Source organism: Streptomyces nogalater (assembly GCF_039532885.1).
Taxonomy (GTDB): domain Bacteria; phylum Actinomycetota; class Actinomycetes; order Streptomycetales; family Streptomycetaceae; genus Streptomyces; species Streptomyces nogalater.
The window spans coordinates 111,295-167,768 of the sequence record NZ_BAAASM010000075.1; the positions used below are offsets into that span (position 1 = coordinate 111,295).

At 74.0% G+C, this 56,474-nt stretch carries 51 protein-coding genes and 1 pseudogene (2 of these 52 only partly in view); 33 read left to right on the forward strand and 19 right to left on the reverse strand.

The features are described 5' to 3' along the window. The 5 genes from ABD350_RS36605 to ABD350_RS36625 form a co-directional block, all read left to right on the forward strand. Window positions 1–721: the 3' portion of a glycosyltransferase family 9 protein gene (locus tag ABD350_RS36605; RefSeq protein WP_344353551.1), read on the forward strand. 269 nt of this gene lie to the left of the window's left edge; only the last 721 of its 990 coding nucleotides appear in the window; its start codon lies beyond the left edge, outside the window; it ends in the stop codon at window positions 719–721. 203 nt (window positions 722–924) lie between these two features. Next, window positions 925–1,866, forward strand: a complete 942-nt coding sequence (locus ABD350_RS36610; protein WP_344353553.1) for a glycosyltransferase family 2 protein — start codon at window positions 925–927, stop codon at window positions 1,864–1,866. Further along, complete coding sequence (locus tag ABD350_RS36615; RefSeq protein WP_344353554.1) at window positions 1,863–2,774, forward strand: glycosyltransferase family 2 protein; 912 nt, start codon at window positions 1,863–1,865, stop codon at window positions 2,772–2,774. The genes ABD350_RS36610 and ABD350_RS36615 overlap by 4 nt, the downstream gene beginning before the upstream one ends. A gap of 390 nt (window positions 2,775–3,164) precedes the next feature. Then, a complete protein-coding gene (locus ABD350_RS36620) occupies window positions 3,165–4,415 on the forward strand; it encodes an ANTAR domain-containing protein (protein WP_344353555.1) in 1,251 nt (416 codons plus the stop codon). Window positions 4,416–4,501: 86 nt separating this feature from the next. Further along, window positions 4,502–4,696, forward strand: a complete 195-nt coding sequence (locus ABD350_RS36625; RefSeq protein WP_189992967.1) for a hypothetical protein — start codon at window positions 4,502–4,504, stop codon at window positions 4,694–4,696. Between the two features lie 174 nt (window positions 4,697–4,870). Here ABD350_RS36625 and ABD350_RS36630 read toward each other — a convergent pair whose 3' ends face one another. Beyond that, the gene (locus tag ABD350_RS36630) at window positions 4,871–5,236 is read right to left on the reverse strand and encodes a DUF6479 family protein (RefSeq protein ID WP_344353556.1); all 366 of its coding nucleotides are present in this window, start codon (window positions 5,234–5,236) and stop codon (window positions 4,871–4,873) included. Between the two features lie 153 nt (window positions 5,237–5,389). Between ABD350_RS36630 and ABD350_RS36635 the strand changes: the two genes are divergently transcribed. Beyond that, window positions 5,390–5,761, forward strand: a complete 372-nt coding sequence (locus ABD350_RS36635) for a four-helix bundle copper-binding protein (protein ID WP_344353557.1) — start codon at window positions 5,390–5,392, stop codon at window positions 5,759–5,761. A gap of 89 nt (window positions 5,762–5,850) precedes the next feature. Here the strand turns inward: ABD350_RS36635 and ABD350_RS36640 are convergent, their stop codons facing one another. Together ABD350_RS36640 and ABD350_RS36645 are read right to left on the reverse strand one after the other, a co-directional pair. After that, window positions 5,851–6,180 carry a branched-chain amino acid transporter permease gene (locus ABD350_RS36640; RefSeq protein ID WP_344353558.1) on the reverse strand — a complete coding sequence of 110 codons (330 nt, stop codon included), beginning with the start codon at window positions 6,178–6,180 and terminating at the stop codon, window positions 5,851–5,853. After that, window positions 6,173–6,922: an AzlC family ABC transporter permease gene (locus ABD350_RS36645; RefSeq protein WP_344353559.1), complete on the reverse strand. Its 750-nt coding sequence runs from the start codon at window positions 6,920–6,922 to the stop codon at window positions 6,173–6,175. Before ABD350_RS36645 ends, ABD350_RS36640 begins: the two co-directional genes overlap by 8 nt. Before the next feature lie 63 nt (window positions 6,923–6,985). On the opposite strand from ABD350_RS36645, the gene ABD350_RS36650 reads away from it, so the two are divergent. The 3 genes from ABD350_RS36650 to ABD350_RS36660 all read left to right on the forward strand — a co-directional run bounded on the left by ABD350_RS36650 (window position 6,986) and on the right by ABD350_RS36660 (window position 10,376). Continuing rightward, window positions 6,986–7,444 carry an Lrp/AsnC family transcriptional regulator gene (locus tag ABD350_RS36650; protein ID WP_344353561.1) on the forward strand — a complete coding sequence of 153 codons (459 nt, stop codon included), beginning with the start codon at window positions 6,986–6,988 and terminating at the stop codon, window positions 7,442–7,444. Window positions 7,445–7,689: 245 nt separating this feature from the next. Further along, window positions 7,690–8,556: an oxygenase MpaB family protein gene (locus ABD350_RS36655; protein ID WP_344353562.1), complete on the forward strand. Its 867-nt coding sequence runs from the start codon at window positions 7,690–7,692 to the stop codon at window positions 8,554–8,556. 212 nt (window positions 8,557–8,768) lie between these two features. After that, the gene (locus ABD350_RS36660) at window positions 8,769–10,376 is read left to right on the forward strand and encodes a phytoene desaturase family protein (protein ID WP_344353563.1); all 1,608 of its coding nucleotides are present in this window, start codon (window positions 8,769–8,771) and stop codon (window positions 10,374–10,376) included. Here the strand turns inward: ABD350_RS36660 and ABD350_RS36665 are convergent. Continuing rightward, window positions 10,342–12,132, reverse strand: a complete 1,791-nt coding sequence (locus ABD350_RS36665) for a serine hydrolase domain-containing protein (protein ID WP_344353565.1) — start codon at window positions 12,130–12,132, stop codon at window positions 10,342–10,344. The genes ABD350_RS36660 and ABD350_RS36665 overlap by 35 nt on opposite strands. Before the next feature lie 208 nt (window positions 12,133–12,340). Here ABD350_RS36665 and ABD350_RS36670 point away from each other — a divergent pair, with 208 nt between their 5' ends. Next, entirely contained in the window at window positions 12,341–13,837 is a 1,497-nt protein-coding gene (locus tag ABD350_RS36670; protein WP_344353567.1) for an acyl-CoA synthetase, read from the forward strand. Window positions 13,838–14,039: 202 nt separating this feature from the next. Here the strand turns inward: ABD350_RS36670 and paaK are convergent, their stop codons facing one another. After that, window positions 14,040–15,344: a phenylacetate--CoA ligase PaaK gene (gene paaK, locus ABD350_RS36675; protein WP_344353569.1), complete on the reverse strand. Its 1,305-nt coding sequence runs from the start codon at window positions 15,342–15,344 to the stop codon at window positions 14,040–14,042. Window positions 15,345–15,791: 447 nt separating this feature from the next. Between paaK and ABD350_RS36680 the strand changes: the two genes are divergently transcribed. The 5 genes from ABD350_RS36680 (at window position 15,792) to ABD350_RS36700 (ending at window position 20,639) form a co-directional block, all read left to right on the forward strand. Continuing rightward, window positions 15,792–16,034, forward strand: a complete 243-nt coding sequence (locus tag ABD350_RS36680) for a DUF397 domain-containing protein (RefSeq protein ID WP_344353570.1) — start codon at window positions 15,792–15,794, stop codon at window positions 16,032–16,034. A 116-nt stretch (window positions 16,035–16,150) separates the two neighbouring features. Continuing rightward, window positions 16,151–17,053, forward strand: a complete 903-nt coding sequence (locus ABD350_RS36685; protein ID WP_344353572.1) for a universal stress protein — start codon at window positions 16,151–16,153, stop codon at window positions 17,051–17,053. Window positions 17,054–17,246: 193 nt separating this feature from the next. Next, complete coding sequence (locus ABD350_RS36690; RefSeq protein WP_344353574.1) at window positions 17,247–18,515, forward strand: extracellular catalytic domain type 1 short-chain-length polyhydroxyalkanoate depolymerase; 1,269 nt, start codon at window positions 17,247–17,249, stop codon at window positions 18,513–18,515. Between the two features lie 139 nt (window positions 18,516–18,654). Further along, window positions 18,655–20,082, forward strand: a complete 1,428-nt coding sequence (locus ABD350_RS36695) for a 3-hydroxybutyrate oligomer hydrolase family protein (RefSeq protein ID WP_344353575.1) — start codon at window positions 18,655–18,657, stop codon at window positions 20,080–20,082. A 59-nt stretch (window positions 20,083–20,141) separates the two neighbouring features. Beyond that, a complete protein-coding gene (locus ABD350_RS36700; protein WP_030783931.1) occupies window positions 20,142–20,639 on the forward strand; it encodes a glycosyltransferase family protein in 498 nt (165 codons plus the stop codon). A 4-nt stretch (window positions 20,640–20,643) separates the two neighbouring features. Here the strand turns inward: ABD350_RS36700 and ABD350_RS36705 are convergent, their stop codons facing one another. Next, entirely contained in the window at window positions 20,644–22,647 is a 2,004-nt protein-coding gene (locus tag ABD350_RS36705) for an N-acetylmuramoyl-L-alanine amidase (RefSeq protein ID WP_382466671.1), read from the reverse strand. Window positions 22,648–22,971: 324 nt separating this feature from the next. Beyond that, window positions 22,972–24,120, reverse strand: a complete 1,149-nt coding sequence (locus ABD350_RS36710) for an aminoglycoside phosphotransferase family protein (RefSeq protein WP_344353578.1) — start codon at window positions 24,118–24,120, stop codon at window positions 22,972–22,974. Between the two features lie 334 nt (window positions 24,121–24,454). Here ABD350_RS36710 and ABD350_RS36715 point away from each other — a divergent pair, with 334 nt between their 5' ends. After that, the gene (locus tag ABD350_RS36715; protein WP_344353580.1) at window positions 24,455–25,951 is read left to right on the forward strand and encodes a DNA-binding protein NsdB; all 1,497 of its coding nucleotides are present in this window, start codon (window positions 24,455–24,457) and stop codon (window positions 25,949–25,951) included. A 39-nt stretch (window positions 25,952–25,990) separates the two neighbouring features. Here the strand turns inward: ABD350_RS36715 and ABD350_RS36720 are convergent, their stop codons facing one another. After that, window positions 25,991–27,427: a PP2C family protein-serine/threonine phosphatase gene (locus ABD350_RS36720; RefSeq protein ID WP_344353582.1), complete on the reverse strand. Its 1,437-nt coding sequence runs from the start codon at window positions 27,425–27,427 to the stop codon at window positions 25,991–25,993. A gap of 348 nt (window positions 27,428–27,775) precedes the next feature. On the opposite strand from ABD350_RS36720, the gene ABD350_RS36725 reads away from it, so the two are divergent. Further along, a complete protein-coding gene (locus tag ABD350_RS36725; protein ID WP_344353727.1) occupies window positions 27,776–28,189 on the forward strand; it encodes an SsgA family sporulation/cell division regulator in 414 nt (137 codons plus the stop codon). Between the two features lie 41 nt (window positions 28,190–28,230). Here the strand turns inward: ABD350_RS36725 and ABD350_RS36730 are convergent, their stop codons facing one another. Together ABD350_RS36730 and ABD350_RS36735 are read right to left on the reverse strand one after the other, a co-directional pair. Continuing rightward, window positions 28,231–29,256, reverse strand: a complete 1,026-nt coding sequence (locus tag ABD350_RS36730) for a Gfo/Idh/MocA family protein (RefSeq protein WP_344353585.1) — start codon at window positions 29,254–29,256, stop codon at window positions 28,231–28,233. 203 nt (window positions 29,257–29,459) lie between these two features. Next, the gene (locus ABD350_RS36735; RefSeq protein ID WP_344353587.1) at window positions 29,460–30,554 is read right to left on the reverse strand and encodes a baeRF3 domain-containing protein; all 1,095 of its coding nucleotides are present in this window, start codon (window positions 30,552–30,554) and stop codon (window positions 29,460–29,462) included. 403 nt (window positions 30,555–30,957) lie between these two features. Between ABD350_RS36735 and asnB the strand changes: the two genes are divergently transcribed. Beyond that, a complete protein-coding gene (gene asnB, locus ABD350_RS36740; protein ID WP_344353589.1) occupies window positions 30,958–32,799 on the forward strand; it encodes an asparagine synthase (glutamine-hydrolyzing) in 1,842 nt (613 codons plus the stop codon). Window positions 32,800–32,835: 36 nt separating this feature from the next. On the opposite strand, the gene ABD350_RS36745 is transcribed toward asnB, so the two are convergent. Next, window positions 32,836–33,363, reverse strand: coding sequence for a DUF4232 domain-containing protein (locus tag ABD350_RS36745; RefSeq protein ID WP_344353591.1), 528 nt, complete (start codon window positions 33,361–33,363; stop codon window positions 32,836–32,838). A gap of 198 nt (window positions 33,364–33,561) precedes the next feature. Then, on the reverse strand, window positions 33,562–35,235 hold the full coding sequence (locus tag ABD350_RS36750) for an alpha/beta hydrolase (protein ID WP_344353592.1): 1,674 nt from the start codon (window positions 35,233–35,235) through the stop codon (window positions 33,562–33,564). Between the two features lie 307 nt (window positions 35,236–35,542). Here ABD350_RS36750 and ABD350_RS36755 point away from each other — a divergent pair, with 307 nt between their 5' ends. Together ABD350_RS36755 and ABD350_RS36760 are read left to right on the forward strand one after the other, a co-directional pair. Then, a complete protein-coding gene (locus tag ABD350_RS36755; protein ID WP_344353594.1) occupies window positions 35,543–36,220 on the forward strand; it encodes a chaplin in 678 nt (225 codons plus the stop codon). 501 nt (window positions 36,221–36,721) lie between these two features. Then, complete coding sequence (locus ABD350_RS36760; protein WP_344353595.1) at window positions 36,722–37,576, forward strand: GNAT family N-acetyltransferase; 855 nt, start codon at window positions 36,722–36,724, stop codon at window positions 37,574–37,576. A gap of 3 nt (window positions 37,577–37,579) precedes the next feature. Here ABD350_RS36760 and ABD350_RS36765 read toward each other — a convergent pair whose 3' ends face one another. Further along, a complete protein-coding gene (locus ABD350_RS36765) occupies window positions 37,580–38,071 on the reverse strand; it encodes a nucleoside deaminase (RefSeq protein ID WP_344353597.1) in 492 nt (163 codons plus the stop codon). A gap of 391 nt (window positions 38,072–38,462) precedes the next feature. Beyond that, the gene (locus tag ABD350_RS36770; RefSeq protein WP_344353599.1) at window positions 38,463–41,180 is read right to left on the reverse strand and encodes a glycoside hydrolase family 2 protein; all 2,718 of its coding nucleotides are present in this window, start codon (window positions 41,178–41,180) and stop codon (window positions 38,463–38,465) included. A 200-nt stretch (window positions 41,181–41,380) separates the two neighbouring features. Here ABD350_RS36770 and ABD350_RS36775 point away from each other — a divergent pair, with 200 nt between their 5' ends. The 3 genes and pseudogenes from ABD350_RS36775 to ABD350_RS36785 form a co-directional block, all read left to right on the forward strand. Next, window positions 41,381–42,826 (forward strand): APC family permease, encoded by a 1,446-nt coding sequence (locus ABD350_RS36775; protein ID WP_344353600.1) that lies wholly within the window; start codon window positions 41,381–41,383, stop codon window positions 42,824–42,826. Window positions 42,827–42,879: 53 nt separating this feature from the next. Beyond that, entirely contained in the window at window positions 42,880–43,422 is a 543-nt protein-coding gene (locus ABD350_RS36780) for a GNAT family N-acetyltransferase (protein WP_344353602.1), read from the forward strand. A gap of 48 nt (window positions 43,423–43,470) precedes the next feature. Further along, window positions 43,471–43,917, forward strand: a pseudogene (locus ABD350_RS36785) (SRPBCC family protein); the annotation flags it as partial. Window positions 43,918–44,099: 182 nt separating this feature from the next. On the opposite strand, the gene ABD350_RS36790 reads toward ABD350_RS36785, so the two are convergent. Continuing rightward, window positions 44,100–44,534, reverse strand: coding sequence for an SPW repeat protein (locus ABD350_RS36790; protein WP_344353603.1), 435 nt, complete (start codon window positions 44,532–44,534; stop codon window positions 44,100–44,102). A 234-nt stretch (window positions 44,535–44,768) separates the two neighbouring features. Between ABD350_RS36790 and ABD350_RS36795 the strand changes: the two genes are divergently transcribed. From ABD350_RS36795 to ABD350_RS36805, 4 genes are all read left to right on the forward strand, one after another. Continuing rightward, window positions 44,769–44,945 carry a hypothetical protein gene (locus ABD350_RS36795; protein ID WP_344353605.1) on the forward strand — a complete coding sequence of 59 codons (177 nt, stop codon included), beginning with the start codon at window positions 44,769–44,771 and terminating at the stop codon, window positions 44,943–44,945. Window positions 44,946–45,096: 151 nt separating this feature from the next. After that, window positions 45,097–45,174, forward strand: a complete 78-nt coding sequence (locus tag ABD350_RS38120; RefSeq protein WP_351405193.1) for a putative leader peptide — start codon at window positions 45,097–45,099, stop codon at window positions 45,172–45,174. A 216-nt stretch (window positions 45,175–45,390) separates the two neighbouring features. Then, a complete protein-coding gene (gene ssuE, locus ABD350_RS36800; RefSeq protein WP_344353607.1) occupies window positions 45,391–45,951 on the forward strand; it encodes an NADPH-dependent FMN reductase in 561 nt (186 codons plus the stop codon). A gap of 135 nt (window positions 45,952–46,086) precedes the next feature. After that, window positions 46,087–47,229 carry an LLM class flavin-dependent oxidoreductase gene (locus ABD350_RS36805; protein WP_344353609.1) on the forward strand — a complete coding sequence of 381 codons (1,143 nt, stop codon included), beginning with the start codon at window positions 46,087–46,089 and terminating at the stop codon, window positions 47,227–47,229. A gap of 107 nt (window positions 47,230–47,336) precedes the next feature. On the opposite strand, the gene ABD350_RS36810 is transcribed toward ABD350_RS36805, so the two are convergent. Beyond that, entirely contained in the window at window positions 47,337–48,500 is a 1,164-nt protein-coding gene (locus ABD350_RS36810; protein WP_344353610.1) for an acyl-CoA dehydrogenase family protein, read from the reverse strand. Window positions 48,501–48,688: 188 nt separating this feature from the next. Here ABD350_RS36810 and ABD350_RS36815 point away from each other — a divergent pair, with 188 nt between their 5' ends. The 3 genes from ABD350_RS36815 to ABD350_RS36825 all read left to right on the forward strand — a co-directional run bounded on the left by ABD350_RS36815 (window position 48,689) and on the right by ABD350_RS36825 (window position 51,943). Next, the gene (locus ABD350_RS36815) at window positions 48,689–50,011 is read left to right on the forward strand and encodes an aldehyde dehydrogenase family protein (protein WP_344353729.1); all 1,323 of its coding nucleotides are present in this window, start codon (window positions 48,689–48,691) and stop codon (window positions 50,009–50,011) included. Window positions 50,012–50,220: 209 nt separating this feature from the next. Beyond that, a complete protein-coding gene (locus ABD350_RS36820) occupies window positions 50,221–50,928 on the forward strand; it encodes a chitinase (RefSeq protein WP_382466673.1) in 708 nt (235 codons plus the stop codon). Window positions 50,929–50,962: 34 nt separating this feature from the next. Next, window positions 50,963–51,943, forward strand: a complete 981-nt coding sequence (locus ABD350_RS36825) for an aldo/keto reductase (protein WP_344353612.1) — start codon at window positions 50,963–50,965, stop codon at window positions 51,941–51,943. A gap of 187 nt (window positions 51,944–52,130) precedes the next feature. On the opposite strand, the gene ABD350_RS36830 is transcribed toward ABD350_RS36825, so the two are convergent. Next, on the reverse strand, window positions 52,131–52,589 hold the full coding sequence (locus tag ABD350_RS36830) for a pyridoxamine 5'-phosphate oxidase family protein (protein ID WP_344353614.1): 459 nt from the start codon (window positions 52,587–52,589) through the stop codon (window positions 52,131–52,133). A 250-nt stretch (window positions 52,590–52,839) separates the two neighbouring features. On the opposite strand from ABD350_RS36830, the gene ABD350_RS36835 reads away from it, so the two are divergent. Beyond that, window positions 52,840–53,235 (forward strand): VOC family protein, encoded by a 396-nt coding sequence (locus tag ABD350_RS36835; RefSeq protein WP_344353616.1) that lies wholly within the window; start codon window positions 52,840–52,842, stop codon window positions 53,233–53,235. Between the two features lie 37 nt (window positions 53,236–53,272). Next, window positions 53,273–54,343, forward strand: coding sequence for an adenosine deaminase (locus ABD350_RS36840; RefSeq protein ID WP_344353618.1), 1,071 nt, complete (start codon window positions 53,273–53,275; stop codon window positions 54,341–54,343). Here the strand turns inward: ABD350_RS36840 and ABD350_RS36845 are convergent. After that, complete coding sequence (locus ABD350_RS36845; protein ID WP_344353620.1) at window positions 54,325–54,840, reverse strand: mycothiol transferase; 516 nt, start codon at window positions 54,838–54,840, stop codon at window positions 54,325–54,327. The genes ABD350_RS36840 and ABD350_RS36845 overlap by 19 nt on opposite strands. Window positions 54,841–54,898: 58 nt before the next feature. Beyond that, complete coding sequence (locus tag ABD350_RS36850; protein WP_344353622.1) at window positions 54,899–55,780, reverse strand: LysR family transcriptional regulator; 882 nt, start codon at window positions 55,778–55,780, stop codon at window positions 54,899–54,901. Window positions 55,781–55,892: 112 nt separating this feature from the next. On the opposite strand from ABD350_RS36850, the gene mgrA reads away from it, so the two are divergent. Continuing rightward, window positions 55,893–56,474: the 5' portion of an L-glyceraldehyde 3-phosphate reductase gene (gene mgrA / locus ABD350_RS36855; protein WP_344353624.1), read on the forward strand. 411 nt of this gene lie beyond the right edge of the window; only the first 582 of its 993 coding nucleotides appear in the window; it begins with the start codon at window positions 55,893–55,895; the stop codon falls past the right edge of the window.

Sequence of the window (56,474 nt, forward strand, 5' to 3'; positions counted from 1 at the left end):
CGGACCCGAGAGCCGCGACGCCCTGGCCGCCCTGCGCCCGCGCCGGCTGCTCGCCCACGCCTGCCCGGACGGCCCGCCCTGGCCGGCCCACGTCAACGAACGCGACCGCTGGTGCGCCTTCCTGCGCGGCTACGGCATCACCGCCGACCCCCGCGACCTGCGGCTGCCCCGGCCCGCCGCACCGTCCCCGGCACCCGGCGCGGTCGTCGTGCACCCCGGCGCGGCCTCCGGCTCCCGCCGCTGGCCGCCGGAGCGGTTCGCCGCCGTCGTACGCTGCCTGCGCGCCGCCGGCCACCGTGTGGTCCTCACCGGCGGCCCCGGCGAGGACACCCTGGTCCGCGAGGTCGCCGAACGCAGCGGCCGGCCCGGCACCGACGTGCTCACCGGCGGCCTGCCGTTCGCCCGGCTGTCCGCCCTCGTCGCCGAGGCCTCCCTGCTGCTCAGCGGCGACACCGGCCTCGCCCACCTCGCGGTGGCCCACGGCACCCGCTCCGTCACCCTGTTCGGCCCCGTCTCCCCCCGCCTGTGGGGGCCGCCGCCCGGCCGGGACCACCTCGCCCTGTGGAAACCCGGCCCGCCCGGCGATCCGCACGGTCACGCCCCCGACGCCCGCCTGCTGCGCATCGGCACCGGCGAGGTCGCCGCGGCCTGCCTGACCCTCCTGCGGAACGCCCGCGACCGCCACCGCCCCACCGGACGGGAGGTGGCACATGTCCGCTGAGCACACCCGCGCGCACGTCTGTCGCCCTGCCGGACGGGAGGTGGCACAGGTCCGCCGCCCCACCGGGCCGGAGCGGCGTATGTCCACCGGACACACCCCCGCCCGGACCCGTCGGCCTGTCGACCCACCGGGCCGGAGGCGGCACATGTCTGCTGAACACACCCCTGCCCGGACCCGTCGGCCCGTCAGACGGGAGGTGGCGCATGTCGACTGAGCACGCCCCCGCCCGCGCCCGGCCGCCCACCGCCCCGGGCGACCCGCGGATCACTGTCGCCGTCATCACCCGCGACCGCGCCGCCAGCCTGCTGCGCACCCTGGACGCCCTGGCCGCACTGCCGGAACGGCCGCCGGTCGTGGTCGTCGACAACTCCCGCGACGACACCACCCGCCGGGCCGTCGCCGGCCACCCCGCGATCGCCCGCCTGCTGCGTCCGCCCGGCAACACCGGCGCCCTCGGCCGCAACCTGGCCGCGCGCCACGCCCGCACCCCCTATGTCGCCTTCAGCGACGACGACTCCTGGTGGGAGCCCGGCAGCCTGGCCCGCGCCGCCGACCTCCTCGACCGGCACCCGCGGCTCGGCCTGCTCGCCGCCCGCACCCTGGTCGGCGAGGAGGCCGCCGAGGATCCGCTCAACGCCGTACTCGCCGCCTCCCCCCTGCCGCCCGACCCGGCTCTGCCCGGCCGCCCGGTACTCGGCTTCCTCGGCTGCGCCTGCGTGGTCCGCAAGGAGGCGTTCCTCGGCGTCGGCGGCTACCACCCGCTGCTCTTCTTCGGCGGCGAGGAGACCCTGCTCGCCTACGACCTGGCCGCCGCCGGCTGGGGCGTCGCCTACGAACCCACCCTGCGCGCCCGCCACCACCCCGAAGACCACACCCGCGCCGGCCGCTCCGCCCTCGTCCGGCGCAACCACGTCCTCACCGCCTGCCTGCGCCGGCCCTGGCCGGTCGCCCTGCGCGCCGGCACCGGCCTGGCGCTGGCCGCCGCGACCGGCAGGCCCGGCGCGCCCCGCGCCCTGAAGGAGGCCGTGGTCCGGCTCCCGGCCGCGCTCGCCCGCCGCCGCCCCCTGCCCCCGCACGTCGAACGCGCCGCCCGCCTGCTCGACCGGGAGGCGACCGGACACTCCCGGGAAGGCACCGCACCATGACCACCCGGACCGGCCCCGACGACCGTACGACCGTCGTCGTGATCACCCACAACCGCCGCGAGGAACTGCTGCGCACCCTCGGCCTGCTGCGCCGGCTCCCCGAACGGCCGCCCGTGATCGTCACCGACAACGCCTCCACCGACGGCACCGCCGAAGCGGTCGCCCGGGACTTCCCCGAGATGACCCTGCTGCGCCCCGGCCGCAACCTCGGCGCGATCGGCCGCAACCTGGCCGTCCAGCGGGTGCGCACGCCCTACGTCGCCTTCTGCGACGACGACACCTGGTGGGCGCCGGGCAGCCTGCGCCGGGCCGCCGACCTGCTGGACCCGCGGCCCCGGCTGGCCGCCGTCACCGCCCGGATCCTGGTCGAGCCCGACGGCACCGAGGACCCGGTCGTACCCGAGCTGCGCGACTCCCCGCTGACCGGCCCCGACTGGCTGCCCGGACCCGCGCTCGGCTCCTTCCTGGCCGCCGCCACCGTGCTGCGCACCGAGGCCTTCCGGGCCGCCGGCGGCTTCCACCCCGGCCTGTGGCTCGGCGGTGAGGAGGAACTGCTCGCCTGCGACCTCCAGCGCCAGGGCTGGTGGCTCGCCTACGCCGGGGAACTCACCGTCCACCACCACGCCTCCCGGCTGCGCGACAGCACGGCCCGCCGCGTCCTCGGCCTGCGCAACACCCTGTGGTTCACCTGGCTGCGCCGCCCCCTGCTGCCTGCGCTGCGCCGCACCGGCCACCTGATCCGGACCGTGCCCCGGGACGCCGCCTCCGCCCGCGCCTTCGCCCACGCCACCGCCGGGCTGCCGTGGGTGCTGCGCCAGCGCGACCCCGTACCGCCGGACCTGGAACGCCGGATCGCCACGCTGGAACGCGCCCGCCGGAACTCACCCGCACGGCGGTACGTCGGCTGACCGGCCGACGCCACGACACGCCAGGAGACGGCGTGGCGCCCGGTATCCGGGTGCGGACACCGCGAACCCCCGGCCAAGAAGCGGCCGGCCGCCCCCCCCAACCCCGGAAACCCACCCCGGGAAGCCCGCCCGCCGCCCTCGCCGCGCACCTCGCCGACGCCGAGCGGGCCGGGGAGCACCCCGTGCCGGACCTGACCGCGGCCAATCGGCCCTCCCACTTCCCGCACTCTCCCTGCCCTCGCCGCCCTCCGCGCCCTCCGCGCCTTCCCGCCCTCCGCCGCCCGGCGCGGTGGATGGCGCGTCCGGCGGCCCCGGCCTACCGTGCGAGAGGGAGCCGGGGCCGGCAAGAGGCCGGGCCAGGCCTGTGCGACGTCCTGTCTGGGTGATGCGATGAAACCTTCCTCCGGCCGGTCGGCCGCACCCGCTCGCCTCGTCATCGAGTCCTCCGTGGTCGAGGGACTGCCCGCCGAGGGCGCCCTGCTGCTGCGCATGTCCGGCAGCCTGGACGCGCACGGCGCCGAGCTCTGGTCGCAGGAACTGCGCGGCCATCTGGAACAGGCCGACCGCGCCGGACTGCGCCCCGTACTCGACATGGCCCATGTCCAGCTCGGCGGCGCCGCCGTACTGCGCACCCTCAGCGAGACGACCCGGACGCGCACCGGGCGCCCGGACCTGATCATCGTCCGGGCCCGCCCCGGGGTGCGCGAGGCGGTGCACCTGGCCCGCCTGAGTGGCGTACGGCTCTACGCCACCCTGGACGAGGCGCTGCGCGAGCTGGCCCGTGCCGCCTCCCGGGTGGAGGAGCTGCCCGCCTGGCGGTCCCAGATCGCCGACCCGGTCCGGCCCTCGTACGAGGACCTGTACAAGGAGGTCCGCGCGCTGCGCGCCCGGGTGCGCACCGCCCCGGTGATCGGCATGGCGCAGGGCGTGCTCATGGTCCGCTACGGCCTGCCGGACTCCGGCGCCGCCTTCCGGGCGCTGCGCGAGACCTCCCAGCGGTTCAACGTGCCGCTGCGCGTCCTGGTGTCGGCCGTGGTGGTGGCCCGCGCCCCGAACGGCGAGGTGTGGTTCCCGGGCCGCCGCCCCCTGCCCGTGCCGCAGCTGCGGATCCTGGCCCGCGGCGGCCGGGACCCCCGCTACCGCCGGCAGATGATCGACGCCGTCCTGCACGAGGCGCTGGCCATCGGCCGGGCACCCGCCGGACACGTGCAGTTCGTGGACCCGGCGGTGAACGCCCTGACGCTGGAGACCCACCACGGCTGCGCGGAGCCGGTTCTCGACCACCTGGTGCGCGGCCGGAGCGACGGCACCGCCGACGCGGCGGCCCGCACCCGGTGCCGCCAGGTCGGCGTCCCCGACGTCGCCACGGACCCGCTGCTCGCCGACGACTGCCGGCGCGCCCTGCTGGCCGGCGACGCCCGGGCCCTGCACAGCGTTCCGGTGCTCTCCGCGGCCGGTTCGTGCACCGGCGTGATCGGCCTGCACTGGGCCGACGCCGGCCACCGGCCCACCGCCGCGCAGGCCGAGGCGCTCGCCCTGCTGGCCGCGGACACCTCGGCCTGGCTGAGCTGGTACCACCGCTCGGTGCTCCTGGACGCCCTGGAACACCTCCACGGGGCCCTGACGCACACCGGCAGGTGACCCGCCCGCCGCGGGGTGCGTCACCCGCCCGGCCCTGGGAACCCGGACCCGGCACGTACCCGTACCACCCGGAGGGAGGCCGGCGCATGTCCAATCCGCAGCAGCCCGAACAGCGGCGCAGCGACAAGGGAGGCGCCACCCCGCAGGACAGCGGCGAGCTGAAGGCCCGCCAGCAGGCCGAGCGCGCCTCGGGCGCCCGCCCGCACGGCTCGGACAAGGGCGGCAAGGGCGGGGGAGAGGGCGGCGGAGTGCCCCCGGCACAACAGCCGGACCACCCCTGACCGCACCGCACCCCCTTCCACACACGGCCCCGCGGCCGACACGACATGGCCCGCGTCGGCCGCCGGGCGCCCCCGGGACGTTCCTGATCCCGAGTCCCAGGGGCGTCGGGCGGTCCGGCGCGGGCCGGTTCATGCAAGGGTGTCGACGTGTGCGCGAGCGAGGGCCGGTACGGCTCAGTGGGCCCCCAGTCCGCCCCCGCCGAACGAGCCGCTGGAGCCCTTGCTCCAGCGCGGGCGCTCCTTCGACGCGCTCGGCCGGCTGTCCATGTTGGTCAGGTCGTACGGGGTGAGGGGGCGTTCACCCTTGGGGATCCGGGGTATCTCCGCGGTCTCCCTGTTCTGCCGGACCTCGCGCACCGGCCCGCCCGGCGGCATCTTGGGCTGCTCCTCGGGGCGCGGGCGCGGGGACTCGCGGTACCGGACGCGGGAGGTCATCCAGAAGCCGCCGCCCAGTAGCGCGAGCACGCCCACGGCCACGACGAACAGTACGAGGCTCATCAGGCCGCTCGGCGCGGCCAGCTGCATCGATGCGATGTTCATAGAACAGGGATACCCCTCACGAAAGCGGGCGAATCCGGACATGACGGGCGAGTGGCGGTGGGGTGCGGCGGCGGGACGAGGGAACTGCGCGCACCGGTACGGCCCACTCCATGGCAGTGGTTTGCTCCCGCCCGCCCCGGCTACCCGGCCGACGTGACATCGCCGACTTCCCAGCAGCTGTACCGGTTCCTGGAGGACCGTTTCACCTGTGCCCAGGCGTGCACGGAGTGCGCCCGGGCCTGTGCCGTGCGCGCGAGTCTGGTCGACCCGGACGGCAGCGAGCGTCAGGAGCGCGTGCGCCGGCTGGGCATCCTGTGCGCCGAGGCGTGCGACGCCACCTGTCGGGTGCTGAGCGAGGAGAACCAGCAGGACGAGGAGGGCATCCGGGCCCGGGTGGACTGGTGCCGCTCGGTCTGCCTGGAGTGCGCCCGCGCCTTCGACGAGCATCCCGGCGCCGAATCGGCCGCGGCCAGCTGCCGGGCCTGCGCCGACGCCTGCGCGGACTTCCTGAAACTGCTCGACTGAGCACTGCGGCCCGACTTGGCGCTCATGTGGGTTCCCGCGAGGCTCGGCTACGTGGTCGTGGTTCCCGCCAGGCAGGCGGCTCGCGGAGTTCAGCGGGCGAAGAGCGTGCTGGCGAGGATCACGTGGGTCGCGGTGCCGCCGAGAATGCCGAGCAGTGCGTTGCGGCGCCACAGGTGCAGGCCGGTCGTGACGGCCAGGGCCGCGAGCGGGGCTGCGGCGCGGGCCTCGGTCACCGGCAGGTCGTGCAGGCAGTAGGCGACCAGGATCACCATGACGCCGGCGGGCATGCGGGCCTTGAGGTACTGGACGGTGCCGCTTTCCCGCAAGGGGGTGAGGGCGGCGAAGGGCAGGGCGCGCAAGGCCCAGGTGACGGCGGCGGCGACGAGGACGGCGGCGACGGCGTAGCGGGCGTCAGGCATGGCGGGGCTTCCTGGAGGCGGTGAGGCGGCGGGCCAGGAGGGCGGCGGTGAACAGGGTGAAAGCGGCCGGGAGCATCTGGCCGGGGAAGAGGAGCCGGGCGGCCAGGGCACTGAGCACGGCCAGGGCGGGGGTGGGCACATCGCCCCGCAGGTCTCGGACGGCGTCGAGGGCGAGGACGGTGAACAGCGCGGTCAGCGCGAAGTCCAGGCCGGTGACGCTGCCGGGGATGACGGAGCCGAGCAGCGCGCCGACGGTGGAACTGCCCGCCCAGTACAGGTGCAGGAAGAACTGCAGCCACAGGATGCGGCGACCGGTCCAGGTGCGGGCCCGCTCGCCGGTGGTCAGCGCGTACACCTCGTCGCACATCGTGTAGGCGCTGTACGCCTTGCCGAGGCGGCCGCTCACGCGGTGCAGGGGGAAGGACAGCGTGTAGAAGACGTGCCGGACGTTCACCAGCGACGCGGAGACCGCGATCGTCGCCAGCGGGGCGGAGGCGGTGACCAGGCCGATGAGCAGGAACTCGAACGATCCGCCGAAGACGAGCGCCGCGGACAGCCCGGCCCACCACCACTCCAGTCCCGATTGCGTCGCCAACGCCCCGAAGGCGAGACCGAGCGGCAGGAATCCCAGCCCCACGCCGGCGGAGTCCTTCAACGCCGCGCGCACCTCGGACCGGGTCGTGTGCGGCAAGGCAGGGGAGGGCCGGGACCTGTCCTCGGTGACGACGGGCGGTATGTCCATGTGTGAAATTTTAGGGCGGATCGCGCCTCACATGGTTGCCGATTCCGGCCCTACGATCGACTCGTGAGCAATGAAATCACCCTCGATGCCGTGGATCGCGACATTCTGTTTCACCTGCGTCAAGACGGTCGGCTGACCAACGTCGAGCTGGCCAAGCGAGTCGGCCTGACCCCGCCGCCCTGCCTGCGCCGGGTCAAGCGACTGGAAGAGGCCGGCGTCATCACCGGGTACCGGGCCGTCATCAACCCCCAGGCCCTGGGCCGCGGCCTGGAGGTCTTCATCGACGTCGAGATCTACGCCCAGGACCGCAAGAGCTTCCAGGACTTCGAGGACACCGTGGCCTCTTTCGAGGAGGTCGTCGAGTTCCGCCGCATGTACGGCCGGCCCGACTACTTCGTCCGCGTCGCGGTCGCCGACCACGCCGCCTACGAGAAGTTCCTCACCGAGAAGCTCAGCGGCCTGCCCGCCGTCCTGCGCCTCGAATCCCACCTGACCATGAAGAAGATCAAGGCCACCGAGTAGGGCGACGTGAAAGGGGGCACCCCTCCACGCGGCCGTCTCCGCGCCCGGCTCTTTCGCCTTCGCGGAGGAGTGGGCCGTCCGCGGTGTCCGTGCCGTGCGCTGCTGCGGCAGGACGCCGGGGCCGGGTCCAAGGCCGGTGCGGGAACTGGGAGAATGGGCCGGTGTCCTCGCTGCCCGGCTTCGGGGCGAGGACGGCCAACACCTTCGATCGGCGGCGTCGGCGGACCGACAAGAGGGGACTTGCGATGGCCGTGACCACGCCCGCGGGCGCGGGCGACCCCGGGCTGTTCACGCCCGGCTCGGTGACCTGGCAGCTGCACGGCGACCCCATGATGTGGGTCGCGGGGGTGCGGGCGCTGTATCTTCAGGCGCTGCATCCGCGGGCGGTACGGGGGGTGACGCAGAACTCCGACTTCCGGCGGGACGCCTGGGGGCGGCTGCGGCGGACCGCCGACTTCGTCGGGACGACGACGTACGGCACCACCGAGGCCGCCGAGCGGGCCGGGGCCCGGGTGCGCGGGATACACGCCAGGCTGACGGCGACCGACCCGGACACCGGCGAACGCTACGGCCTCGACGAACCCGCGCTGCTGCTGTGGGTGCACTGCGCCGAGATCGACTCCTATCTGCACGTCCTGCGCCGCTCGGGCTTCCCGCTCACCGACGCCCAGGCCGACCGGTACGTGGCCGAACACCGGGCCGGCGCCCGGCTGGTGGGGCTCGACCCGGGTACCGTACCGGCGAGCCGCGCCGAACTGGCCGCCTACTTCGAGAAGGTACGGCCGGAACTCGCCGCCGGCCCCGAAGCCCGCGAGGTGGACGACTTCCTGCGCCGCCCGCCGGCCCACCCGCTCCTGATCCCGGCGCGCGAGGTGCTGTGGCGGTGGGTGGCACGCCTGGCGTACGCCTCCCTGCCCGCGTACGCCCACGAGCTGTACGGCAGACCCGCCCCCGCGCCCGCCGCCGTCACCCGGCAACTGCGCGCGACCGGCACCGTGCTGCGGGCGATACCCGACCGGGTGCGCTGGCAGCTCCCGCCGAAGCACATCCTGCGCGCCATGGCCCGCCTCGGCCCCGACGCGCGTCCGGCCCCGGAGAAGATCCGGCCGTGACCGGCCGCCGGCTCCACTGACTCCCGAGCCGAGCCGGACCGGGCCCGGTTCCGGAACCCGGGAAGGTCCGGCCGTGATCCGCCGTCGACATCCGGGCCGGGCCGGCTCGTCTCCGGCCCGGACACCGGGGACGGGCCGGTCGTGCTCCGCCGCCGCGATCCGGGCCGGGGCCGGCTCTGGCCGCCGTGGATCGGCGCGTGCTACGAAGGACCATGTCCGCGAACGAGCCGACCCGCGCGTATGACGCCGTGATCGTCGGCGGTGGCCACAACGGCCTGGTCGCCGCCGCCTACCTGGCCCGGGCCGGCCGCTCCGTGCTGGTGCTGGAACGGCTGGACCACACCGGCGGCGCCGCCGTCTCCACCCGCCCGTTCGCCGGCGTCGACGCCCGCCTGTCCCGGTACTCCTACCTGGTCAGTCTGTTGCCCCGGAAGATCGTGCGCGATCTCGGCCTGGACTTCCGTATCCGCCCGCGCACCATCTCCTCGTACACCCCGGCGGAGCGGGCGGGCCGGCCCACGGGCCTCCTGGTCGGCGGGGGCGAGCAGCGCACCCGGGAGGCGTTCGCCCGGCTGACCGGCGGCGACCGCGAGTACACCGCCTGGCGGCGCTTCTACGGCATGACGGGCCACGTCGCCCGGCGGGTCTTCCCCACGCTCACCGAACCACTGCCCGGCCGGGAGGAGTTGCGCCGCCGCATCGACGACGAGGCCGCGTGGCGGGCCCTGTTCGAGGAGCCGGTCGGCGTCGCCATCGAGGAGACGTTCGCCGACGACCTGGTCCGCGGCATCGTCCTCACCGACGCGCTCATCGGCACCTTCGCCGACGCCCACGACCCCACCCTGGTCCAGAACCGCTGCTTCCTCTACCACGTCATCGGCGGCGGCACCGGCGCCTGGGACGTGCCCGTCGGCGGCATGGGCGCGCTGACCGACGCGCTGGCCGCGGCGGCCCGCTCGGCGGGGGCGCGCATCGCCACCGGGCACGAGGCGGTCCGGATCGACACCGACGGACACACCGCCGAGATCACCTACCGCACGGCCGACGGCGAGGGCACCGCCGCCGCCCGGTACGCCCTGGTGGGCGCCTCCCCGCACGAACTGGCCGCGCTCACCGGCGACCCGGCGCCCGAGCCCGCCGAAGGAGCCCAGTTCAAGGTGAACATGCTGCTCACCCGGCTGCCCCGGCTGCGCGACCCCGGCACCGACCCCCGCGAGGCGTTCGCCGGCACCTTCCACATCGCCGAGGGCTACCGGCAACTGGCCACCGCCCACGCCGAGGCCGCCGCCGGACGGCTCCCGGTCACCCCGCCGTCGGAGATCTACTGCCACTCCCTGACCGACCCCACCATCCTCGGCCCCCGCCTCGCCGAGCGCGGCTGCCACACGCTCACCCTGTTCGGCCTGCACACCCCGGCCCGGCTCTTCGACCGGGACAACGACGCCGTACGCGAGGAACTGCTGACGGCCACCCTCGCCCAGCTCGACGCCCATCTCGCCGAGCCGCTCGCCGACTGCCTGGCCACCGACGCCGACGGCCGCCCCTGCGTCGAGGCGAAGACCCCGCTGGACCTGGAACGCGACCTCCGGCTGCCCGGCGGCCACATCTTCCACCGGGCCCTGTCCTGGCCCTACGCCGAGGCGGGCGGCGGCCGTTGGGGCGTGGAGACCCGGCACGCCAACGTCCTGCTGTGCGGGGCGGGCGCGGTGCGCGGCGGCGGGGTGAGCGGGGTGCCGGGGCACAACGCGGCGATGGCGGTGCTGGAACGGGACCGCCCCACCCTGCTCAGTCGGCCGACTCCTGCCAGCCCACCGCCGTGATCCGCCCCGCGTCCGCGGGGCGCGCCCCGTCGAACAGCACCGCCCCGCCCGCCTCGACGCGCAGCGCGTCCACGTACGCGCCCCGGCCGACGTACCGCGCGTCGGTGCCGTACCGCCACCGCAGCCCCAGGCGCGGGCCGGCCGGCAGCCGGGCCGTCACCCGGTGCCAGACACGGCCCGACCAGCCGGAGACCGCGCCCGCCGGGTGGTCCTCGGGCCCGGTGCCGGGCCGGGTGGTGGTGAAGGGGACCGGTTGCCAGGTGATGCCGCCGTCCGTGGTGGACTCCAACACCACCTGATCGGTGCCGGGTTCGGTGTCCCACCACAGGGCGCAGCGCAGCCGGGCCGCGCCCGGGGAGGTGTCCAGCGCGGGGAGCGTGAGCGTGGCGGCCGTGGCGTTCGCCATGCCCGAGAACCAGGCCGTACGGCCCCGTGCCGGGCGGACCGGCACCGCGCGGGCGAACCGGTTGCCGGCCGCCACCCGGGGCGCGGAACCGGAGCGCCAGGTGCGCACCGGGTGCACGGAGTTGCCGAGCACCACCAGGAAGGAGTCGGTCGTGGGGTCCAGCACCAGCGAGGTGCCGGTGAAGCCGGTGTGGCCGGCCGTGCGCGGGGTGGCCATCGCCCCCATGTACCAGTGCTGGTACAGCTCGAAGCCGAGGCCGTGCGCGTCGCCGGGGAAGGCCGTGTTGAAGTCGGTGAACATCAGGTCCACCGACTCCGGCCGCAGGATCCGGCTTCGGCCGTAGCGGCCGCCGTTGAGGAGCGTCCGGCCGAGGACCGCGAGGTCCCAGGCGCGGGAGAACACCCCGGCGTGGCCGGCGACACCACCCAGGCCGTAGGCGTTCTCGTCGTGCACCTCCCCCCACACCAGTCCCCGGTCCAGTCCGGACCAGGGCTTGCGGGCGTCCTCGGTGGCCGCGATCCACGGCTTCCAGGAGGCGGGCGGGCGGTAGCGGGTACCGTCCAGGCCGAGCGGACCGGTGATCTCCTCGCGCAGCAGCGCGTCCAGCGGGCGGCCGGTGACCGTCTCCAGGACCAGCCCCAGCGTGATCATGTTCAGGTCCGAGTACAGGTAGGCGGAGCCCGGCGGGGTGAGGGGTGCCTCGTCCCAGATGAGCCGGAGTCTCTCGTCGTGGGCCGGCGCCGAGTACAGCGGCAGCCAGGCCCGCAAGCCCGAGGTATGGGTAAGGAGTTGACGGACCGTCACCCGCTGTTTGCCCGCGCGGCCGAAGTCGGGCAGATACGAGGCGACCGCGCCCTCCAGGTCCAGCGCGCCCCGCTCGATCTGCTGCACGGTGAGCAGCGAGGTGAACAGCTTGGAGACCGAGGCCAGGTCGAACACGGTGTCCCGGGTCATCGGGAGCTGCCGGTCGGGCGGCAACTCGACACCGGTGTCGGTCTTCTCGTCGTACCCCGAGTAGCGCACCGCCATGCCGATCGGCTCGTGCAGGGCCACCGTGCCGCCCCGCCCGGCGAGCAGGACGGCGCCCGCGTACCACGGGTGCCGGGGGGAGGGGGCGAGGAACGCCTCCGCGTCCGTGACGAGTCGCCGCAGCTGCGCGGGGAGCAGTCCCGCGCGTTCGGGGGAGCCGTACCGCAGGGTGGTGCGGCGGCCGGACGCGGCGGGCGCGGCGGTGGCCGGGCCCGCCGGGAACGCGCCGAGGGCCAGGGCGCCGCCCGCGGCCAGGGAACCCACGACGAGCCGCCGACGGGTCGGCCCGCCCGCTCTACCGCCTGCCAGGTCGTCCGTCATCGTCCGCGGCCTCCCGCCTGAAAGTATCTTTCCGGACCCGTCCCGCACCGTGAAACTTTCCTGTCAGGCGAGCACTGTGTCAACGGGGCGCGAGGCCCTCCGGGGAAACCGACGGGATGCCGGAAGGGCTGTGCCGTCCACCGCACCGGACGTTCCGCACTCCCGGGTGCTTGACCCGCCCCGGGTGGCGTACCGAGGATCCTGAGGCATGACGCAGGGACAGGGCGGCACCGTCGACGGAGTGCTGCGGCGCAGCGCCCGGCGCACCCCGGCACGCATCGCCGTCGAGTACGGCGACCGGGTGTGGACGTACGAGGAACTGGACGACGCCGTCTCCCGCGCGGCCTCGCTGCTGCGCGCCGAGGGCTGCACGCCCGGCGACCGGGTCGCCGCCTACGGCCACAACTCCGACGCCTATCTGATCGCCTTCCTCGCCTGCGCCCGCGCGGGCCTGGTCCATGTGCCGGTCAACCACGGCCTCACCGGCGACGACCTGGCCTATGTGCTCGGCCAGTCCGGCAGCGCGCTCGTCCTCGCCGACCCCGGCCTCGCCGGGCGGCTGCCGGAGGGGACGCGGACGCTGCCGCTGCGCGACACCGGCGACTCGCTGCTCGCCCGGCTCCCCGGATCACCGCCGTACGACGGCCCCGAACCGGGCGCCGAGGACCTGGTGCAGCTGCTGTACACCTCCGGTACCACCGCCCTGCCCAAGGGCGCGATGATGACCCACCGCGCCCTGGTGCACGCCTACTTGAGCGCCATCACGGCCCTCGACCTCCGTGCCGGCGACCGGCCCGCGCACGCGCTGCCGCTGTACCACTCGGCGCAGACCCATGTGTTCCTGCTGCCGTACCTGGCGGTCGGCGCGACGAACCTCATCCTGGACGCGCCCGACGGGGACCGGCTGTTCGACCTGATCGAAAACGGGCGCGTGGACAGCCTGTTCGCCCCGCCGACGGTCTGGATCGCCCTCGCCGGCCGCCCGGACTTCGCCACCCGGGACCTGTCCGGGCTGCGCAAGGCCTACTACGGCGCGTCGGCCATGCCCGTCCCGGTGCTGCGGCGCCTGCGCGAACGCCTGCCGGGGCTCGCCTTCTACAACTGCTTCGGCCAGAGCGAGATCGGCCCGCTGGCCACCGTCCTCGGCCCGGACGAGCACGACGCGCGGCCGGACTCCTGCGGGCGTCCCGTCCTGTTCGTCGAGGCGCGGGTGGTCGACGCGGACGGCGAGGACGTCCCCGTCGGGGTGCCGGGCGAAATCGTCTACCGCTCCCCGCAGTTGTGCGAGGGCTACTGGGACCGGCCCGACGAGAGTGCCGAGGCCTTCCGGGGCGGCTGGTTCCACTCCGGGGACCTCGCGGTGCGGGACGCCGAGGGCTTCCTCACCATCGTGGACCGGGTGAAGGACGTCATCAACTCGGGTGGCGTACTGGTGGCTTCACGCCAGGTGGAGGACGTGCTGTACACCCACGAGGCGGTCGCCGAGGCTGCCGTGATCGGCCTGCCCGACGAACGGTGGATCGAGGCCGTCACCGCGGTCGTCGTCCCGCGCGGCGAGGTGACGGAGGCTCAGCTCATCGCCCATGTGAAGGACCGGATCGCCCCGTTCAAGGCGCCCAAACGGGTGCTGTTCGTCCCCGAGCTGCCACGCAACGCCAGCGGCAAGATCCTCAAACGCGAACTACGCGACCGCTTCCGCGACTGAGGATGTCCGCGCGGTGCGGGTCGCGGTGGCACGGACTCGGCCGGCCGGGTGTGACGGGGCTGGTCGCCCTGGTGGCCGTGATCGCGCCGGCCCGGTACCCGACCAGTCCGCGCCCGCCGGTCGCGCCGGTGGGGGGAAGCGCCGGCGCCGGGCCGGGTGCCGTGACGTGCGGCCGGCCGGGCCCGCCGTCGGGGCGAACCGGCTACCCGTCGCCCCGGGGCCGTAGGTCCACGATCCGGCGGATCTTGCCCACCGACCGTTCCAGCGACTCCGGTTCCACGATCTCCACGTCGACCGACACCCCGATGCCGTCCCTGACCGCCGCGGCGATGGACCGGGCCGCCGCCTCCCGCACCCGCGGCGGCGCGTCCGGGCGTGCCTCGGCCCGGACGGTCAGCGCGTCGAGGCGGCCCCGGCGGGTCAGGCGCAGCTGGAAGTGCGGCGCCACCCCGGGCGTACGCAGCACGATCTCCTCGATCTGGGCCGGGAAGAGGTTCACCCCGCGCAGGATCACCATGTCGTCGCTGCGTCCGGTGATCTTCTCCATCCGCCGGAACACCCGGGCCGTACCGGGCAGCAGCCGGGTCAGGTCCCGCGTCCGGTACCGCACGACCGGCATGGCCTCCTTGGTCAGCGAGGTGAACACCAGCTCGCCCCGCTCGCCCTCCGGCAGCACCTCGCCCGTGACCGGGTCCACGATCTCCGGGTAGAAGTGGTCCTCCCACACATGGAGCCCGTCCTTGGTCTCCACGCACTCCTGGGCGACGCCGGGACCGATCACCTCGGACAGTCCGTAGATGTCGACGGCGTCGATCGCGAACCGCTCCTCGATCTCCCGCCGCATCGGCTCGGTCCACGGCTCGGCCCCGAAGACACCCACCCGCAGGGAGGTGCAGCGCGGGTCCACGCCCTGCCGCTCGAACTCGTCCAGCAGCGTGAGCATGTAGGAGGGGGTCACCATGATGACGGACGGTTCCAGGTCCAGGATCAGCCGCACCTGCCGGGTCGTCATGCCGCCGGACGCGGGAACGACCGTGCAGCCCAGGCGCTCGGCACCATAATGGGCGCCCAGACCACCGGTGAACAGCCCATAGCCGTAGGCCACATGGACGACATCCCCGGGCCGGCCGCCCGCCGCCCGGAGGGACCGGGCCACCAGGTCGGCCCACAGGGAGAGGTCACGGTCGGTGTAGGCGATCACCGTGGGCTGTCCCGTGGTGCCGCTGGAGGCGTGCAGCCGGCGGATCCGCTCCCGGGGGACGGCGAACATGCCGTACGGGTGGTTCGCCCGGAGGTCGGCCTTCGTCGTGAAGGGGAAGCGGGCCAGGTCGGCGAGCGTACGGCAGTCCTCCGGGCGAACGCCGGCCTTGTCGAAGGACTCCCGGTAGAAGGGCACGTGCTCGTACGCGTGCCGCAGCGAGGCACGCAGCCGCTCCAGCTGGAGTGCCCGCAACTCCTCGGCCCCGAGCCGTTCGCCCGCGTCCAGCAGATCCGCCGCATCCGTCATCGGAACGTCTCCCTGACAAGCCACATATTCCGGACGACCGTCCATTCGGTCGTTGTCGCTGTGGCAAGTAATTCAGGCCACTCGGCTTCCGGGCAAGGGGTCTGCGGAATTCTCCCGGCGGCGGACGGACGCCGGGCGGCCCCGCTCGCACCGGACGCCCCCGACCGGGCCGGACGCGCCGGCACCACCCGGGCGCCCCGCCCGCTCGGCCGCCCGCCCGCTCGGCGGGGCCCTGCGCGGCGAACCCGCCCCGGCATCCCCGTGCGGCCGGAGGACCCCGGCTCCGCCGCGCAGGGCGGGGGCTGGACACTCGCCGGGTGCTCTGCGCCGATCCCCTCGGCGCCTCCGGCGTGATCCGCTGCGAAAGATCGCCCCCGTGTGCCCTGTCCGCCGTAGCGACCGGTCGCTAGGCTGACCCGCGGACGACGAACCGGGAGGAGCACGGACGTGGCCGAGAGCACCACCCAGCACAAGCCGCTCACGGGCTGGGACAAGCCGGAGCTGGACCTCAGCAAGGCCGAGTGGCAGTCCAGCAGCCGAGGGCTGGGCGATGTCCAGATCGCCTTCGTCGAGGGCTTCATCGCGATGCGCAACAGCGGCCGGCCGGAGAGCCCGTCCCTGATCTTCACCCCCGCGGAATGGGGCGCCTTCGTCTCCGGCGCGCGCGAAGGCGAGTTCGATCTCACCTGAACCGGGGGTGTCACACCCGGATTTCCGGACACGCGAGCGGCAGCGCCCCGCCGGGGGCCGGACCTGAGCCAGGCTGGCCCCAGCAAGGGGAAGGTCGTGTTCCGGAGGTGAGAAGGATGAACGCTGCGCCGGTCATCGCCGCGGTCGACGGTTCCTCGGACAGTCTGCGCGCCCTGGACTGGGCCCTGGACGCCGCCCGCCGCCGCGCGGCCCCGCTGCGCGTGGTGCACGTACGGCAGTACGCCGCCTGGGGCCAGGCCGGCGTACTGGTCGCCGGACCGCCCGACACCGAGGACGACCCGGTGCTCGACGAGGTGCGCACCCGGCTCGGGGACCACGCCGGGCGACCGGCCGTGGAGTACGTGGCCCTGGAGGGCGTACCCGGCGCCGTCCTGCCCGAACTCGGCGACGACGCCCAACTGCTGGTGCTCGGCTCCCGGGGCCGCGGCGGCTTCGCCAGCCTGCTGCTCGGCTCCAACGGCCTCGCCGCCGCCCGGGACGCCCGGTGCCCCGTGGTCGTCGTCCCCCCGCCCGGCCGCGAGGTACACGGGGAGGGCCCCGCCGGACCCGGGCCCCGGGTCGTCGTCGGACTGCACGCCGACAGCCCCGACGAAGACGTCCTCGCCTTCGCCTTCGCCGAGGCCGCCCTGCGCCACGCCCGGCTCCAGGTGATCGCAGCCTACCCGTGGCCGGTGCAGATCTGGACCGCGCCCGGCCAGCCGACGCCGCCCCTGGTCGACCAGGACGCCGTGGCGGACGAGACCCGCACCCTCGCCGACGGCTTCCTCGCCCCGCACCGCGAGCGCCACCCCGACGTCCGCGCCGCCACCGAGGCGCTGCCCGGCGACGCGGCCGGCCACCTGGTCGCCGCCTCCCGGGACGCCGACCTCGTGGTCGTCGGCCGGCACCGGCGGCGGCTCCTCGCCCCGGCCCGCATGATGGGCTCGGTCACCCAGGCCGTACTGCTGCACGCGGCGAGCCCCGTCGCGGTGGTACCGCCGGCCCCGCACAAGGAATGAGGCCGGGGGCGGCGCCCTAGCAGACCGCACCGCGCTCCGCAATCCCCCCGGAGCCGACCGGCGCCCCGCCGGCTGTGGGGCGCGACACCATGGTGCCCGGACACACCCGAACCTACGGTTCCGCCACCCCCGCCGCTCCGGCGCCACCCGCGCCGGAGCGGCCGGGACCCGTGTGTCCACCGAAGGAGCCGCCATGCCCCTGCCCCCGCTGCCCGGGGCCCCCACCGCGCGTCCCCGCGCCCGGCTGCTGCCCCGCCTCCTGCCCCGCCTGCTCGCCGTCCTCGCCGTCGTCCTCGGCACCGCGCTCGCCGCCCCAGCACCCCAGGCCCGCGCAGCCGTCACCCTCACCAAGGTGAGCGGCTTCGGGTCCAACCCGGGCGCCCTCACCATGTACGTGTACCGGCCCGCCACCCTGCCGGCCCGCCCCGCGGTGGTGGTGGCCCTGCACGGCTGCACCCAGAACGCCCAGGGCTACGCCGACAACTCCGGGCTGCCCCGGCTCGCCGACCAGGACGGCTTCCTGCTGGTGCTCGCCGAGACCGGCACCGCCAACAACCTCAACAAGTGCTTCAACTGGTTCCAGCCGGGCGACAACCGGCGCGGCCAGGGCGAGGCCCTGTCCATCCGGCAGATGGTGAGCCACGCCGTCACCGCCTACGGCGCCGATCCGGGCCGCGTCCATGTCACCGGCCTGTCCGCCGGCGGCGCGATGACCGCGGTCATGCTCGCCACCTATCCCGACGTCTTCTCCGCGGGCGCGGTCGTCGCCGGCCTGCCCTACGACTGCGCCCGGGACAGCGGCCCCTACCTCTGCATGAACCCCGGTGCCGACCGGAGCCCCGCCGACTGGGCCCAGCGGGTGCGCGACGCCTACCCGTCGTACACCGGGCCCTGGCCGCGCGTGGCCATCTGGTACGGCGACCAGGACACCACCGTCGTACCGCGCAACGCCGGTGAACTGCGCGACCAGTGGACGGCCCTGCACGGCCTGGCCCAGACGCCCACCCGGACCACGGTCATCGGGCCGGACGCCACCCGGCAGGACCAGTACCTGGCCGCCGACGGCACCGTGGCCGTCGAGGTCGACCGGGTCCCCGGCATCGGCCACGGCACCCCGGTCGACCCCGGCACCGGCGCCGAGCAGTGCGGCAGCACCGGCGCGCCGTACTTCCTGGACTCCATCTGCTCCAGCCGCTGGATCGCCCGGTTCTTCGGCCTGGACACCACCGGCCCCGGCGATCCCGGCCCGGGTGACCCGGATCCGGGCGACCCCGGCCCCGCCGCCTGCTGGACGGCGAGCAACTACGCCCACGTCCAGGCGGGACGGGCCACCACCGGCGGCGGCTACACCTACGCCGTCGGCTCCGGCCAGACCATGGGCCTGTACAACACGTTCGTCACCCACACCCTGAAGGAGTCACCCACGGGCTACTTCACCCTCGCCGACACCGGCTGCCCCTGACCGCAGTCAGCGGCCACACCACGCCGCCATGGTGGCCGGCACCGCCGAACGGGCCGTCATCATGGCGGCCCCACACATGTCCGCAGCCCCCACACCACCCCTAGCCTCCAGCGCGTCCCCAACCCGCCGGAGGAGCCGTATGGTCCCGCACCGCACACAACACCGCGCCCGGCCCGGCACGCTCGGCGCCCTGTCGCTCGCCGCCGTCTGCGCGCTCCTGACCACCCCGGTCACCCCGGCCGGCGCCACGACCGCCGCCCCCGGGAACCCGGACGCACACTGCGCCGGACGCGCCCTGCCGCGCGTACCCGGTGCCGCCCGCCAGCGGGCCGACTGCCTGGACGAACTGACCACCGCCAAGACCGTCGCCTCCGGGCACACCGACCCGGCCGACTACGCGGGCCTCACACCCAAGGACCTGCCCACGCCCACGGGCGTCCCCGGCATCCAGATCGACGGCTACTTCCCGGACACCTCCACCACCAACACCAACCACGGCTGGCACCACGACTCCCAGTTCGTGATCCGGCTGCCCGACCGCTGGAACGGCGGCCTGGTGGTCGCGGGCACCCCCGGCAACCGCGAGCAGTACGCGGGCGACCGGGTCATCGCCGACTGGGTCCTCGCCCGCGGCTACGCCTACGCCGCCACCGACAAGGGCAACACCGGCACGGCCTTCTTCCGCGACGGCCGCCGGCCCGGCGACGCCGTCGCCGAATGGAACACCCGCCTCACCCAGCTGACCCGCGCCGCCCGCACCGTCGTCACCCGGCACTACCACCGGCCCCCGGCCCGCACCCTCGCCACCGGCCTGTCCAACGGCGGCTACCTGGTGCGCTGGCAGCTGGAGCACCACCCGGAGCTGTACGACGGCGGAGTCGACTGGGAGGGCACCCTCTGGCGCGCCGACGGCCCCAACCCGCTCACCTTCCTGCCGGCCGCCCTGCGCCACTACCCCGGCCACGCCGCCGGCGGCCCGAAGGCACCCGAGGCCACGGCGGCGATGCACCGGGCCGGCTACCCGGCCGGCTCTCAGTTCCTGTGGCCGTACCACCACCAGGCCTACTGGGACCTCACCCAGCGCCTCTACCGCGAGGAACTCGACCCCGGCTACGACGGCGCCACCGAGGCGGGCACCCCGTACTGCGCCTCCGGCACCCCCGGCTGCGACGCCGACTACGCCTACCGGACCCGCCCCGCCGCCCGCCGGGCGGTCGACCGCATCGCCCTGACCGGCCGCATCGGCAAACCCCTGATCACCCTCCACGGCACCCTCGACGTGCTGCTCCCCATCAGCCAGGACTCCGACGTCTACGCCCGCATGGTCCACGCGGCCGGCCGCGGCTCCCTGCTGCGCTACTACCGCATCGAGGACGGCACCCACACCGACGCCCTGGCCGACACCTTCCCGGACCGGCTGCGCCCGATGGTGCCCTGCCACCGCGCCGCCTTCACCGCCCTGGAACGCTGGATCGCCGGAACGGCCCGCCCCCCGGCGGACCGCACGGTCGCCCGCCCGGCCGGCGCGGACCCCGCCACCCTGCTCACCAGCTGCCCGCTGCGCTAGCCGGTACCCCCGGGCGCCCACAGGTCACCCGGCGCAGCACGGGCACGTACCATGGCCGCATGTCGTTCCTCCGCCGCCGCAGCGCGACCCCCGCCGGACCCGACTTCGACGTGCTGGCCATGGACCCGGGCGACTGGCCGGGCAATCTCGGCGCGGGCCTGCTGCCCGCCCCCGACGGCACCTGTCAGGGTGTCTTCCTGCGCTACGACCTGTTCGGCGGACGCGGCCCCGCCATGATCATCGGCAATCTCCCCGAGGGCTCCCCGGCCCGTGACGTCGCCGAGGGCGAGATCCCCTTCGAGGTGGGCCAGCTGCTGCTGGCGCTGGAGAACGACGAGGAGGTCACCGTCGTCGGCACCGAGGACACCCCGGTGCTCCAGGGCGACAACCTCCTCATCGTGCGGCGGCTGAAGCTCTCCGAGAGCCGGATCTCCTGCGTCCAGTTCGACCGCAGCGACGGCGTCCTGGTGACCATCGCCGCCTGGGACCGGCCCATCACCGACGACCTGTACGCCCTGCTGAAGCCGCTCCCGGCGGAACTGTTCCAGCAGGGCTGAGACCTCACCGGCCGGCCGCGTCCTCGACCGTCACGTCCGCGGCCCGGACGAACGCGACCCGGTGGCCGTACTGGATCTCGTAGTACCGGTCCTCGCCCACCACCACCCGGTGCGCGCCGGGGGTGAAGGTGACGGCGTAGTAGTACTCGCCCGGCACCTGGTCACCGACCACGTACCGCTGCCCGGCCGGGATCGTGTAGGGCAGCGGCACCACCGACTGGGCGGGGACGTCCGCCGGATAGGCCGCCTTCTCCGGGTAGGCACGGCCGTACACCGGGACGCTCGCCAGGCCCTCGCGCGGGGTCACCACCAGGCCCCTCGCGGGCACCGCCGTCCGCTGTCCGGCCGGGTCGCGGAACCAGGCCCGCTGCCCGAGGTACCAGATGGCCGTCCAGTCGCCCCAGCGGCCGGCCACCGCGTACTGCTGGCCGGTGGAGACCCGCGAGGACAGATCGTTCACCCCGTCGGTCGGGTCCGTCCGCAGCCCGATGTCCCTGACCAGCGGCGCGTTCTCGTCGTGGTCCGTGTACAGCCGCACCTCGCCGGAGCCGTGCGCCGGGCACGGCTCGCCCTTGGTGGTGCAGCCGGTGTACACGGGCCGGTTCGCCTCGTAGTCCGGCAGCACCGTGAGCACGCCCGAGTGCGGCCCGGCCGTGCCCCGCAGCGGCCGGCCCAGCAGCCGGAAGTAGTGCCGCCAGTCCCAGTACGGGCCGGGGTCCGTGTGCATTCCGGGGATCGTGGAGGCGGTCGGCCCGGGCACGTTGTCGTGGCCCAGGATGTGCTGCCGGTCCAGCGGGATGCCGTACGCCCTGGCCAGGTACCGCACCAGCCGCGCCGAGGAACGGTACATGGCCTCCGTGTACCAGGTGTCCGGGGCGGCGAGGAAACCCTCGTGCTCGATGCCGATCGACCGGGCGTTGACATCCCAGTTGCCCGCGTGCCAGGCCACGTCCTTCGCCTTCACATGCTGGGCGATCAACCCATCGGTCGAGCGAATGGTGTAGTTCCACGACACATAGGTGGGGTCCTGGATCAGGTTCATGACCCCTTCCCAGGATCCCTCCGTGTCATGGATGACGATGTACTTGATCCGCTGGGAGGCCGGGCGGTCGCCCAGGTCGTGATTGCCGTAGTCGTGGTCCCCGAACTCCTCGTACGGCGCCGGGACCGAGGTGCACGAGACCGACCGGGGGCACTCGGTGCCGTCCGCCGGCAGCGTGCGCAGGCCCGCCCGCCGCAGCCGGCCGGTGTCGGGGGCCGGCCCGGGCCGGGCGGCCAGGGTCACCAGCTGGCCGTCGTCCGTGACCCGCTGCTCGCCGGTGCGCAGCACGTCGTACACGTCGTCGGCGTACGCGGCGGCGGTCGCCGTGTCGTCGGCGCCGGAGAACCGGGCCACCGCGCCGTACCAGTCGGCGGGATCGGCGCTCGCCGGCCCGCCCAGCTCCTTCTGCGCGGCGGCGAGCAGCGCGGCACCGCCGGCCACGTTCGCCACCGGGTCCGAACGCAGCCGCGCGGCCGGGATACCGGTCAGCTCCGCGGCCTCCGGCAGCGTCCGCAGCCGGGCCGGGACCGCCGCGGGCGCCGGAGTCCCGGCCGTGGGGCGCGGTGCCGGGGGCCGCAGTGCGGCACGGGCGGTGTCGCCGCGGGGATCCTCCGCCGCCCCGGCGAAGTGTTCCGCCATGGGATGCCCGGCGGTGGCGAGCGCGGTACGCGCGTCGGTCAGGTGCATCGGGCCGTAGCCGCCCGTCACGCTCGGCGCGCCACCGTGGCTGTCCCAGCGGGACTGGAGGTAGGAGACGGCCAGCAGCACGCTCTGCGGCACGTGGTAGTCGGCCGCCGCGGTGGCGAACGCCTGTTGCAGACGGTGCGCGGAGGGGCCCGGGGCGGGATGGGCGGGGGCCGCGCCGAGCAGGGACAGCAGCAGGGCCGCGGAGGCGAGCGGGACGGCGGCCCGCGGCGGGCGTCCGGGGCCGGCCGGGGCCGGGGGAGCGGTGGCGGGTCCTCGCAAGGCGGCCTCCAGTGAAGGACGGGGCGTGCGGCGCCGGGTGGGTCAGTCGTACCGGTTCGCCGACGACCCGTCAATGTCGCCGGCCGACAGGCGACTTCCCACGTCACGGAGGGAACGGGTGATGCGTCAGGGAGGGGTCGGGCGACGCGTCCCCAAGGGGTCCGGGGGATTTTCGCGGCGGCGCTGCCCGGGCCTGCGAGGCGTCACCGGCGTACACCACCGGCCGCCGCCCGCCCGCCCCGGGCGAAGGGCCGCGGTGCGCCGCCGGACGCAGGACCGCGGCGCGCCGCCGCTGGGGGCGCACCGCGGGGCCGTCCTCCGTCCTCAGCGCGTGCCGACCGCCGCCCGCACCGCCCTGCGGACCAGCTGGCAGTCGTCGTGCAACCGCCGCAGCAGCAGCCGCTGTTCCTCGCCGGACTGCAGGGCGCCCGGCTGCGTCGCTCCCGGGGGTACGGGGGCCGCCTCCTGCATCGAACGCTGCACGGCCGTCTCGTACGTGCGGACCTCCCGGGTCAGCAGCAGCATCAGGTTCACCAGGAAGGCGTCCCGGGAGGCCGGGCCCGCCGACTGGGCGAGCTGGCTGATGTGCCGGCGGGCCACCGGAGCGGCGTCCCCGAGGACCAGCCACAGCGTCGCCAGGTCGTACCCCGGCAGATACCAGCCCGCGTGCTCCCAGTCCACCAGCACCGGACCGGCCGGGGACAGCAGGATGTTCGACAGCAGGGCGTCGCCGTGGCAGAACTGGAGCATGCCCTGCCGGCCCACCTCGTGGGCGATGCCGTGCAGCAGCTTCTGCAGGTCGCCGAGGTCCCGGTCGGTGAGCAGGCCCAGCTCGTGGAACCGGGAGATGCGGGCCGCGTAGTCCAGCGGCATGTCGAAGGTGCCCGCCGGGGGACGCCAGGCGTTCAGCCGGCAGATGGCGCCGAGCGCGGCCCGGATGTCCGCGCGCGGAGGTGCCTCCATCGGGTGCCGCTGGAACGCCACCGGGCGGCCCGGCAGCCGTTCGATCACCAGCGTGCAGTTGTCCGGGTCCGCCGCGATCAGCCTCGGCACCCGCACCGGCGGCCGGTGCCGGACGAACGAGCGGTATGCGGCTATTTCCTGCCGGCTCCGCTCCACCCACGCCGGCGAGTGGTCCAGCAGGCACTTGGCGACCGCCGTACCGCGTCCCGTCGTCCCGACCAGGAGGACCGACCGCCCGTTGCGCCGCAGCACCTGCACCGGTGCGAACTCGGGGCAGATCCGCTGCACCGAGGCGAGCGCGGTCCGCAGCTGCGCGCCCTGCGGGCCGGACAGGTCCAGCCGCCCGCTGAGCGGCTGGGCCCCGGGCCGGCCCGGTACCCGCCGTGGCCGGCCCACCCCCGGCACGGGGACGCCGGGACGCGCCACCGGGTCCAGGTACGGCCCGCCACCCGCAGGACGGGAGCGCAGCGGCCGGGCCGGGGCGGACACGGAGGACGATGCTGCGTACATGGGGAAGACAGATCCCTTCGTGTGCCTGCTGTGCCTGCCTGTACGTCCGCACTCCGAACCCGTGCTCGCGGGAGTGTGCCCCGTGAGCGTGGTTTCGGGAGCGTACGCCCACCCGACCCGGCCCTCCGGGCACACCCTGGGGAATGTGCCCGGCATGTGCGACCGGATGGCCGTCACCGGGAGGTGGCGGACCAGGTCGGGGTGGCGCTTTCCTACCTGACACCCGATGAGCGGTGGCACACCATCTGGCGCACCCTGGCGAACCGTGGCGAATAGTCGCCCGGCAACCCGCACCCGGCTACTGTCAACTCAGCCGAGAACCTGGGGGCTTGACGTGAGCGGACGACCCAACACCCGCCTTGCGGACCTGTTCGGCCTGGCCGGCTGGTCGAAGGGCGAACTCGCGAGACTGGTCAACCGGCAGGCGGCGGCCATGGGCCACCCCCAGCTGGCGACCGACACCTCCCGGGTGCGGCGGTGGATCGACATGGGAGAGATCCCGCGCGATCCCGTGCCGCGGATGCTGGCGGCCCTGTTCACCGAGCGTCTCGGCCGTGTCGTGACCATCGAGGACCTCGGTCTGGTACGGCAGGGGCGTGCGGGGAAACGACAGGGCGACGGGATCGAGGAACACCCCGACGGCCTGCCCTGGCCGCCCGAGCGGACCGCCGCGGTCCTCACCGAATTCACGGGAATGGACCTCATGCTCAACCGACGCGGCTTGGTGGGCGCGGGTGCCGCGCTCGCCACGGGATCCACACTCAGCGGTGCCATGTACGAATGGCTGCACACCGACCCGGCCCTGAGGGCCGATGCCCCTGTTCTCGACGACCCTTTGCACGCCGATCCGGCCGGCTTCGACCGGTACGAGGCCGCCCCTGTCGGATCCCAGGAGATCGAGGCGCTGGAGCACTCGGTCGGGGTGTTCCGCGCGTGGGACGCGGCCCGTGGCGGCGGGCTCCAGCGCAAGGCGGTGGTGGGCCAGCTCAACGAGGTGGGCGGCATGCTCGCCTACCACCATCCCCCCCACCTTCAGCGGCGCCTGTGGGGCGTCGCCGCCAACCTGGCCGTCCTCGCGGGCTGGATGTCGCACGACGTCGGCCTGGAACCCACGGCGCAGAAGTACTTCGTGATCGCCGCCCACGCCGCCCGGGAGGGCGGTGACCGGCCCCGGGCGGGGGAGGCGCTGTCCCGGGCGGCCCGGCAGATGGTGCACCTCGGCCGACCGGACGAGGCCCTGGACCTGATGAAGCTGGCCCAGTCCGGTGCCGGGGACCGTCTCCAGCCGCGTACGAAGGCGATGTTCCACACCATCGAGGCCTGGGCACAGGCGGCGATGGGCAAGGGGCAGGCGATGCGCCGCACGCTCGGCCGGGCGGAGGACCTGTTCGTCACCGACCGGCGGGACGCGGCGACACCGGACTGGATGCAGACCTTCAAGGACGAGGACCTGTACGGCATGCAGGCGCTCGCCTACCGCACCCTGGCGGAGTTCGACCCGAAGGCGGCCGGTCCCGCCCAGCACTACGCGCAGAAGGCCCTGGCCCTGCGGGTGGACGGACGGGAGCGGTCGAGGATCTTCGATCATCTGTCCATGGCGTCGGCCTGCTTCATCGCCGACGACCCCGAACAGGCCGACCGCTACGCGCGGCTGGCCCTGATGGCGATGGGCTCGAACTCCTCGCGTCGCACCTGGGACCGGCTGCGGGAGATGTACCGGCTGACCGCGCAGTACGCCGGCTATCCCAGGATCCAGGAGCTGCGCGAGGAGATCAGAGTCGCCCTGCCCAAGCAGCGGGCCAGGAAGGACGGTGCCGGCGCGCAGGTGTAGGGGACCTGCGCGCCGCCCGGTCCGACGGGCCGGTGACCGTCAGGGGGTGACCTTGGCGGCGAGCACGCACGCGTCGTCCTCGCGCCCGGGGTGGTCGAACTCCTCGACGACCGTGCGCACACAGTCCCGTGCGGTCTGCGCGGGGCCGAACCGGGGGGCGAGGCCGAGCAGCCGGTCCACGGTCGCGGTCCCGCCGTGTTCCGGCAGCAGTGCGCCGGTGTGCAGCAGGAGCAGGTCGCCCGGTCGCAGGGTGACGGCGGACTCCTCGTAACCGGCCGTGGAGGAGGCGCCGAGGGGGGTGCCGTCCGGTGCGTCCAGCAGGTGCCCCGTCCCGTCGCGGTACAGCAGCGGGGCGGGGTGTCCGGCGCGAGCCCACACAAGGGTGCGGGTCGTGGGCAGGTAGCGGCAGCAGACGGCGCTGCCGAGGGTGGGCTGCGCGGCGGTGTCCAGCAGCCGGTTGAGCAGGGTGAGCAGCCGTCCGGGCCGGGTGCCGGTCATCGCCATGCCGCGTACGGCGCCGAGCAGCGTCGCCATGCCGGAGGCGACGGCCACGCCCTGTCCGGTGAGGCCGCCCACGGTGAGCAGGGTCTGGCCGTCGGCCAGCTCCAGCGCGTCGTACCAGTCCGCGCCGATCAGGGTGGCGGTCGCGGCCGGGAGGCGGTGGGCGGCCAGGTCCAGGGCCGCCGGCCCCTGGTGCGGCAGCCGCAGGGAGCCGTGCCAGGGCGGCAGCACGGCGTCCTGTAACTCGGCCGCGATCCGGTCCTCGGCCTGCTCCCGCCGGCGGTGCCGGTGCAGAAAGTCACGGGTCTCGGACACCGTCCGCTGGCTGCGGCGCAATTCGCTGACGTCGCGGAGCACGGCCCACATGGAGGTCGTGCCGCCGTCGGCGCCGAGCACGGGTTCGCCCATCATGTGCACGGTCCGTACGGTGCCGTCGGGCCGTACGACGCGGAACTCGCCGTCGATCGGCTTGGCGTCGACCAGGCAGGCCGTCACCATCTCGGTGAGTTCCGGCCGGTCCTCCGCCAGGACCAGACCGGGCAGCTCGTCCAGGGTGAGGGCGGGCCCGGCCGGGTCGAGACCGAGGATCCGGTACAGCTCCGCGGACCAGGTGGCCCGGTCCGTCAGCAGGTTCCACTCGGCGCTGCCGACGCGGGCGAGCAGCGAACCGCCGGGGGCGGCCGACTCCGGCGCCGGCGCGGCGGCGGACGGTGTGTCCGGCCGGGCGGGACCGGGCGGCGGGCCGTCCCGCAACTGGGCCAAGTGGGCGTCGATGTCGTTCAGTTGACGCAGGGCGAGGTCGTACAGGGCGCGCTGCCAGCGTTCCTCGGGGTCCGCTCCGTCGCCGCGGGGGGTGTCACGCCGTACGGCGTCCACGTCGCCCTTGAGCCGCCGCGTCTGCCTTATCAGCGCCTCGACCGAGCCACGGCCGGGCGGCTGGGCGGCTGGGCGGTCCGCTGAGACTGGGGACGGCATGACGCACTCCGGTATGGGGGACGGTACGGCGGGTGACGGCGGGGACCGTTACGACTCTCGCACAGCCCGCGACCGGCTGTAAGGGATTTGGCAACACACGTTACGGTGGTGCCAAAGGCATATGCCAGAGTCCTTCCGGAGGGATCCATGGGGACGAAAGGCGTACCCGTCGCGGCGTCCAAGTCGTAGGAATCGTACGTGTGTTGGGCGAGACGGGCGGTCCGGCGCCGGTGTTCGGGCGGACGTTCGACAGTGCCGCGTTCCCGGGAGCGCCGGAGCGGCCGGTACCTGCCGAACTCTGACCGGAATTGACGGCATGCGACCGGCCCGCACGGACTCCTTATGAGCATGGAGACCACCGTCGCACAGCTCGTCCACGCCCGCCTCGTCGCCGCCGGGGACCGTGAGGTCCCGGTGCCCGCCACGCTCCGCTACACGGCGGACGACCCGCTCGCGGTGTACCTGGACTTCCCCGCCGAGGCCGCCCTGCACGGCGAGGAGGTCACCTGGACCTTCGCGCGCTCCCTGCTCGACGAGGGGCTCGGGGCCCCGGCCGGGCGGGGGGACGTGCGGATATGGCCCTACGGCCGCACCCGGACCGTCCTGGAACTCCACTCGCCGCACGGCATGGCCGTACTGCTCTTCCCGGCCTCGGCGCTGCGCTGCTTCCTGGGGCGCACGTACGAGGTGGTGGCGAGCGGCGAGGAGGACGTGACGGCGGTGGTGGAACGGGGGCTGAGCGCGCTGTTCGGGGGCGTGTGAGCCGGCCCCGCCGCGGGCCCCTGGCGGGGCCGGGCGGAGCGTCAGCCGCCGGGCCGGGCGTACAGCGCCGGGCGCGGGGCCGGTGCGACGGCCACCCGGGCGCCGGTCTCCAGGGACCGTACGCCCGCCTCGGCGACCACGGACGCCGCGTACCCGTCCCAGGCGCCGGGGCCGGTGACCTCACCGCGCCGGGTGGCGTCGACCCAGGCCTGCACCTCCCGGTCGTAGGCGTCGGCGAAGCGGACGAGATAGTCCCGCGCCACCTCCTCGCGGGCCCCCTCCCGGGTGGTGACCACCATGGTGTGCGCCTCGCCGATCCGCGCGCTGCCCGCCTCGCACACCGCCTCGCACCGCACCTGGTAGCCGAAACCGCAGTTGACGAAGACCTCGACGTCCACCAAGGCCCCCGACTCGGTCTCGAACAGCACGAACTGCGGGTCGGACAGACCTTCGGGCGCACCCGAGGACGGCGTGGGCCGCAGCACGGTGACCGCCGTCAGCTCCTGCCCGAGCAGCCAGCGGGCCGCGTCGATCTCGTGCGACACCGAGCTGTTGATCAGCATGGCGCTGGTGAAGCCGTCGGGCGAGGAGACGTTGCGGTGGGTGCAGTGCAGCATCAGGGGCCGGCCCAGACCGCCGCCGTCCAGCAGCGCCTTCAGCCGCCGGTATTCGGTGTCGTAGCGGCGCATGAAGCCGATCTGCGCCAACCGCCGGCCGAGCGCGGCCTCGGCCTCCACGACCCGCAGGGCGCCGGTGGAGTCCGGCACCATGGGCTTCTCGCACAGCACCGGCAGCCGGCGGGCGAAGGCGGCGAGCAGGGCCTCCTCGTGCGCGGGTCCCGGGGAAGCGATCAGGACCGCCGCCACGCCGGGCGCGTCGAGAGCGGCCAGCGGGTCGGTGTGCACGGTGACCCCGGCCACGCCGGCCACCGCCGCCTCGGCCCGGGCGGGATCGGGATCGGCGACGGCCGCGACCCTGGCGCCGCTCACCACCCGATCGAGGCGCCGTATGTGGTCCGCTCCCATGTGTCCGGCACCCAGTACCGCCACACCCAGCAGCTCACCCATACGCGCGCCCCCTTACGCCGACGATCACGCCGTAGCGTACGTGGGGAGCGGGCCGCAGCGTAGGCGGGCAGCGGGCAGCAGCGTACGCCGGGACCCGGGCGCGCCGGCGCGGGAGTGGCCCGGTGTCGCCGCGGCACCCCGGCTCACCGGCCGCCGGACGCCGGCCCGGTTACCGCCTGCTCCGCGTGCCGCGCCCCGCCGGGTCAGTACCGCAGCACCCCGGCGATGCCGTTCGCGCCGCCCAGCGTGCCGTCCGGGACGAAGCGCACGTCGGCCCCGGTCTCCAGGCACCGCTCGACGATCTCGTCCACGATGTCGTCGCGCGCGTCCAGGTCCCCGGGCCCGGCCGGTTCCAGGTGGTCGCCCATCTCGCGGACGGTCGTACGGTAGTCCTCCTCCACGGCGAGCAGCCGGACGCGGCCGTCCCGGGCGCTCTGCCACAGCTCGTCCACCCCGGCCGCGTAGGCCCGGCGCCCGCGCGCCGAGGTGAGCTCCCGCACGACGGACGCGGCGTTCTTGCGGGACTCCTCCTCCAGGACCGGCCGGATGGCCTGCCACACCGCCTCCGGACCGGCGTGGGCGAGCCCGCCCCGCGGCACCGGCACGGCGCACCGCGCGACGCTGCCGGCCTCCTCCATCAGCGACAGCGCGGCCTGCTCTCCGGTGATGTACAGCGGCCGGGGAGCCTCGCGCAGGACCCTGCTCATGGCGGTGTCCGCCGCGCGCAGGAACCGGCGCGTGTCCTCGTCGCGGAAGGTGCTCGGCTGGTCGCCGATCCGCATCAGCCGCTCGGCGTCGAAGTTCTCCCGGGCGCGCGTCAGCGGGAAACCGCCCCAGTGCTCCTCGACGACCCGGCCGGCGCCGCCGTTCCACAGCGTGACGCGGTCGGCGGAGAGCGACAGCACCCAGAAGGGCCGCTCGGCGGTATGGGCGGACACCAGGTTGCGGGTCAGGAAGGTGTCCGCCAGCACCACCCGCTCGGGCACGGGCCGGGCCAGGGACCACACCTGGTGCTCACCCGGCGCGGCGAAGATCACCAGACCGTCCTCGGGATGGGTCAGATCGACCTCGGCCAGGGCCCGGTCGAGCTGTGCCTCGACGTCGGCACGGCGCTCGCGGGTGACGGCGGGGTCGGACTCCAGACGCCGGCGCGCCTCGGTCAGCGCGTTGCGCAGCCGGACCTGGTCCTGGCCGTTCCCGCGTTGTCGGCGGTGCGTCGGGGTCAGCACGGAGACCGCCGGATAGGGGCGCGGGCGGCGCAGTTCGGCAAGGGTCGCGGGACTCAGTGCGTGCTCCATGACAGCACGATAGGGCGGAATCACCATTACGGCATTCGGGGTAATCCGGGCCTTTGTCGGCCCCTCCGGTGCGACTGTGACCCGACCTCCGGGGTCTGCCGGCGAGGTTTCTGATCGCGAAGACGTAACACGCCGTTTACTTGAGGAAGTTTTTGCCTGTGGCCGGTTCCTGTCGGCTGGCGTGCGACAACGTGGGGATCCACGGATTTTGCTGAGGCAAAACGCGGCCGAAACCGTGGTCCGGATACCCGTCCCGTGTTTCCGGCGCGTTGACTCGGCCGGACGTCTGACGGACGCTCGATATAGATGCTCGATACAACTGGTTTGCCCGGCCGGCCTTCCGTTCCCGAGGAAAGCGCAGGTGAGCGGAGGTCCGTCGGCGGCCGGAGGCAGGAGGTAGCGCATGTGCGGCATCACCGGATGGGTCTCCTTCGACCGTGATCTGACCACCGAGGCCGCCGCCTTGGACGCGATGACCGAGACGATGGCCTGCCGGGGCCCGGACGACCGCGGCGTCTGGAGCGAGGGGCCCGCCGCCCTGGGGCACCGCCGGCTAGCCATCATCGACCTGCCCGGCGGCCGTCAGCCGATGTCCGTGCCCACTCCCGAGGGCACCGTGGCCATGGTCTACTCCGGCGAGGCGTACAACTTCACCGAGCTGCGCCGGGAACTCACCGACCGTGGCCACCGGTTCACCACCGACTCCGACACCGAGGTGGTGCTGCACGGCTATCTGGAGTGGGGCGACGCGGTCGCCGAACGGCTCAACGGCATGTACGCGTTCGCCGTCTGGGACGGCCGGCACGACAAGCTGGTGATGATCCGCGACCGCATGGGCATCAAGCCCTTCTACTACTACCGGACCCCCGACGGCGTCCTGTTCGGCTCCGAGCCCAAGGCGATCCTCGCCAACCCGCTGGCCCGGCCCCGTGTCACCCTGGACGGCCTGCGCGAGCTGTTCGTCATGATCAAGACCCCGGGACACGCCGTCTGGGACGGCATGGCCGAGGTGGAACCCGGCACCGTCGTCACCGTCGACCGCTCCGGCCTGTCCACCCGCGTGTACTGGCGCCTGGAGACCCGCCCGCACACCGACGACCGTGACACCACGATCGCCACCGTGCGCTCGCTCCTCGACGACATCGTCCGCCGCCAGCTGGTCTCCGACGTGCCGCGCTGCACCCTGCTCTCCGGCGGCCTCGACTCCTCGGCCATGACCGCGCTCGCCGCCCGGCAGCTCGCCGCCCACGGCGAGAAGGTGCGCAGCTTCGCCGTCGACTTCGCCGGACAGGCCGACAACTTCGTGGCCGACGAACTGCGCGGCACGCCCGACACACCCTTCGTGCACGACGTGGCCCGGCTCGCCGGCACCGCGCACCAGGACATCGTGCTCGACTCCGACGCCCTCTCCGACCCCGGTGTGCGCGAGCGGGTGATCCGGGCCCGCGACCTGCCGTCCGGTCTCGGCGACTTGGACAGTTCGCTGCTGCTGCTCTTCCGCGCGATCCGGGAGCAGTCCACGGTGGCCCTGTCCGGAGAGTCCGCCGACGAGGTCTTCGGCGGCTATCTGCAGTTCTTCGACGAGGAGGCGCGGCACGCCGACACCTTCCCGTGGCTGGCCACCATGAACCGCCACTTCGGCGAGGACGCCGATGTGGTGCGTGCCGATATAGCCAAGGCCCTGGACCTCGAAGGCTATGTGGCCGACGGCTACCACACCGCCGTCGCCGGCATCGACCGGCTGGACGGCGAGAGCGACTTCGAGTACCGCATGCGGCGGATGAGCCACCTGCACCTGACCCGCTTCGTACGCATGCTGCTCGACCGCAAGGACCGCATGAGCATGGCCGTCGGCCTGGAGGTCCGGGTGCCGTTCTGCGACCACCGGCTGGTCGAGTACGTCTACAACACGCCCTGGGCCCTGAAGTCCTTCGACGGCCGGGAGAAGAGCCTGCTCCGGGAGGCGACGGCGGACCTCCTGCCCAAGTCCGTGTACGACCGGGTGAAGAGCCCGTACCCCTCCACCCAGGACCCCGGATACGCCCGCGCGCTCCAGGAGCAGACCAAGGAGTTGCTGGCCAGGCCCTCCCACCCCGTGTTCGACCTGCTCGACCGGGACCGGGTGCGGGCGGCGTCCGAACGCGACACACCGGTCAGCACCCAGGCGGCCCGGCGCGGTCTGGAACGCACCCTGGACCTCGCCGGGTGGCTGGACCTGTACGCGCCGGAGCTGGTGCTCGGCTGAGCCGGTGCCCGGTCCCGGCGGAACCGGGCCGGATGCTCAGCCGAGCCCGATGATCCGGTCCGCGGCCCGCGCCGTCGGCTGCCACCAGGTGGTCACCGGCTCCCAGACGAGCACCTGCCGACCGGTGCCGAGCCGTCCGGGACCGAAGGTCCGGCCCCAGTGCGCGGTCGACGCCGCCACCGTGACCGAGTCCGCCCGGCGGGCCTCGGGGTCCGCCGGGTCGCCGATGGTCCGCACGGCGGCGTAGACGGTGCCGCCCGCCGCGAGCCGGTAACCGCCGGTGCCGCCCTCGGGCACCGGCAGCGCGGCCCCGTCCAGGCCGCCGAAGGTCACCGTGGGCACGCGGTCGACGACACAGGCGCGGGCGGTGCGGTTGGTGACGCTGACCCGCAGCACGGTCCGGTGGCCGGTGACGGCCTTCGCCCGCAGCGTCAGCGCGCGCTCGGCGCAGTGGGCGGCCCGCTCGTGGCCGGCGGCGGCCTGGCTCTGCGGCGCGGTCAGCAGCAGGGCGGCCGCGGCGGCCGAGACGGCGGCGGGTACGGCTGTGGCGGCGCGGATGCGCATGGGGTGTCCCCCTGTCGTGGTCGGGAGCGGGACGCTTCGCCCGGCTCGCGGAACGGGACGACGGCCCCGGGCCGGACGCCGTGGCGAACGGCGGCCGGAGCCCGCCTGCCCTGTGTGACGGCCGGCGCGGCCGGGAGGTTGCCCCGGCCCGCGGCCATCACCCGGTCGTGTCATGTCCGGCGGCGGACGCGCGGGCCGTCAGCCGGTACCCTCCGGGCCGGCGACCGCGGGGGCGTCCGCCGGGCAGGAGCCGCCGCCGGCGGGCAGCGTGCCGTAGAGCAGGAAGTCGTTGACCTTGTGGTGCACGCACATGGAGGAGGAGTACCCGGTGTGGCCCTCGCCCTTGTTGTCCAGCACCACCGCCGAGGGGCCCAGCCGACGGGCGGTCTCCACGGTCCACCGGTACGGCGTCGCCGGGTCCCCGCGCGTGCCCACGAGCAGCATCTTCGCCGTGTGCACGTTCTTCACCCGCTCGCGGATGAAGTCGGTGCCCTGGGGCCGGCCGTAGCACAGCGGCAGCTGGGTGAGCCGGTAGGGGCCGAAGACCGGTGAGGCGTGGTCGTAGGCGGCCCGCAGCGTTGTCATCTGCTCGGTGAGCCGCGCCGCGCCGGGCCGGTCGGGGTCGTCCGCGCAGTTGATCGCCATCAGCGCGGCCGGCAGGTTGTCCGCCGGGACGTCGACGGGGTCCACCAGCCCGCCGCCCGTGCGGCGGTGGGCGGGGGGCGGTGCGGTGCGGTCCGTGCGGTGAAGGTCGCGGGGCGGGGCCGCGCGGTCCGTGGCGTAACGGTCGTGGGGCAGGCCGATGCCGCCCGTGGCGAAGGCCATGAGCCGACGGGTGTCGCCGTCCTCCACCAGGGAGGCCAGCGCGCGTTCCAGCGTCGGCCACGCCCGCTTGCCGTACAGGCCCTGCGCGAGGGCGCCCACCAGGTCCTGGCCGGTGAACGAGCCGCCGAAGTCCGACGGCACCGGGTCCCGGTCGAGCGAGCGCACCAGCCGGAGGACCTCCTCCCCGGCCCGGCGCCGGTCCTGCCCGAACGGACAGCCGACATCCGTCGTACACCAGTCCAGGAAGTCGTCCAGTGCCCGCTGCTGCCCCTCGGCGCCCGCCAGACCCTGTTCGGCCGGTGACTCGGTCAGCGTGTCCACGCCGTCCAGGGCGATCCGGCCGACCCGGTCCGGGAACTGCGTGGCGTACACCGCTCCTAGCCGGGAGCCGTAGGAGAAACCGAGGTAGTTGAGCTTCCTGTCGCCGAGCGCCTGGCGGATGACGTCCAGGTCGCGCGAGGCGTTCACGGTGCCGATGTGGGGCAGCACCGGGCCGGAGTTGCGGGCGCACTCCTCGGCCACCTGCCGCAACTGCCGCAACAGTGCCTGGGGTTGGCCGGTCGCCGTGTCCCGCTTGGGCACCGCCGGGACCGCGAAGCCCCCCTCGCCGCAGCTGACGGGGGAGGAGCGGCCGACGCCGCGCGGATCGAAGGTGACCACGTCGTAGCCGTTGGTGAGCTCCATGAACTGTTCGCCCTCGGCGGCCAGTCCGGGGATGCCGGCGCCGCCCGGGCCGCCGAAGTTCAGCACCACCGAACCGCGTGACGGCCCCGTGGCGCGGTAGCGGGCCAGCGCCACGTCGAGGGTGCCGGCGTCCGGCCGCGCGTAGTCGAGCGGGACGGTGACCTTCGCGCACTCAAGGTCCTCGGGCATGTCCGGGCCCGGGCAGCCGACCCAGACGGGCCGCTGCTGGTAGAAGCGGGTCAGGTCGGGCTGCGGCCGGTCGGCGGCCGCCGCGGGCAGCCCGGCTCCCAGCAGCGCCAGGGCGAGCACCGAGGCGCCCGCGCAGCGCCGCGCGAAGGACCGTGGGGACAGCATGGCCAGCATCGATCGCCTCCCGGGGCGCGCCCGCCACGGACCGGGGACGGCGCCCTCGGATCACCATAAGCGGCCCCCTTCCGGCCCGCCTCCCGGCGAGCGGGACGGCACCCGGCGTCGTATCCTGCGCACCCTCCGTGCCGCTTCGTGCGCATTCGACGGCTTTACGCGAGGTTCGATATCGGCGCCGCTCGATGGGGTGAAAGCCGGATAAGCCATAACTCGGGCGGTTCACGGGCGGTTTAGGTGGTGCGGGTGAGTGCCCGCGCGATGTCTGGAAGGCAGGGAACCTATGAGACGGGCTACCCGAAACGGTGTGTTCGCCGTCGCCGCCGCGTCCGGTGCGATGGCCGTGGCGCTCCCGGTGTCCGCCGCCTTCGCGGCCGACGGGGCCGGTGCCCGGGGCACGGCGGCCGGCTCGCCCGGACTGGTCTCCGGCAACGGCATGCAGCTCCCGATCGACGTACCGGTGAACGTCTGCGGCGATACGGTCGACATCGTGGGGCTGCTCAACCCGGCCGCGGGCGACGCCTGCGCGAACACCGGCAAGACGCGGGCCGACGGCGCGGGGCGGGGTGGGGCGCAGTCCGGCGGGGCGTCCGCCCACGGCGGCACCGCGGACTCGCCCGGCGTGGTCTCGGGCAACGGCATCCAGCTCCCCGTGGACCTGCCGGTGAACATCACCGGCACCAGCGTCGACCTGGTCGGCGTGGGCAACCCGGTGTTCGGCGACCAGTCGGTCGACGGCCCCTGCGACACCCCCCGCCCGGCCCCGCACACCACCGCCCGGCACACCCCGCCCCCGAAGCCCCGGGCCCCGAAGCCGCAGCCCCCGACCCGGCCCCACCCCGCCCCGCACGCCCCCGGCACGACCGTGACCACACTGGCCCACACCGGAGCGGACGCCACCGCCCCCGCCGCGGCCGGCAGTGCCGCGCTCGTCGTCGCGGGCGCCATCCTCTACCGCCGCTTCCGCCCGGCGCGCCGCCCCTGACCCACGGCGCCCCACCGCGCCCCGGCGCGGATCGGCCCGGGACACCCGGGGCGCGGCTACGACTCCGGCCCCCGCGTCGGCCCCTCGCGCCGATCCGCCCCGTGCAGATCCGCCCCCGTGCCGGGACCCCCTTCCCCGGCATCCGGGGCGCGGCTCCGGCTCCGGGACCCCGCCCGGCGTCGGCACCCCAGGCCGATCCCCCCGCACCGGTACTCCCCGTGCCGAAACCCCACCCCGCCCCCCCGGCTCCCGTGTCCGCGTCGCCTCTCGTGCCGGCGGTGTTGCTGCCCGTGCCGGCGGCCCGGCGTCGCCATGACGGTGACCGCGAGCCGGACGGGCACGTACCCCATGGCGGCGGGGCCCGTTCCAGGCGGCCACCCCGGTGTGCGTCGGCCGATCTCCCCGTGGCGCGGCTTTCGTTGATCCGGAAGGATGCTGCGGGCGGCGGGCCGAAGGCCGTGCCGTACGACAGCCCGACCCCGACGGAAACGGAGCGCACCGATGACCTCTGCGGCCCCCCAGGACCTCGTCGTCACCCAGGCCACCCTCGCCGACTGGCCGGTGATCAGCGGGTGGGCGGCGGCGGAGGGCTGGAACCCCGGACTGTCCGACGGCCCCGCCTTCTTCGCCCAGGACCCCGAGGGGTTCTTCCTCGGCCGGATCGACGGGGAGCCGGTCTCCGCCGTCTCCGTGGTCAACCACGGGGACGACTACTCCTTCCTCGGCTGCTACCTGGTCCGCCCCGGCCTGCGCGGCCGGGGGCACGGCCTCACCACCTGGAAGACCGCGCTGGCACACGCCGGGAACCGGACGATCGGCCTGGACGGGGTCGTCGCCCAGCAGGACAACTACCGCCAGTCCGGATTCCGGCTCGCCCACCGCACCATCCGGTTCACCGGCCCCGCCCCCGAGGCCGAGCCGCCCGCCGGCGTCCGCCCGGCCGGCCCCGCCGACCTCGCCGCGATCACCGCCTACGACAGCGCCTGCCACCCCGCCGACCGCCCCCGGTTCCTCGCCGAATGGCTCACCACCCCCGGCCACCGCGCCGTCGTCCGCGACAACGGCGGGCGCCTGACCGGCTACGGCGTGATCCGCCCCGGCCAGGACACCCTGCGCATCGGCCCCCTCTTCGCGGACACCGCCGTCGACGCCCGGGCCCTGTTCGCCGCCCTCACCGCCGACGTGGCCGGGCGCGAGGTCGCGATCGACGTGCCCGAGCCGAACGCGGCGGGCGTCGCCCTCGCCGAACAGGCGGGGCTGCGGCCCTCGTTCGAGACCGCCCGCATGTACACCGGCCCGGTGCGCGCGTACGCCCGGGAACGGGTGTTCGGCGTCACCACGCTCGAACTCGGCTGACCCTCAGCCGAGTCGGGGCCGCCCGGCGTGGAAGCGGCGGTGCAGCTCCCGTACCTCGTCGGCCAGCTCCGGCACCGGACCCGCCACGGCCACCCCGGGCGCGATGTCCCGCACCGGCAGGGTCCGCACGGGCGGGGCGGGCACCCCCAACTCGGCCAGGATCCCCGACAGTTGGACGGATGAGACGATGTACACGATCCGGCCGAGCCCGACCCAGGCATGCGCCGCCGCGCACATCGGGCAGTGCTCGCCGGAGGTGTAGACGGTCGCCGCCGCCCGCTCCTCGGGGGTCAGATGCGCGGCCGACCAGCGGGCCAGCTCGAACTCGGGATGCCGGGTGCGGTCCCCGCCCGCCACCCGGTTGTGGTCCTCCGCCAGTACGGTCCCGTCCCCGGCCACGAGGACCGACCCGAACGGCTCGTCACCGGCGTCCAGCGCCTCTTCGGCCAGTTCCACACAGCGGCGCAGATAGCGCAGCTCACCGTCCCGGACCATTGGCTCACCTCCGTACGTCATGATCTCCGGCCGGGCAGGTTACGGCCACCGCGCCCGCCCCGGCCACCGGCTTTGCCTCAGGGGCAACGGTGTGCCGCCCCGGCCGGGAAGGCGCACCGGCGCCCCCGATGTGCCCCGCCCGAGCGCCGACGGCACCGGCGCGCCCGCGCCCGACGCGGCCGGCGTCAGGCCGCCGGTGAGTGCACCGGCCGCGAGCGAACCGCACGTGGACACCGCCGAGACCGCCACCGGCACGGCCTACGACACTCTCAAGGTCCAGTTGCCGAACGGCTCCGGGAGACGTCGTTCGTCGTGGACGACACCGCGCTCGACGTGAGCTGAACGGGGAGAGCGGGGACGGGCCGCCGTGCTGACCCCGCCCCCGCTCCCGTCAGGCCGCCGGGACCGTCGTCTCCGGTGTGTTCCAGCCGGCGATGCGCACGCTCGGTGCCGAGCCGCGCAGGTCGGCCGTCCGGTAGCTGGCGGTCAGTGTCACCGACTCGCCCGGCCACAGGCTCACCTGGTTGTCCGACCAGCGCACCGGCAGCACCGGCCTGCCCGCCGCGCCCACCACGTCGACGTCCGTCAGCAGCGCCGGGGTCGTCCCGCGCCCGTTGTGGCGCAGGGTCACCGTCGTGGTCGACACACCTCCCGACACGCGGGTGACCGCCGTCGCCGCCACCGGCACCCGGGCCATCGAGGCCAGCCCGGTCAGGTCGGCGTACTCCGTCACCGGGGTGTAGTACCAGGTGGTGTCGCTCCAGTCGAGGGTGTCGGGTTTGGTGGAGAGCCAGTACACGTTCCGGCTCACCTCCCTGCCGTCCGCGTCCGTCAGCACCAGCCGCAGCAGCCGGGTGCCCGCCGGCCCATCCACCGGGGCGGGCAGCGTGAGCGCGGTGGCATGCGCGCCGCCGCCGTTCACCGACACCCCGTCGGCGTTCTCGTCGTACCTGCGTGTGCCGTCGGGGTCGAACAGCGTGGCCCGCGCGGTGAGGCCCCGGGCCGGAGCGGTCCGGTCGTTCACCACCACGATGGAGCGGTCGTCGTAGGAGTACTGCACGTGCAGCGGTTCGTTGGCCTTCTTCGCGCCGAAGTAGGCGCCGTTCTGGTCGAGGTAACGGTCCGCCAGCTGCCAATGAAGGGAGGTCCAGCCGCTGTTGAACATCCAGTGCACGACACCGGTGGCGGGCCGGTCGGCGTCGGTCGCGTTGCGCCGGTACGCCTCGAACTGGGCGCGCACGGTCTCGTACTGGGCCAGCTGGGCCTTGCGCACATAGTCGGCGAGGCCGGTCGGGGCGCCGTAGCGGCCGGTGAGCGCCTCGTCGTAGATCTTGAGCGTGCCGAAGGTGGCGGACGGCGAACGGTGGTACTGCCGGGCGTCCGGATCCTTCCAGAGGGTGTCCAGTTCGGCCGGTGTCATCATCCGGCGCAGGGTGTCCAGGGTGGGGATGCTCGGGCCCGCGCTGGTCTCGGAGTTGAAGCCGGTGGCTCCGCCCTCCCGCTTGGCGTACCAGTAGCCGGGCGGCACCCAGTCGTAGGGGCCCGTCATCTTCATGCCCGACTCGCCGAGCCGCGGGGAGGACTTGTCGGCCGCGGCGGGGACCACGGGGACGGGCCAGTCGGCCGCCTTCAGGGCGTCCAGGTAGCCCTTCTCGATGGTGGCGTCCGGTGCGGCGTCGCTGCCGATCAGGAACGACAGCACGCTCGGATGGTCGCGCAGCCGGGCGGCCTCTGCGGCCATGGACGCCCGCGCCACGGCGTGGTCCGTGTCGGACCACGGCTCGCCGGACCCGTTGGGGTTGACGGCACCCTCCCACTTGTCACAGCACTCCCAGCCCGGCAGGGTGAGCACGCCGTAGCGGTCGGCGAGGTCGAAGAACTCGTCCGGCTCCAGGTGGCCTTCCAGACGGAGGGTGTTCAGGCCCAGGTCGAGCGCGTACTTCACGAGGTCCTCGGTATAGGCGCGGTCCCAGCGCAGGAACTCGTCCGAGGACCAGCCGGCGCCCTTGACCAGCAGGGGGCGGCCGTTGACGCGGTACTGGCGGTCGCCGTCGGCGTTCAGCGGGGCCCGCACGTCCCGGATGCCGAAGGTCTCGTGCGCGGTGTCCGACGGGGTGCCGGCCACGGCGGCGGTGAGATCGAGGTCGTACAGCGGCTGCCCGCCCATCCCGGCCGGCCACCACACCCTGGGGCGGGTGAGGTGCAGGCCGGGGACGTCGGCGGGGGAGAAGGAGAGCGTCTTCGCCTCGTGCGCGCCGAGCATGACCGTCCGGGCGAACCGGATGCCGCCGACACTGCCGGTGACCTCCGTGGTGACCGTGGAGCCCGTGTCGTTGCGGACCTGGGCCCTGACCGTCAGGTCGGCGGTGGCGAGCGAGGGCACCGCCAGCTTCGTGACCACGTGCGCGTCGCGCAGCGCGACCGGGCCGCCCCGGCGGACCACGACGTCCCGGACCAGGCCCATGTTCCGGTCGGGCGGCGGCTGGAGCCAGTCGAGCCAGCCCATGGTCAGGTCCCGGTTCGGGTCGTTCGGCCGCACCCGGAAGGCGACCGTGTTCGTGCCCGGCCTGACCAGCGAGGTGATGTCCAGTTCATGGCGGGTGTAGGCGCCGGCGACCCGCGAGGCCGGTGCGACCAGCCGGCCGTTCACATAGACGTCGGCCGCCGAGACGATGCCGCTGAAGTCCAGGAAGGTGCGCCGCGCGGTGTCCTCGACCGTGAAGTCCGAGCGGTACCACCACGGCACCTCGAAGTCGGCCCGTGGGATCTGCCGCTGGTTGGTGGAGCGGAACGGGTCGGGGTACACGCCGTTCGCCAGCAGCGCCGCCAGCACGGTGGAGCGGGGGCCGGCCGGGTACCAGTTCCGCGCCGGATAGCCGGGGGAGGACACGGCCGCCGCCGAGTCGCCTACCTTGGCCGCGGACTGGATGACATAGCCGGACAGCGGGGTGCTGGTGCCCGCGGCGGCGGGGACGGGGGTGATCCGGTCCGGCAGGCGGGGTTCGGTCGTCTCCCCGCGGCCGGCCCAGGCACCGGTGGTCAGGGCGCCGCCCAGGGCGAGCAGCGCCGCGACGGCCAGGGGGAGCCGGCGGGTGGGGCGAGGGAACACGGCGGTCTCCAGCCTCGTAAAGTTAGGAAACTTTACTAACCTGGGTCACGCTAGGTCGCGCCCCGGACACTGTCAACGAGCCTCGCGGAGACCGGCACAGGACGCCGCCTGCTTGGGCAGGATCGTTTCGCCGCCGTGGATCTGACGGCGGGTCAGTCGCCGCCGGGTGCGTCGGATGCCCGCCGTGTCAGGAGTCCCCATTGTCCGGTAGCCCGCCACCCACGGGTGGTTTCGTCCGCCGTGTCGGCCTGTTCCAGGCCACGGCGATCAATATGAGCCAGATGTGCGGCATCGGCCCGTTCGTGACCATCCCGCTGATGGTCGCCGCGTTCGGCGGCCCGCAGGCGGTCACCGGGTTCCTCGCGGGCGCGGTCCTGGCCCTGTGCGACGGGCTCGTCTGGGCCGAACTGGGCGCCGCGCTGCCCGGCTCCGGCGGCAGCTACGTCTATCTGCGCCAGGCCTTCCGGCACCGCACCGGACGTCTGATGCCGTTCCTGTTCGTGTGGACGGCGATGCTGTTCATCCCGCTGATCATGTCCACGGGGGTGGTCGGCTTCGTCCAGTACCTCGGCTATCTCGCCCCCGGCCTCGGACGGACGGCCGGCGACCTGACCGGCCTCGGCGTCATCGCCCTGGTGGTGCTCCTGCTCTGGCGCGGCATCGAACACATCGCCCGGATCACGGCCGTCATGTGGACCGTGATGATCGCCTCCGTGCTGCTGGTGATCACCGCCGCCGCCACTCACTTCAGCCCACACATGGCCTTCACCTACCCGGAGGGCGCGTTCAATGTGTTGAGCAACCACTACTGGCCCGGTTTCGCCGCGGGTCTGACCATCGGCATCTACGACTACCTCGGCTACAACACCACCGCCTACATGGGCGCCGAGATCAAGAACCCCGGCCGGACCCTCCCGCGTTCCGTGCTCTTCTCGATCCTCGGCATCATGGCGATCTACCTGCTGCTCCAGATCGGCACGCTCGGCGTGGTCGACTGGCACCGGATGACCGACCCGCACGACATCGCCTCCACCTCGGTGGCCTCCGCGGTGCTGGAGGACACCTGGGGCAGGACGGCGGCGGACACGGTGACCGTGCTGATCCTCGTCACCGCGTTCGCCTCCGTCTTCACCGGCCTGCTCGGCGGCTCCCGGGTGCCCTACGACGCCGCCCGCGACCGGGTCTTCTTCCGGGCGTACGGCAAGCTGCACCCCCGGCACCGGTTCCCGGTGCCGGGCCTGGCCACCATGGGCGTGATCACCGCCGTCGGCTTCCTGGTCGGCCGCCACACCGACCTGGCCACCCTGATCCAGCTGCTCACCACGGTGATGGTGATCGTGCAGGCGCTGGCCCAGATCGTCGCGCTGACGGTCCTGCGCCGACGCCGGCCGGACCTGCCCCGCCCCTACCGGATGTGGCTGTACCCGCTGCCGAGCCTCCTCGCCTTCACCGGCTGGTGCGTGATCTACGGCTATGCCGACCACAACTCCCCGGGCCGCCACCCCGTCGAGTGGTCCCTGGCCTGGCTGGCCCTGGGCTGCGTGGCCTTCCTGGGGTGGGCGCGGCACGAGAGGGTCTGGCCGTTCGGCCCGAAGGAGACCGGCGAGGACATCGGAGAGACCCGCAACGCCCTTGAGATGAGCTAGAGTTACGGGCACCTCCCCGGCCGGACCGCGATCCGCCGGGGACGCTCTCGTTCATGACCGAGAACACCACCGAGCAGACGACCGCGGACCTCGCCGTCCGCCCCGCGACCCCCGACGACCGGCCCGCCGTGGAACGGCTGTGGCTGATGTTCCGCCACGACCTCTCCGAGTTCCAGGGCGCCCTGCCCGCCGCCGACGGCACCTTCCGGAGTGAGTGGGTGACGTCCGCCTTCACCGGACCCGGCTGGATACCGTACCTGCTGGCCTGCGACGACCGCCTCGCCGGTCTGGCGTTCGTCCGCGGGCTCGACGGCCCGGTGCGCATACTGAACAGTTTCTTCGTGGTGCGCGGTGCCCGGCGCCGGGGCATCGGGCTGCGGGCCGCGCGCGAGGTGCTCACCCGGCACCCCGGCCGGTGGGAGATCGCCTACCAGCAGGACAACCCGGCCGCGGCGCGCTTCTGGCCCCGGGTCGCCACGGAACTCGCCGGCGGCGCCTGGACCCGCGAGCCGCGACCGGTGCCGGGCCGGCCGGAGCTGCCGCCGGACGTGTGGATCTCCTTCACCGTGCCGGCCGGGCCCGACGCGGACCTTTGACAGCGGACGACCACCTCGCCAGCCTGGGGGGCCATGACCGAGCGACACGGCTTCGTGTACGTCACCTACATCGCGAGCACTCCCGGGAAGGTCTGGGAGGCGCTCACCGACGCCGATCTGACGGCCGCCTACTGGGGGCACCGGAACGTCTCCGACTGGCGGCCCGGTTCCCGTTGGGAGCATGTGCGCGCCGACGGCTCCGGCGTCGCCGACGTGGTCGGCCGGGTGGTGGAGAGCGAGCCGCCGGCCCGGCTGGTGACCACCTGGGCCGCGCCCGGCGAGGAGGGGCGGGAGGGCCGGCACTCCAGGGTCACCTTCGAGATCCGGCCGTACGAGGACATCGTCCGGCTGACCGTCACGCACGAGGGCCTGGCCGGCGAGGACGAGCGCGCCGCCGTCGCGTCCGGCTGGCCGGCCGTGCTGTCCAACCTCAAGTCGCTGCTGGAGACCGGCCGGCCCCTGCCGCAGGAGCCGTGGCGGGTGCCGGACCGCTGAGCCGAGACGAGGGGAGGCCGGTCCGTCCGGCGGACCGGCCTCGCTGTTCTTCTTCCTTGCCGATGTCCTCGTCTCCTTTCCTCGGTCTCCTCTTGCGTGGTCCGGGGGTCCCGCGGTCCGGGTTCCACGGCCCGGGGCTTTGGGGACCCGCGTGCCAGGGTCTGCGTCCTGCGGTCCGCGGTCTACGGCCTGGGGGTGCTCTTGGAGGCCGTCGCCGCGCACACCAGTCCGAGGACGAGGGCCAGGGCTCCGATGATGATGTTGTTGACGATGACGCCCGCGTCCGGGCGGCTGCCCACGATCCACGGGGCGATGATCATCCAGATGCCCATGGCGCACATGGCCCAGCTCAGGCCGTACATACGCTCGGGTGCCCGGGTGAATCCCAGGGCCAGCAGTCCGATCGCTGTGCCCACGATCAGATTGTGGGCGGCGAGGGCGGGCTGGCTCGCCGTGTAGTGCAGGATCCACGGGGACGCGGCACAGTACAGGCCGAGCAGGAACACCGGCCCGTCCACGAGCGCCACATCACGACCGCCGAGCATGCGGGCGTAGCGGTCCCGCATTTCGGAGACATCGGGGTGGCTCGATATGTCACCCCTGTGCAAGTTGGCCATGAGTCGTCTCCTTTGGCTTCGCAGGCCAGACCGGGTCTGGTCCGGCGCATGGCGAGTGCGCCTTATGAACCATTTTGCCCTTACTTCATCCTTATGTGTAGAGGGTGGGCGGGGTTCGGTGGAACGTCCTCGCGGTGGCATGTCCTCGCCGATCGGGGGCAGGCGGATCAGTACAAGCCGTACATTCCGTAGCGTGTCCCGTTCGGGCCGGTGCAGCAGGAGGTGGCCGCCGTCATGAGTGCGAGGGTGCTGGAGCGCTTTCCCGCCGGGGCTCCGCGTGGATCGTGGCCCGCGGAGGAGTACGCCGCCGCCCGACGTGCCGAGGGTGAACCGGCGACCGTGGTGATGGATCTGAAGTCGGACGCCTTCCTCGTGGTGGTCGAAGGGCAGGAGGGGGACGGCGGTTCCTGAGGGCCGGCCGTCCGCACCCGGCCGCCGCGCGGGCCGCGCGCGGCGGCCGTGGCGCGCCTGGGTCCGGGATGCGCCTGGGTCCGCGATACGAGAACGGCCGGGATCTCCTTGACTGTTCTCGCAGGCTGCTGCCACGATCGATGGCATGACCATGCGACTGGATCTCACGCGGCGACGCCATGTCGATCTCGCACGCGTCTCCAGCGCCTCCTGTCGCGCCGCGGCCTGATCCGCCGCCGCTTCCTTCTCCTCCGGGTCTCCGGGCACCCCTGAACCCCCTGTCCGCTCCCACCGGACACGGCGTGCCCGACGTCCCGTCGAGCTGTTGTCGCACCAGGAGCTTTGCGCGCCCGGCCCGGCTCGGCAGGCGCTGCTCCCGACCGCCTTCTCCCCGGGCGCCCGACGCGCGTACGGCCGTCCGGCGCACCCCAGAAACGAGACACCCATGGCCACCGTCCTGTCCGTCTCCGGCAGCCCCTCCGCCTCCTCACGCACCGGCCTCCTGCTGCGCCACCTGGACCAGCGGCTCATCGCCCAGGGCCACGAGGTGATCCCGCTCGATGTCCGCACCATCCCGGCCGAGGCCCTGCTCGGCGCGGACTTCCGGCACCCCGCCATCGTCGAGGCCGCCGCGCTGTTCGCCCGCGCCGACGGCGTCGTGGTGGGCACGCCCGTCTACAAGGCGTCGTACTCCGGTGTCCTCAAGGCGCTCCTGGACCTGCTCCCGCAGTACGCGCTCACCGGCAAGACCGTGCTCCCGCTGGCCACCGGCGGCTCCACCGCACATGTCCTCGCCATCGACTACGCCCTGCGGCCGGTGCTGAACTCCATGGGTGCCGCGCACATAGTCCAGGGCTGGTTCACCCTCGACAAGGACATCACCGTGCGGGAGGACGGCTCCCTGACCGTCGCACCGGCCACCGCGGAGGCCCTGGGGCACGTGGTGGACCAGTTCGCCGCCGCCCTGGGCCGCACGCCGGTACTGGCGGCGGCGACCGCGAGCTGAGCGGCCCCCGCGGCCGGCCCCACCGCGGCCGGCGCGCCGCCGTGTTCCTCCCGCCGGCGACGCGTCGACACCCCCGGCCCCAGCGCGCGGGCGCGCGACCCAACCACCCCACGGACACAAGCGATCGGAGACCCCGTGTCCCTCACCTTCCACTGGTTCCTGCCCACCAACGGCGACAGCCGTGATGTCGTCGGCGGCGGCCACGGCTCCCCGGCGACCGCGTCCGGCAGGGACCGGCCCCCGACGGTCGCCTACCTGAGCCAGATCGCCCGCGCGGCCGAGGAGTTGGGCTTCGTGGCCGCGCTCACCCCGACCGGCGCCTGGTGCGAGGACGCGTGGCTGACGACCGCCATGGTCAGCCAGCACTCCGAACGGCTGAAGTTCCTCGTCGCCTTCCGGCCCGGCTTCGTCTCGCCGACGCTCGCCGCGCAGATGGCGACCACGTTCCAGCGCCAGACCGGGGGACGGCTGCTGCTCAACGTCGTCACCGGCGGGGAGAGCAGGGAGCAGCGGGCCTACGGCGATTTCCTCGACAAGGACGCCAGGTACCGCCGTACCGGCGAATTCCTGCATGTCGTACGGGAGTTGTGGGAGGGCAAGAGCGTCGACCTGCACGGGGAACACCTGCGGGTCGAGGAGGCGCGGCTCAGCCGGCTGCCCGATCCGGTGCCCGAGGTGTACTTCGGCGGCTCCTCCCCGGCCGCCGGCGAGGTCGCGGCCCGGTACGCCGACGTGTACCTCACCTGGGGGGAGCCGCCCGCGCAGGTCGCCGAGAAGATCGCCTGGATCCGCCGACTGGCCGCCGCGCACGGCCGTGCCCCGCGCTTCGGGATCCGGCTGCACGTCATCACCCGGGACACGGCGGCGCAGGCCTGGGCGGAGGCGGACCGGCTGCTCGACGGCTTCGACCCGGAGACCGTACGGGCCGTGCAGGAGGGGCTCGCCCGCAGCGAGTCGGAGGGGCAGCGGCGCATGCTCGCGCTGCACGGCGGCAGCCGGGACGGCCTGGAGATCCACCCCAACCTGTGGGCCGGTATCGGGCTGGTGCGGGGCGGCGCGGGGACGGCGCTGGTCGGCAGCCACGACGAGGTGGCCGAGCGGATCAAGGAGTACCACGCCCTCGGCGTCGACGAGTTCGTCCTCTCCGGCTACCCGCACCTGGAGGAGGCGTACTGGTTCGGCGAGGGAGTACTGCCCCGGCTCGCCGCACAGGGGCTGTGGACCCACCCGGGCGGGCCGGCGTCGGCCGCCGCCGGGGAGGTACCGGTCGCGCTCTGACCGGCCGGGCGCCTTCCCGGGGGAGAGGCGCGGGGCGGAGCGGGGCGTGCGCGTTTCCCGGGTGTCCGTGCGCGGGAGCCGGGGGCGGTGCGGGGTGCGCGCCGTTCTCAGGTGCTCGGTTCCCCGGCCTGCGCCGGCGCACCGGCCAGGGCCCGCAGATGCGCCTCGCGTGTCTCGGCGGTCTGGCCCTGGACCAGCAGGAACAGCCCCTCCCGGGCGAGGCGCTGGGCGCGGCTCGTCAGGGCCATCGCGCGGCCGCCGCCGGCCACCACCGCCGTCGTGGTGGCCGTACGCAGCAGCTCGTAGGCCTCCGCACGCACCGCCAGCCGTTCCCCCGCCCACGCGTCCACCGCCCCCGGCCGCGCCCCCGTCCCCGCTTCCGGCGCCGGCGACTCCGCCGCGGCCCCGCTCCCGCGCGTCCCCGTGGCCGGCCGCCCCGTCCAGCCCTGCGGCGGCGGGGCGTCCGCCAGTTCGTACGCCCTGTGGCGGATCCCGGCGAGGCGGGCACGGAGCGGGGCGGCCGTGTCCGCGTCCAGCAGGGCGAGCGCGGCCTGCGTCACGCCGAAGACCGCCGGACCGGTGTGCAGCGTCCTGACCCGGTCTCCGGCGGCCCAGCGGTCGTACGGCGTGCGCAGGGCCACCGCCTCCTCGGGCAGCCACAGGCCGTCCAGCTCCAGGGACACCGTGCGCGCGGCGGTGAGGGCGGCCAGCCGCATCGGCTCCGAGGCCCGCAGGCCCGGCTGCTCGCGGGCCTCGGTGAAGGCGAACAGCACCTCGGCGGAGTCGGTGACCCCGGCCAGCAGCATCACGTCGTTCAGGCCCCAGCCGGTGTACCAGGGCACCGTCCCGTCGAACCGCCAGCCGCCGCGCTCGGGCCGGACCCGCACCGGGCGGCGCGGATACGACCGCAGATGCGCGTACGCCACCCCGGCCAGCAGCTGCCCGCGGGACAACGGGCCCAACAGCCGCTCCCGTACGGGGTGTTCGCCGCGCACGAGGGTCTGCACCGGCGTGTGGTGCTGGGTCTGCACGAACCAGGTCGCACCGCACGCCCCGGCCAGGATCTCCGCGACCTCCCGCGCCACGGAGGGCGGCGCCCCCGCGCCCCCGTGGTCCGCCGGCGCGGCCACCCCGAGCAGGCCGGACCGCTTCACCGCCTCGATATGCCCCGCAGGCACCCCCTCCTGGTCGACCCGTTCGGCCTCGGGGACGAGCAGGTCGGCGGCGAGGCGGCGGGCGCGGACGACGAGGGGATGCGCGGTGAGGTCCATGCGGGAGATTCTTCCGGGCCTCCGGGCGGTTCTCCGCGAGCCCGGCGGGCGGTGCCGGTGCGATGTGCCGGCGTGCGTGGCGGATCCACGTGACCCTGGTCACAGGGGAGGCCCCGCCGGAATGAACTTGAGGACATGAAAGGTTGCTAAATGCATCCGACTGTCCGTACGTGACCATCCGAGGCACCGTGAACCACTCCCTGCCCGAGCAGCCCGCCGACATCGTGGCCCGGCTGCGCGCCACCTTCGCCACCGGCCGTACGAAGTCCGTCGACTGGCGTACCGACCAGCTGCGCCGGATGCGCGCCCTGCTCACGGAGCGCGGCGCCGACCTCGCCGCCGCCCTCCACGCCGACCTGGGCAAGAGCGGCACCGAGGCCTATCGCACCGAGATCGACTTCACCGTCCGCGAGATCGACCACACGCTGGAGCACCTGACGGACTGGCTGAGCCCCGAGCCCGCGTCCGTCCCGCCGCACCTGGGTGCCGACGCCACGGCCTGGACGCAGTACGACCCGCTCGGCGTCGTCCTCGTCATCGCGCCCTGGAACTATCCGGCGCAGCTCCTGCTCGCGCCCATGGTCGGCGCGCTGGCCTCCGGCAACGCGGTCGTGGCCAAGCCGAGCGAGCTGGCCCCGGCCACCTCCGCCGCGCTGGCCGAGCTGATCCCGGCCTACCTGGACCGGGACGCGGTCGCGGTCGTCGAGGGCGGTGTCCCGGAGACCACGGCCCTGCTGGCCGAGCGCTTCGACCACATCTTCTACACCGGAAACGGCACCGTCGGCCGTATCGTCATGCGCGCCGCCGCCGAGCACCTCACCCCGGTCACCCTCGAACTGGGCGGCAAGTCCCCGGTGTTCGTGGACCGCGGCACCGACCTGGAGGCGGTCGCGGACCGGCTCGCCCGCGGCAAGTTCCTCAACGCGGGCCAGACCTGCGTCGCCCCCGACTACGTCCTGACCGACCCGGACACCGCACCGGCCCTGGAGGCCGCGCTGGTCCGCGCGGTCGAGAAGCTGTTCGGTGCCGACCCGGCGCGCTCGCCGGAGTACGGCCGGATAGTCAACGAGCGGCACTTCGACCGGCTGTCCGGCCTGCTCGGCTCCGGCCGGGTCGCCGTCGGCGGCGTCGGCGACCGGGCGACGAAGTACCTCGCGCCGACCGTCCTCGCCGACGTGGACCCCGACTCGCCCGTCATGCGGGAGGAGATCTTCGGTCCGATCCTGCCGATCGTCACCGTGTCCGGCCTGGACGAGGCCATCGGCTTCATCAACGACCGCGACAAGCCGCTTGCCCTGTACGTCTTCAGCGAGTCGGACGAGACCCGGGCGCGCATCGCCGCCGAGACGTCCTCGGGCGGCCTCGGGTACGGCCTGCCCGTCGCCCATCTCACCGTCTCCGACCTGCCGTTCGGCGGGGTGGGGGAGAGCGGCATGGGCAACTACCACGGCCGCTACTCCATCGAGACGTTCAGCCACCGCAAGGCCGTCCTGGCGAAGCCGCTGAGCTGACCGCCCGTGTAAGTCCCTCGGGCCCGGCCGCGCACACGGCCGGGCCCGACTCGCGCGTGCCGCGGGGAAGTTCACCCGTCCGGTCGCGCGTGATCGAATGGTCTAAACCCTTGACTGGTACATACCAAAGCGGTTGAGTGTGCCCAACCCCCACCACGGCCGCTCCCCGCTCCGACGGGTGCGGCCGCGCCGTACAAAGGAGTTGGTCCGTGTCGAAACACCGCCTCGCCGCACTCCTGGCCTCGCTCGCGATCGGCGGCTCCGCCCTGGCCTTCCAGGCGTCCCCGGCCTCCGCCGCCGGCTTCGTGGTGAGCGAGTCGCAGTTCAACCAGATGTTCCCGAACCGCAATTCCTTCTACACCTACAGCGGTCTGACCGCCGCGCTCGGCGCCTACCCGGCCTTCGCCAACACCGGCAGCGACACCGTGAAGAAACAGGAGGCCGCCGCCTTCCTCGCCAACGTCAGCCACGAGACGGGCGGACTGGTGTACATCGTCGAGCAGAACACCGCCAACTACCCACACTACTGCGACCAGAGCCGCCCCTACGGCTGCCCCGCGGGCCAGGCGGCGTACTACGGGCGCGGCCCCATCCAGCTGTCCTGGAACTTCAACTACAAGGCCGCCGGCGACGCGCTCGGCATCGACCTGCTCAACAACCCCAACCTGGTGCAGAACAACGCGTCCGTCGCCTGGAAGACCGGCCTGTGGTACTGGAACACACAGTCCGGGCCCGGCACCATGACCCCGCACAACGCCATGGTGAACGGCGCCGGCTTCGGTCAGACCATCCGCAGCATCAACGGCTCGCTGGAGTGCGACGGCAAGAACCCCGCGCAGGTGCAGAGCCGGGTCTCCGCCTACCAGCGCTTCGCCCGGATCCTCGGCGTCTCGCCGGGCGCCAATCTGTACTGCTGACGCTCCACCGGGTGCCGCGTGCGAGACTCCGCCGATGACCACGGAAACGACGATCACGGAAACGACGGCCACGGAAACGACGACCACGGAAACGACGGCCACGGAAACGTCGGCCACGCAAGCGATCACCGCGGACGCCTCCGGCACCTTCGAGCTGGGTGATCTGCCCGTCCGCCGCATCGGTTTCGGCACCATGCGGCTGACGGGCAGCGCCGCCTTCCACCACGGCACCCCGAGCGCCCGGGAGCGGTCGCTGACCGTACTGCGCGAGGCCGTCGGACTCGGGGTGAACCACATCGACACGGCGGCCTTCTACTTCTCCTCGCTGCGGTCCGCCAACGAACTCGTCAACTCCGCGCTGTCCCCGTACCCCGACGACCTGGTCATCGCCGCCAAGGTCGGCCCCTACCGCGACTACGACGGCGCGTGGGGCACCTCCGCCCGCCCCGACCAGCTGCGCGGCCAGGTCGAGGAGAACCTGCGCCAGCTCGGGCGGGACCATCTCGACGTCGTCTACCTCCGCCGGATGCGCCAGGACTCCATCGCCGAACACTTCGGCGCCCTCGCCGAGTTGCGCACAGCGGGGCTGATCCGGCACCTCGGCATCTCCGCCGTGGAACCCCGGCACCTCGCCGAGGCGCTGCGGATCGCCCCGGTGGTCTCCGTCCAGAACCGGTACTCCCTGGACCGCACCGACCCGGTCGGCGACGAGCTGCTGCGGCTGTGCGGCGAGCACGGCATCGCCTTCGTCCCCTTCTACGCCGTGGCCGGAGAGGCGGGCGAGCACGGCGCGACGGCCGCCCACGACGACGCGGTGCTCTCCGTCGCCCGCGCCCACGGGGTGACTCCCGCTCAGGTCCGCATCGCCTGGACGCTGCACCAGGGCTCGCACGTCCTCGCCATCCCCGGCACCGGCGACCCCGCACACCTGGCCGAGAACGTCGCCGCCGGAGCGCTGCGGCTCACCGACGGGGAACTGGCCCGGCTCGGCCGGGCCCGTACGCAGGCGGGCTGACCGCCGTAGGCAGACCGGACGAGGGCCTCGGGCAGACCGGACGGGGGCCTCGGGCGGGCCGGACGTAGGCCTCGGGCAGGCCGGACGAGGGCCTCGAAGGGGCCGGACGCAGGCCTCGGGCAAGCCGGTCGAACACCGCCTCCGGTGCCGCCGGGCCATGCCCGCGAGGGCCGGCCGGCGGCCGGTGTCACGCGGTCCAGACGCCGTCCCGCATCAGATGCCGGCCGCGCAGCTCGGGCACCCCGTGCCACGCCTGCACCGCGACCGGCCGCACCTGGAAGAAGCCGTACGCCGGGCTCTCCGTGCGCGGATCCCAGCCCGTCTTCGCCGCGAACGCGTCGGCCGCCGCCACCGGCACGTCGCCGGCGCCGAAGGTCCGTACCTCCCCGTCGACCAGCACGACGTCCTGGGTGTGGCCGAGGGCGAGCCGGGTGCGGCCGCCCTCGCGGAGATTGCGGCCGGTGGGGTTGGTGCCGCGCGTACACAGCCAGAACGACTCCTGGTGCCAGACGAACCACAGCGGTACGAGACACGGCACGCCGTGCGCGTCCGCCGTCGCGACCCAGATGTCGGTCTCCCGCTCCAGCCGGGCCAGCACATCGCTCTTGCGCCGGGCCGGGGCGCGGACCGGTTCGTTGATCGTCATGCCCGGTGACGCTACCGGCCCCGCCCCGCCGGCACCTGAGGCCCGGGGCCGTGCGCGCCTGCGACCCCGGGCGTAGGTCCCCGGCCCCGGTACGCCCCGCCGCCGGAGACCACCCGCGCCCGACGGGCGACGGCCCCCCCATGACCGATGCCAGGAGGGCACAGGGGTGACGCGCGTAGAAAGGGGACTGGCGTCCGCGACGTTTTACGTATAACCTCACCGGCTAACCGCCCCCCGCCGGAAGGTAGCCATGCGCCGCGTCGCCCTGGTCACCCTCGTCGTGCACGACTACGACGAGGCGATCCGTTTCTACACCGAGGCCCTGGGTTTCCGTCTCGCCGAGGACGCCCCGCGCCCCGACGGCTCGCGCTGGGTCGTCGTCGAACCCGGCGGCGAGGGAACCGGTACCGGCCTGCTGCTGGCCCGCGCCAAGGACGCCGGCCAGCGTGCCCGGGTCGGCGACCAGACCGGCTCACGCGTGGGCTTCTTCCTGCACACCGACGACTTCGCCCGCGACCACGCCCGGATGACCGCCGCCGGCGTGACCTTCCTGGAGGAGCCGCGCCACGAGCCGTACGGCACGGTCGCCGTCTTCCAGGACCTGTACGGCAACCGCTGGGACCTGCTCCAGCCCGCCGCCCACTGACCCGACCCGCATCACCAGCCGAGGAAACGACACGCCCATGACCGCGTCCCGCATCGACACCGAGACCCTCCGCCGGCTCCCCAAGGCCGTCCTGCACGACCACCTCGACGGCGGCCTGCGCCCCGCCACCGTCGTCGAACTCGCCGACGCGGCCGGCCACACCCTGCCCACCACCGACCCCGACGAGCTGGCCGCCTGGTACGTCGAGGCCGCCAACTCCGGCGACCTGGTCCGCTACATCGCCACCTTCGAGCACACCCTCGCCGTCATGCAGACCCGCGAGGGCCTGCTGCGCACCGCCGAGGAGTACGTCCTCGACCTCGCCGCCGACGGAGTCGTCTACGCGGAGGTGCGCTACGCCCCCGAGCTGATGCTCAAGGGCGGACTCACCCCGGCCGAGGTCGTCGAGGCCGTCCAGGAGGGCCTGGCCGCCGGCATGGCCAAGGCCGCGGCGGCCGGCACCCCCGTCCGGGTCGGCACCCTGCTGTGCGGGATGCGCATGTTCGACCGGGTCCGCGAGGCCGCCGAACTGGCCGTCGCCTACCGGGACGCCGGTGTCGTCGGCTTCGATATCGCCGGCGCCGAGGACGGCTTCCCGCCCGCCGACCACCTCGACGCCTTTACGTACCTGCGGGCCGAGAGCATGCCCTTCACCATCCACGCCGGCGAGGCGTACGGCCTGCCCAGCATCCACCAGGCGCTCCAGGTGTGCGGCGCCCAGCGCATCGGCCACGGGGTGCGTCTGACCGAGGACATCGTGGACGGCAAGCTCGGCCGCCTCGCCTCCTGGGTGCGCGACCGCCGGATCGCCCTGGAGATGTGCCCCACCTCCAACCTTCAGACCGGCTGCGCCACCTCCATCGCCGGACACCCCATCACCGCCCTGAAGGACCTGGGCTTCCGGGTCACCCTCAACACCGACAACCGTCTGGTGTCGGGGACGACGATGACCCGCGAGATGTCCCTGCTGGTGGAGCAGGCCGGCTGGACGGTGGAGGACCTGCGCACGGTCACCGTCAACGCCCTCAAGAGCGCGTTCGTCCCGTTCGACCAGCGCACGGCCCTTATCGAGGACGTGGTCCTGCCGGGTTACGCCGCCGCGCTCTGAACCAGCCCCTTGAGGTAGGCGGCCTGTCCGACGTGCTGGAGATCGTCGGACAGGACGCTCACCAGGCGCACGCCCAGGCTCACCGGGGGATCCCAGCGCTCGTCCACGATGCGCTCCAGATCCTTGGCGGCCAGGGTGCGCAGGACCCCGAGGGTCTGCTCGTGCACGGCGTCGTAGTACCCGGTGAGCAGCCCGGCCGACTCCACCCGCACCTTCGCGACCTTGGCCGGGGTGTGTCCGTAGCCCGTGTCGTGCCGGGGCAGGTCGAGCCCGAACCGTTTCCGCCAGTCCTGGGCGAGCCACACCTGGTCGAGGCCGAAGGCGTCGGCGAAGTGATCGTCCTGTACCCGGGTGAGGTGCCAGACCAGCCAGGCGACGGTGTTGGCGCCGGGGGCCGGGCGGTGGTGCAGTTCCTCGGGCCCGAGGCCGTCGAGGACGGCGTGGACTTCTTCCCGGATGCGGCCGTAGCCGTCGATGAGGATGTCCTTGGCATGCATACCGTCCACCATCGCAAACCGCCGCCGTCGCCGCGCCCGGAATCCGGCGGCCGGTGCGTCAGGCGCCCGTTTCGAGCAGGGTGACCAGTGCCCGGGCGGCCGGGCTGGTGGCCCGCTGCGGCGGCAGCAGGGCCACCGTCTCGTACCGCGCCTCGCCCATGCCCTTGAGCGGCAGTGCCGTGAGCGACGGCCGCTTGTGCCGGAAGTGCCGGGGCACGACCGCGATCCCCAGGTTCTCGTCCACCAGGTCCAGCAGACTGTGCACGTCGTTGACCTCCAGCGCGACCGTGCGCCGGAGTCCGGCCGCGGCGAACGCGGCGTCGGTGGTGCGGCGCGGGCCCCAGTCGGGGTGGAAGTCCACGAAGACCTCACCGGTGAGGTCCTGCGGGCCGAGCACGGCCGGCGCCGCGGCCAGCCGGTGGCCGGGGTGGCACAGCACGGTCATCGGCTCGCCGGCCAGGGAGACCGAGCGCAGCTGGTCGCTGTCGGCCCGGGTGCGGTAGGCGAAGGCCAGGTCCAGCCGCCCGGCCGCGACATCCTCCGCCAGCGCGCCCGAACCGGCCTGCCGCAGCCGGATCTCCACATCCGGGTGCCGGCCCCGGAAGGCCGCCAGCAGCGGAGCCACCCGCACCCCGGCGATGCACTGCTCGGTGCCGAGGGCGAGCGTGCCGCGCAGCACCCCCTGCACCGCCGCGACCGCGTCGTGCGCCGCCCGCACCTGGGCCAGGATCCGCTCGGCCTCCACCAGCAGCGCCCGTCCCGCCTCCGTCAGCGTCACCCGGCGCGTGGTCCGTACGAACAGCGGCGCCCGCAACTCCCGCTCCAGCGCCCGGATGGACGCGGACAGGCCCGACTGGGACACCATCAGGCGTTCGGCGGCCCGGGTGAAGTGCCGGTCCTCGGCGACCGCCACGAAGTGCTGGAGATGGCGCAGTTCCATGATTGAGCACCCTAGCCGCTGAATCCCATCGGATTCTTCTGTTGGACCGCTGCCCACCGCCCGGGGAACAGTGGAACCGGTAGATCCTGTGCCCACCCCTCATGGAGTCGCGTTGTACACCGCACACCCCGACCGCTACGCCGACATGCCCTACCGGCGCACCGGACGCAGCGGCCTGAAGCTCCCCGCCCTGTCGCTCGGCCTGTGGCACAACTTCGGCCCCGACCGGCCGGTGGAGACCCAGCGGGCCATCCTGCGCCGCGCCTTCGACCTCGGCGTGACCCACTTCGACCTGGCGAACAACTACGGCCCGCCGCCCGGCGCCGCCGAGTCGGCCTTCGGCGCGGCGCTGAAGGAGGACTTCGCCCGCTACCGCGACGAGCTGGTGATCTCCACCAAGGCCGGCTATCTGATGTGGCCCGGCCCCTACGGCGAGTGGGGCTCGCGCAAGTACCTGCTCGGCTCGCTCGACCAGAGCCTGAAGCGGATGGGCCTGGACTACGTCGACATCTTCTACTCGCACCGCCCCGACCCGGACACTCCGCTGGAGGAGACGATGGGCGCCCTGCACTCGGCGGTGCAGCAGGGCAAGGCCCTCTACGTCGGCGTCTCCAACTACTCCGCCGAGCAGACCCGGCAGGCCGCCCGCATCCTCGCCGACCTCGGGACCCCGCTCCTCATCCACCAGCCGCGC

Coding starts and splice junctions, on each gene's coding strand:
- ABD350_RS36610 (WP_344353553.1), top strand. CDS start 925: ATGTCGACTGAGCACGCCCCCGCCCGCGCCCGGCCGCCCACCGCCCCG.
- ABD350_RS36615 (WP_344353554.1), top strand. CDS start 1,863: ATGACCACCCGGACCGGCCCCGACGACCGTACGACCGTCGTCGTGATC.
- ABD350_RS36620 (WP_344353555.1), top strand. CDS start 3,165: ATGAAACCTTCCTCCGGCCGGTCGGCCGCACCCGCTCGCCTCGTCATC.
- ABD350_RS36625 (WP_189992967.1), top strand. CDS start 4,502: ATGTCCAATCCGCAGCAGCCCGAACAGCGGCGCAGCGACAAGGGAGGC.
- ABD350_RS36630 (WP_344353556.1), bottom strand. CDS start 5,236: ATGAACATCGCATCGATGCAGCTGGCCGCGCCGAGCGGCCTGATGAGC.
- ABD350_RS36640 (WP_344353558.1), bottom strand. CDS start 6,180: ATGCCTGACGCCCGCTACGCCGTCGCCGCCGTCCTCGTCGCCGCCGCC.
- ABD350_RS36645 (WP_344353559.1), bottom strand. CDS start 6,922: ATGGACATACCGCCCGTCGTCACCGAGGACAGGTCCCGGCCCTCCCCT.
- ABD350_RS36655 (WP_344353562.1), top strand. CDS start 7,690: ATGGCCGTGACCACGCCCGCGGGCGCGGGCGACCCCGGGCTGTTCACG.
- ABD350_RS36660 (WP_344353563.1), top strand. CDS start 8,769: ATGTCCGCGAACGAGCCGACCCGCGCGTATGACGCCGTGATCGTCGGC.
- ABD350_RS36665 (WP_344353565.1), bottom strand. CDS start 12,132: ATGACGGACGACCTGGCAGGCGGTAGAGCGGGCGGGCCGACCCGTCGG.
- ABD350_RS36670 (WP_344353567.1), top strand. CDS start 12,341: ATGACGCAGGGACAGGGCGGCACCGTCGACGGAGTGCTGCGGCGCAGC.
- paaK (WP_344353569.1), bottom strand. CDS start 15,344: ATGACGGATGCGGCGGATCTGCTGGACGCGGGCGAACGGCTCGGGGCC.
- ABD350_RS36685 (WP_344353572.1), top strand. CDS start 16,151: ATGAACGCTGCGCCGGTCATCGCCGCGGTCGACGGTTCCTCGGACAGT.
- ABD350_RS36690 (WP_344353574.1), top strand. CDS start 17,247: ATGCCCCTGCCCCCGCTGCCCGGGGCCCCCACCGCGCGTCCCCGCGCC.
- ABD350_RS36695 (WP_344353575.1), top strand. CDS start 18,655: ATGGTCCCGCACCGCACACAACACCGCGCCCGGCCCGGCACGCTCGGC.
- ABD350_RS36700 (WP_030783931.1), top strand. CDS start 20,142: ATGTCGTTCCTCCGCCGCCGCAGCGCGACCCCCGCCGGACCCGACTTC.
- ABD350_RS36710 (WP_344353578.1), bottom strand. CDS start 24,120: ATGTACGCAGCATCGTCCTCCGTGTCCGCCCCGGCCCGGCCGCTGCGC.
- ABD350_RS36720 (WP_344353582.1), bottom strand. CDS start 27,427: ATGCCGTCCCCAGTCTCAGCGGACCGCCCAGCCGCCCAGCCGCCCGGC.
- ABD350_RS36725 (WP_344353727.1), top strand. CDS start 27,776: ATGGAGACCACCGTCGCACAGCTCGTCCACGCCCGCCTCGTCGCCGCC.
- ABD350_RS36730 (WP_344353585.1), bottom strand. CDS start 29,256: ATGGGTGAGCTGCTGGGTGTGGCGGTACTGGGTGCCGGACACATGGGA.
- ABD350_RS36735 (WP_344353587.1), bottom strand. CDS start 30,554: ATGGAGCACGCACTGAGTCCCGCGACCCTTGCCGAACTGCGCCGCCCG.
- asnB (WP_344353589.1), top strand. CDS start 30,958: ATGTGCGGCATCACCGGATGGGTCTCCTTCGACCGTGATCTGACCACC.
- ABD350_RS36745 (WP_344353591.1), bottom strand. CDS start 33,363: ATGCGCATCCGCGCCGCCACAGCCGTACCCGCCGCCGTCTCGGCCGCC.
- ABD350_RS36750 (WP_344353592.1), bottom strand. CDS start 35,235: ATGCTGGCCATGCTGTCCCCACGGTCCTTCGCGCGGCGCTGCGCGGGC.
- ABD350_RS36760 (WP_344353595.1), top strand. CDS start 36,722: ATGACCTCTGCGGCCCCCCAGGACCTCGTCGTCACCCAGGCCACCCTC.
- ABD350_RS36765 (WP_344353597.1), bottom strand. CDS start 38,071: ATGGTCCGGGACGGTGAGCTGCGCTATCTGCGCCGCTGTGTGGAACTG.
- ABD350_RS36780 (WP_344353602.1), top strand. CDS start 42,880: ATGACCGAGAACACCACCGAGCAGACGACCGCGGACCTCGCCGTCCGC.
- ABD350_RS36790 (WP_344353603.1), bottom strand. CDS start 44,534: ATGGCCAACTTGCACAGGGGTGACATATCGAGCCACCCCGATGTCTCC.
- ABD350_RS36795 (WP_344353605.1), top strand. CDS start 44,769: ATGAGTGCGAGGGTGCTGGAGCGCTTTCCCGCCGGGGCTCCGCGTGGA.
- ABD350_RS38120 (WP_351405193.1), top strand. CDS start 45,097: ATGCGACTGGATCTCACGCGGCGACGCCATGTCGATCTCGCACGCGTC.
- ssuE (WP_344353607.1), top strand. CDS start 45,391: ATGGCCACCGTCCTGTCCGTCTCCGGCAGCCCCTCCGCCTCCTCACGC.
- ABD350_RS36810 (WP_344353610.1), bottom strand. CDS start 48,500: ATGGACCTCACCGCGCATCCCCTCGTCGTCCGCGCCCGCCGCCTCGCC.
- ABD350_RS36825 (WP_344353612.1), top strand. CDS start 50,963: ATGACCACGGAAACGACGATCACGGAAACGACGGCCACGGAAACGACG.
- ABD350_RS36830 (WP_344353614.1), bottom strand. CDS start 52,589: ATGACGATCAACGAACCGGTCCGCGCCCCGGCCCGGCGCAAGAGCGAT.
- ABD350_RS36835 (WP_344353616.1), top strand. CDS start 52,840: ATGCGCCGCGTCGCCCTGGTCACCCTCGTCGTGCACGACTACGACGAG.
- ABD350_RS36840 (WP_344353618.1), top strand. CDS start 53,273: ATGACCGCGTCCCGCATCGACACCGAGACCCTCCGCCGGCTCCCCAAG.
- ABD350_RS36845 (WP_344353620.1), bottom strand. CDS start 54,840: ATGCATGCCAAGGACATCCTCATCGACGGCTACGGCCGCATCCGGGAA.
- ABD350_RS36850 (WP_344353622.1), bottom strand. CDS start 55,780: ATGGAACTGCGCCATCTCCAGCACTTCGTGGCGGTCGCCGAGGACCGG.